48 protein-coding genes and 1 pseudogene are annotated in these 56,964 nt (G+C 72.3%); 18 read left to right on the forward strand and 31 right to left on the reverse strand.

The window, feature by feature from the left end; genetic code table 11:
- Positions 1–166: 166 nt before the first annotated feature.
- Entirely contained in the window at positions 167–829 is a 663-nt protein-coding gene (locus tag ACIRYZ_RS07410; protein ID WP_402940804.1) for an NADPH-dependent F420 reductase, read from the reverse strand.
- Positions 830–1,293: 464 nt separating this feature from the next.
- On the opposite strand from ACIRYZ_RS07410, the gene ACIRYZ_RS07415 reads away from it, so the two are divergent.
- On the forward strand, positions 1,294–1,428 hold the full coding sequence (locus ACIRYZ_RS07415) for a hypothetical protein (protein WP_402940807.1): 135 nt from the start codon (positions 1,294–1,296) through the stop codon (positions 1,426–1,428).
- Between the two features lie 89 nt (positions 1,429–1,517).
- Here the strand turns inward: ACIRYZ_RS07415 and ACIRYZ_RS07420 are convergent, their stop codons facing one another.
- From ACIRYZ_RS07420 to ACIRYZ_RS07440, 5 genes are all read right to left on the reverse strand, one after another.
- Entirely contained in the window at positions 1,518–2,975 is a 1,458-nt protein-coding gene (locus ACIRYZ_RS07420) for an NAD(P)/FAD-dependent oxidoreductase (RefSeq protein WP_402940810.1), read from the reverse strand.
- Between the two features lie 150 nt (positions 2,976–3,125).
- The gene (locus ACIRYZ_RS07425; RefSeq protein WP_402940812.1) at positions 3,126–4,514 is read right to left on the reverse strand and encodes a radical SAM protein; all 1,389 of its coding nucleotides are present in this window, start codon (positions 4,512–4,514) and stop codon (positions 3,126–3,128) included.
- A 41-nt stretch (positions 4,515–4,555) separates the two neighbouring features.
- Positions 4,556–4,903, reverse strand: coding sequence for a LodA/GoxA family CTQ-dependent oxidase (locus ACIRYZ_RS07430; RefSeq protein WP_402940815.1), 348 nt, complete (start codon positions 4,901–4,903; stop codon positions 4,556–4,558).
- A 501-nt stretch (positions 4,904–5,404) separates the two neighbouring features.
- On the reverse strand, positions 5,405–6,814 hold the full coding sequence (locus tag ACIRYZ_RS07435; protein WP_402940816.1) for a hypothetical protein: 1,410 nt from the start codon (positions 6,812–6,814) through the stop codon (positions 5,405–5,407).
- Positions 6,815–6,855: 41 nt separating this feature from the next.
- Entirely contained in the window at positions 6,856–8,331 is a 1,476-nt protein-coding gene (locus tag ACIRYZ_RS07440; RefSeq protein ID WP_402940819.1) for a ferritin-like domain-containing protein, read from the reverse strand.
- 318 nt (positions 8,332–8,649) lie between these two features.
- On the opposite strand from ACIRYZ_RS07440, the gene ACIRYZ_RS07445 reads away from it, so the two are divergent.
- Entirely contained in the window at positions 8,650–9,681 is a 1,032-nt protein-coding gene (locus ACIRYZ_RS07445; protein ID WP_402940822.1) for an alcohol dehydrogenase, read from the forward strand.
- Positions 9,682–9,706: 25 nt separating this feature from the next.
- On the opposite strand, the gene ACIRYZ_RS07450 is transcribed toward ACIRYZ_RS07445, so the two are convergent.
- Entirely contained in the window at positions 9,707–10,867 is a 1,161-nt protein-coding gene (locus tag ACIRYZ_RS07450) for a PP2C family protein-serine/threonine phosphatase (protein ID WP_402940824.1), read from the reverse strand.
- Between the two features lie 299 nt (positions 10,868–11,166).
- On the opposite strand from ACIRYZ_RS07450, the gene ACIRYZ_RS07455 reads away from it, so the two are divergent.
- On the forward strand, positions 11,167–11,781 hold the full coding sequence (locus ACIRYZ_RS07455) for a hypothetical protein (RefSeq protein ID WP_402940827.1): 615 nt from the start codon (positions 11,167–11,169) through the stop codon (positions 11,779–11,781).
- 55 nt (positions 11,782–11,836) lie between these two features.
- Here the strand turns inward: ACIRYZ_RS07455 and ACIRYZ_RS07460 are convergent, their stop codons facing one another.
- The gene (locus ACIRYZ_RS07460; protein ID WP_402940830.1) at positions 11,837–12,745 is read right to left on the reverse strand and encodes a cyclase family protein; all 909 of its coding nucleotides are present in this window, start codon (positions 12,743–12,745) and stop codon (positions 11,837–11,839) included.
- A 171-nt stretch (positions 12,746–12,916) separates the two neighbouring features.
- Here ACIRYZ_RS07460 and ACIRYZ_RS07465 point away from each other — a divergent pair, with 171 nt between their 5' ends.
- The 4 genes from ACIRYZ_RS07465 (at position 12,917) to ACIRYZ_RS07480 (ending at position 19,623) form a co-directional block, all read left to right on the forward strand.
- Positions 12,917–15,772, forward strand: a complete 2,856-nt coding sequence (locus ACIRYZ_RS07465; protein ID WP_402940832.1) for a SpoIIE family protein phosphatase — start codon at positions 12,917–12,919, stop codon at positions 15,770–15,772.
- Between the two features lie 79 nt (positions 15,773–15,851).
- On the forward strand, positions 15,852–17,414 hold the full coding sequence (locus ACIRYZ_RS07470) for a sugar ABC transporter ATP-binding protein (protein WP_402940835.1): 1,563 nt from the start codon (positions 15,852–15,854) through the stop codon (positions 17,412–17,414).
- Positions 17,411–18,475: an ABC transporter permease gene (locus tag ACIRYZ_RS07475; protein ID WP_402940837.1), complete on the forward strand. Its 1,065-nt coding sequence runs from the start codon at positions 17,411–17,413 to the stop codon at positions 18,473–18,475. Before ACIRYZ_RS07470 ends, ACIRYZ_RS07475 begins: the two co-directional genes overlap by 4 nt.
- Positions 18,472–19,623, forward strand: coding sequence for a substrate-binding domain-containing protein (locus ACIRYZ_RS07480; protein WP_402940840.1), 1,152 nt, complete (start codon positions 18,472–18,474; stop codon positions 19,621–19,623). The genes ACIRYZ_RS07475 and ACIRYZ_RS07480 overlap by 4 nt, the downstream gene beginning before the upstream one ends.
- A gap of 59 nt (positions 19,624–19,682) precedes the next feature.
- Here the strand turns inward: ACIRYZ_RS07480 and ACIRYZ_RS07485 are convergent, their stop codons facing one another.
- From ACIRYZ_RS07485 to dnaK, 12 genes and pseudogenes are all read right to left on the reverse strand, one after another.
- Positions 19,683–20,807, reverse strand: a complete 1,125-nt coding sequence (locus ACIRYZ_RS07485) for a PP2C family protein-serine/threonine phosphatase (protein ID WP_402940843.1) — start codon at positions 20,805–20,807, stop codon at positions 19,683–19,685.
- A gap of 378 nt (positions 20,808–21,185) precedes the next feature.
- Entirely contained in the window at positions 21,186–21,806 is a 621-nt protein-coding gene (locus tag ACIRYZ_RS07490) for an L-threonylcarbamoyladenylate synthase (RefSeq protein ID WP_402940845.1), read from the reverse strand.
- 142 nt (positions 21,807–21,948) lie between these two features.
- Positions 21,949–22,125 (reverse strand): annotated as a pseudogene (locus tag ACIRYZ_RS07495) (Imm21 family immunity protein); the annotation flags it as partial.
- 113 nt (positions 22,126–22,238) lie between these two features.
- Positions 22,239–22,679, reverse strand: coding sequence for a DUF1931 family protein (locus ACIRYZ_RS07500; protein WP_402940847.1), 441 nt, complete (start codon positions 22,677–22,679; stop codon positions 22,239–22,241).
- A 46-nt stretch (positions 22,680–22,725) separates the two neighbouring features.
- Positions 22,726–24,402 carry an FAD-dependent oxidoreductase gene (locus ACIRYZ_RS07505; RefSeq protein WP_402940850.1) on the reverse strand — a complete coding sequence of 559 codons (1,677 nt, stop codon included), beginning with the start codon at positions 24,400–24,402 and terminating at the stop codon, positions 22,726–22,728.
- A gap of 93 nt (positions 24,403–24,495) precedes the next feature.
- On the reverse strand, positions 24,496–24,759 hold the full coding sequence (locus tag ACIRYZ_RS07510) for a UBP-type zinc finger domain-containing protein (protein ID WP_402940853.1): 264 nt from the start codon (positions 24,757–24,759) through the stop codon (positions 24,496–24,498).
- Positions 24,756–25,289, reverse strand: coding sequence for a thioredoxin (gene trxA, locus ACIRYZ_RS07515; RefSeq protein WP_402940855.1), 534 nt, complete (start codon positions 25,287–25,289; stop codon positions 24,756–24,758). Before trxA ends, ACIRYZ_RS07510 begins: the two co-directional genes overlap by 4 nt.
- Entirely contained in the window at positions 25,289–27,913 is a 2,625-nt protein-coding gene (gene clpB / locus ACIRYZ_RS07520) for an ATP-dependent chaperone ClpB (RefSeq protein WP_402940858.1), read from the reverse strand. Before clpB ends, trxA begins: the two co-directional genes overlap by 1 nt.
- A complete protein-coding gene (locus ACIRYZ_RS07525) occupies positions 27,904–28,293 on the reverse strand; it encodes a chaperone modulator CbpM (RefSeq protein ID WP_402940861.1) in 390 nt (129 codons plus the stop codon). Before ACIRYZ_RS07525 ends, clpB begins: the two co-directional genes overlap by 10 nt.
- Positions 28,290–29,267, reverse strand: a complete 978-nt coding sequence (locus ACIRYZ_RS07530; protein WP_402940864.1) for a DnaJ C-terminal domain-containing protein — start codon at positions 29,265–29,267, stop codon at positions 28,290–28,292. The genes ACIRYZ_RS07525 and ACIRYZ_RS07530 overlap by 4 nt, the downstream gene beginning before the upstream one ends.
- 7 nt (positions 29,268–29,274) lie before the next feature.
- Complete coding sequence (gene grpE, locus ACIRYZ_RS07535; protein WP_402940866.1) at positions 29,275–29,847, reverse strand: nucleotide exchange factor GrpE; 573 nt, start codon at positions 29,845–29,847, stop codon at positions 29,275–29,277.
- A 9-nt stretch (positions 29,848–29,856) separates the two neighbouring features.
- Entirely contained in the window at positions 29,857–31,767 is a 1,911-nt protein-coding gene (gene dnaK / locus ACIRYZ_RS07540) for a molecular chaperone DnaK (protein WP_402940869.1), read from the reverse strand.
- A 337-nt stretch (positions 31,768–32,104) separates the two neighbouring features.
- Between dnaK and ACIRYZ_RS07545 the strand changes: the two genes are divergently transcribed.
- Positions 32,105–33,865 (forward strand): PucR family transcriptional regulator, encoded by a 1,761-nt coding sequence (locus tag ACIRYZ_RS07545; protein ID WP_402940872.1) that lies wholly within the window; start codon positions 32,105–32,107, stop codon positions 33,863–33,865.
- Here ACIRYZ_RS07545 and ACIRYZ_RS07550 read toward each other — a convergent pair.
- On the reverse strand, positions 33,751–34,548 hold the full coding sequence (locus tag ACIRYZ_RS07550) for a hypothetical protein (protein WP_402940875.1): 798 nt from the start codon (positions 34,546–34,548) through the stop codon (positions 33,751–33,753). The two genes, ACIRYZ_RS07545 and ACIRYZ_RS07550, sit on opposite strands and share 115 nt — an antisense overlap.
- Before the next feature lie 45 nt (positions 34,549–34,593).
- Positions 34,594–35,007: a Fur family transcriptional regulator gene (locus ACIRYZ_RS07555; protein ID WP_402940878.1), complete on the reverse strand. Its 414-nt coding sequence runs from the start codon at positions 35,005–35,007 to the stop codon at positions 34,594–34,596.
- Between the two features lie 268 nt (positions 35,008–35,275).
- Here ACIRYZ_RS07555 and katG point away from each other — a divergent pair, with 268 nt between their 5' ends.
- Positions 35,276–37,492, forward strand: a complete 2,217-nt coding sequence (gene katG / locus ACIRYZ_RS07560) for a catalase/peroxidase HPI (RefSeq protein ID WP_402940881.1) — start codon at positions 35,276–35,278, stop codon at positions 37,490–37,492.
- A gap of 76 nt (positions 37,493–37,568) precedes the next feature.
- Here katG and ACIRYZ_RS07565 read toward each other — a convergent pair whose 3' ends face one another.
- A complete protein-coding gene (locus ACIRYZ_RS07565) occupies positions 37,569–38,261 on the reverse strand; it encodes a response regulator (protein WP_393035140.1) in 693 nt (230 codons plus the stop codon).
- Positions 38,261–39,511 carry a sensor histidine kinase gene (locus ACIRYZ_RS07570; protein WP_402940885.1) on the reverse strand — a complete coding sequence of 417 codons (1,251 nt, stop codon included), beginning with the start codon at positions 39,509–39,511 and terminating at the stop codon, positions 38,261–38,263. The genes ACIRYZ_RS07565 and ACIRYZ_RS07570 overlap by 1 nt, the downstream gene beginning before the upstream one ends.
- Before the next feature lie 207 nt (positions 39,512–39,718).
- On the opposite strand from ACIRYZ_RS07570, the gene ACIRYZ_RS07575 reads away from it, so the two are divergent.
- Both ACIRYZ_RS07575 and ACIRYZ_RS07580 read left to right on the forward strand, forming a co-directional pair.
- On the forward strand, positions 39,719–40,414 hold the full coding sequence (locus tag ACIRYZ_RS07575; RefSeq protein ID WP_402940888.1) for an ABC transporter ATP-binding protein: 696 nt from the start codon (positions 39,719–39,721) through the stop codon (positions 40,412–40,414).
- A 73-nt stretch (positions 40,415–40,487) separates the two neighbouring features.
- Positions 40,488–42,875 (forward strand): FtsX-like permease family protein, encoded by a 2,388-nt coding sequence (locus ACIRYZ_RS07580; RefSeq protein WP_402940891.1) that lies wholly within the window; start codon positions 40,488–40,490, stop codon positions 42,873–42,875.
- A 117-nt stretch (positions 42,876–42,992) separates the two neighbouring features.
- Here ACIRYZ_RS07580 and ACIRYZ_RS07585 read toward each other — a convergent pair whose 3' ends face one another.
- Complete coding sequence (locus tag ACIRYZ_RS07585; protein ID WP_402940894.1) at positions 42,993–43,559, reverse strand: hypothetical protein; 567 nt, start codon at positions 43,557–43,559, stop codon at positions 42,993–42,995.
- A 346-nt stretch (positions 43,560–43,905) separates the two neighbouring features.
- Here ACIRYZ_RS07585 and ACIRYZ_RS07590 point away from each other — a divergent pair, with 346 nt between their 5' ends.
- Together ACIRYZ_RS07590 and ACIRYZ_RS07595 are read left to right on the forward strand one after the other, a co-directional pair.
- A complete protein-coding gene (locus ACIRYZ_RS07590) occupies positions 43,906–44,085 on the forward strand; it encodes a hypothetical protein (RefSeq protein ID WP_387629607.1) in 180 nt (59 codons plus the stop codon).
- A gap of 132 nt (positions 44,086–44,217) precedes the next feature.
- A complete protein-coding gene (locus ACIRYZ_RS07595; protein ID WP_402940898.1) occupies positions 44,218–47,409 on the forward strand; it encodes a type 2 lanthipeptide synthetase LanM family protein in 3,192 nt (1,063 codons plus the stop codon).
- Between the two features lie 220 nt (positions 47,410–47,629).
- Here ACIRYZ_RS07595 and ACIRYZ_RS07600 read toward each other — a convergent pair whose 3' ends face one another.
- Entirely contained in the window at positions 47,630–48,064 is a 435-nt protein-coding gene (locus ACIRYZ_RS07600) for a VOC family protein (RefSeq protein WP_402940901.1), read from the reverse strand.
- A 201-nt stretch (positions 48,065–48,265) separates the two neighbouring features.
- On the opposite strand from ACIRYZ_RS07600, the gene ACIRYZ_RS07605 reads away from it, so the two are divergent.
- Positions 48,266–48,721 (forward strand): DUF5990 family protein, encoded by a 456-nt coding sequence (locus ACIRYZ_RS07605; protein WP_402940903.1) that lies wholly within the window; start codon positions 48,266–48,268, stop codon positions 48,719–48,721.
- Here ACIRYZ_RS07605 and tsaD read toward each other — a convergent pair.
- Positions 48,699–49,748, reverse strand: coding sequence for a tRNA (adenosine(37)-N6)-threonylcarbamoyltransferase complex transferase subunit TsaD (gene tsaD, locus ACIRYZ_RS07610; RefSeq protein WP_402940905.1), 1,050 nt, complete (start codon positions 49,746–49,748; stop codon positions 48,699–48,701). The genes ACIRYZ_RS07605 and tsaD overlap by 23 nt on opposite strands.
- A 162-nt stretch (positions 49,749–49,910) precedes the next feature.
- Between tsaD and ACIRYZ_RS07615 the strand changes: the two genes are divergently transcribed.
- The 4 genes from ACIRYZ_RS07615 to ACIRYZ_RS07630 all read left to right on the forward strand — a co-directional run bounded on the left by ACIRYZ_RS07615 (position 49,911) and on the right by ACIRYZ_RS07630 (position 53,743).
- A complete protein-coding gene (locus ACIRYZ_RS07615; protein ID WP_402940907.1) occupies positions 49,911–50,513 on the forward strand; it encodes a superoxide dismutase in 603 nt (200 codons plus the stop codon).
- 251 nt (positions 50,514–50,764) lie between these two features.
- Positions 50,765–51,796: a glycosyltransferase family 2 protein gene (locus tag ACIRYZ_RS07620; RefSeq protein ID WP_402940909.1), complete on the forward strand. Its 1,032-nt coding sequence runs from the start codon at positions 50,765–50,767 to the stop codon at positions 51,794–51,796.
- A gap of 165 nt (positions 51,797–51,961) precedes the next feature.
- The gene (locus ACIRYZ_RS07625) at positions 51,962–53,101 is read left to right on the forward strand and encodes a DUF4157 domain-containing protein (RefSeq protein WP_402940912.1); all 1,140 of its coding nucleotides are present in this window, start codon (positions 51,962–51,964) and stop codon (positions 53,099–53,101) included.
- A 30-nt stretch (positions 53,102–53,131) separates the two neighbouring features.
- Positions 53,132–53,743, forward strand: coding sequence for a hypothetical protein (locus tag ACIRYZ_RS07630; RefSeq protein ID WP_402940914.1), 612 nt, complete (start codon positions 53,132–53,134; stop codon positions 53,741–53,743).
- 302 nt (positions 53,744–54,045) lie between these two features.
- Here the strand turns inward: ACIRYZ_RS07630 and ACIRYZ_RS07635 are convergent, their stop codons facing one another.
- The 4 genes from ACIRYZ_RS07635 to ACIRYZ_RS07650 form a co-directional block, all read right to left on the reverse strand.
- Entirely contained in the window at positions 54,046–55,056 is a 1,011-nt protein-coding gene (locus ACIRYZ_RS07635) for a tetratricopeptide repeat protein (protein ID WP_402940917.1), read from the reverse strand.
- Positions 55,057–55,274: 218 nt separating this feature from the next.
- Positions 55,275–56,465: a methyltransferase domain-containing protein gene (locus ACIRYZ_RS07640; protein WP_402940919.1), complete on the reverse strand. Its 1,191-nt coding sequence runs from the start codon at positions 56,463–56,465 to the stop codon at positions 55,275–55,277.
- Positions 56,462–56,635: a hypothetical protein gene (locus tag ACIRYZ_RS07645; protein WP_402940922.1), complete on the reverse strand. Its 174-nt coding sequence runs from the start codon at positions 56,633–56,635 to the stop codon at positions 56,462–56,464. The genes ACIRYZ_RS07640 and ACIRYZ_RS07645 overlap by 4 nt, the downstream gene beginning before the upstream one ends.
- A gap of 9 nt (positions 56,636–56,644) precedes the next feature.
- Complete coding sequence (locus tag ACIRYZ_RS07650; RefSeq protein ID WP_402940925.1) at positions 56,645–56,767, reverse strand: hypothetical protein; 123 nt, start codon at positions 56,765–56,767, stop codon at positions 56,645–56,647.
- Positions 56,768–56,964 lie beyond the last annotated feature (197 nt).

Below are 56,964 nucleotides of genomic sequence, written 5' to 3' on the forward strand. Positions count from 1 at the left end.
GATATCTCCCTCCATATCACCCCCCGCTGTTGGGCGCCCCCCCCCCCGGGGTAACAAAAACCGCGCGCCCCCCCCGCGCCCCCCCCCCCCCCGGGGGGGGGGCCCCCCCCCCCCCCGGGCCCGCGACGCCCTGCCGGTCACGCCGTCCGGTCGTGCCCCGCCGGCGCTACGCCCGATGGGCCGCCGGGCGCTCCGGGGAGGCCTCGGCGAGCGCCCGGGTGACCGCCGCGACGCCCTCGCGCAGCCCGTACACCGGGGTGCCGGGCTGCTGGCGCCAGGAGTCGTCGATCCCGCCGGCGTCCACCGTGTCGAAGCCCAACTCGTCGATCAGCGCGCGCACCACACGCTTGGCCGCCTCGTCGTCGGAGGCGACCGGCACGGCGAGGCGTTCCGGGTCGCCCGCCGGGCGGGGGCGCTCCAGCAGGTCCTGGGCGTAGGTGCCGTTGAAGGCCTTCACCACCCGGTGGCCGAGGTGCTGCTCCGTCCAGCGGCTCTCGGTCAGCCCGCCGTCCTCGATCGCGTCGATCCGGCCGTCGCGCTGCTGCGGGTAGTAGTTGCCGGTGTCGATCACCGCCACGCCCTCGGCCGCGCCGTCCAGCAGCCCGGAGGGCAGGGCCGGGACGTTCTTCAACGGGACGGTGACCACCACGACCTGCGCGCCCTTTGCCGCCTCGGCTGCCGTCACCGCCGTCGCGCCGGTCTCCTCGACCAGTGCCTTGAGCGACTCCGGGCCGCGGGAGTTGGCCACCGAGACCTCGTGCCCGAGCGCGGTCAGCCGCCGGGTCAGGTTGCCGCCGATGTTGCCCGCGCCGATGATGCCGATCTTCATGGGAAAGCCCTCGTTCCGGGAGTGCCACAAGCTCGTCGACCTGCCCCAACCAGGCGGTGACCGGTTCTGTTCCCCTCGACCCGAGTCCCCGCCGGACGGCGTACCGGATCCACCCGGCCGGCCGAGTTGTCTCATGATGTGCATGACGGACGGCGCGACACCGCACGAACTCATCGACGGGCTCCCCGAGGCCTTCGTGACGGCCCGGCGCCCCGCGCGGATCGACGCCTGCCCGTGCCGCACCACCCCCTGCGAACCGACGACCCGGTGCGACTCGACCAACTGTCCACCGCCCATGACATCCTGACGACTTTCGCGTAGCGTCCGTTCGTATGACCCACGACTTGGCGCCGCCGCTCCTCGCGGTCGCAGCGGTTCTGCTAGCTGTCAAGGTGAATCGGCGCCGACGGAACGGGAATCCGGTACCGCTACTGCCCCGATCCACCGCGGCCCGGGCGGTCGCCGTGGCTGTCTTCGCGCTGGTGGTGGTCTCGGGCGTGCTGGCGGGCGGGCCCTGGACGGCGTCGATCATCCCCGCCGTGGCGCTCGGCGGATTCGTGGGCGCCGGCGTGGACCTCCTTCACCGTTCTCGCCGTTGACGCCGTCCCCGGGGCGCCGGCCACGGCATCCTGGCGGCCCGGCCGACCTCGCGTGGCGTCGCCACGATGGGAGGCGCCCCTTGTGCCGGTCACGGCTGGAGCACCAGCAGGTCCCGTTCGTACAGCCAGGCGGCGACGGCCAGGGCCTGCTCGGCCGGCAGGGTGCGGCCCCAGGCCCGTAGGGCCTCGGCGAGTGTGTGTTCGCCACGTAGGGCTTCCGCCAGTGGGGCGAGTGCGTGCCCACCGAGGTAGGCCACCGGCCGGGGCAGCGCGGGGTGGGTGAGCGCGGGGCGGAGTGCCACCTGGTCGCCCACCACGCAGGGGGTGCTCGTCAGCCGACCGGCCGGTGCCAGTCGGACCCGCCGGTGCATCAGCGCGGCCAGGCTCGTGCGGGGCGAGGGCGAGGGCGCGGGCGAGGCGGCCGGCCCGGGGGCGGGGAGCGGCCGGGCGCGTCGGCGCCAGAAGCTGTTGCCCCGGTGCGGGAGGTGTTCCGCGTAGTGGCCGCCGGTCCAGCGTGCGTGCTGTTCGACCGAGGAGAGCTGGCTGTCGCGGTAGTAGGCCAGCGCGGCCTTCCGGTCGCCGCCCGGGTCGAGCAGGGTGTGCACGGTGACCGCCCCGGCCATGGCGGTCTGCAGGGCCTTGTCCACCCCGGAGGAGGAGAGCGGGTCGAGGGCGAAGGCCGCCTCGCCCAGGCTGATGCGGTCCTCGGCAACGGGGTCGAGGTCGTGGTAGCCGGTCGCGTCGCAGACCGCCACCGCGCTCGCGGGCCGCTCTCCCGCGAGTCCGCGCAGCAGTTCGGAGCCGCCCAGCAGGCTCCGCAGGAAGCCGGCGAGGGAGGAGCGGCGGACGCCGGATCGGTGCAGCTGTTCCGGGTCGGTGAAGGCCATGGCCCGGTAGGTTCCGTTCGGCAGGGGCGTGCCCCACAGCCAGCCGTGCGGCCCGGCCTCCAGGCAGGTCGGCGGGCTGGGCCGGGTCTCGACCTGCCAGGCCGCGTACAGCGCGACGGTCCGCGGGCCGGTGCGCGTCACGCGCCCGCCGAGGATCCGCGACCGCCCGGTGGCGTCGACCAGGAACCGGGCGCGCAGGAGCCGGGCCCCGTCGGGCGTCGTGACGGGCACCTCCCATCCCTCGGCGCGGCGGTCGGGCCGGTGGGCGCGGGCGGGCTGGAGCACCGTGACGCCGGCGGCTCGGGCGGTGTCCAGGAGGAGTTGGTCGAATCGTCCGCGGCAGACCGTGAGTCCGCACGTACCGGCCGGCAGGCGAACCCGACGCACCTGCTCGTCCGCCCAGCGCACGCTCGACCAGGTGGGGGTGAGGAAGCCAGCGCCGCGTACGGCGGGCAGCAGCCCGAGGCTGTCCAGCAGCGGCCAGACGGCCGGCGTCAGTGCCTCGCCGATGTGCGGGCGCGGGAACGGATGCCGCTCCACGAGCAGGACCCGGTGGCCGAGTTCGCCCAGCCGCCGGGCGCACAGGGCCCCCGCCGGTCCGGCGCCGAGGACGCAGATCTCGGTGTCGATCGGGGAGGCGGGCGCCGCCCCGACACTCATGCGCCCGCCTCGCTTCGCTCGGCAGAGGCATTCGCCCACGCGCACCCTTCAACGGTGAGCTCGCTCCGCTCGCTCACGCGCCCGCCTCGCTTCGCTCGGCAGAGGCATTCGCCCACGCGCACCCTTCAATGGCGAGCTCGCTCCGCTCGCTCACACCGGCGTCCCGGTTGCCGGCCCGGGGAGGAACCAGTCGGGCCTCCGGGCGAGCAGGCGGTGGTACGCGCCCAGGGTGTAGTGCAGCCAGCCGCGGATGTACTGACAGGCGGGGCGGCCGCGGTCGATCACCTCGTGGTGGCAGCCGCCGCCGCACAGGTAGCGCGCCCAGCACGAGCGGCACGGTTCCTGGCGGTGCACGTGCCGCTCGCTCAGCCAGGCCAGTTGGCGGTCGCGGTCCACGCCCCGGTCGAGGCTGCCCATCGCGCCCCGGGCATCGCCCACGAAGCGGTGGCAGGCGGCGAGCTCGCCCTCCGCCGAGACGCCCAGGTACCCGGCGCCGGCGCCGCAGGGGTACGGGCGGTGGGTGCCCCGGTGGAGTTCGCGCAGCGCGTTGACCAGATTGGCGAACGGGTAGCGGCGGCCGGCGATTACCTGCCGTTCGAACTCCTCACCGCAGGTGACCATCTGATCCAGCATCACTTCCAGATCGGCGGTGGTCAGTTCGCCCCGGCCGGTCGGGGAGTTCAGCAGTGGCGAGAAGCCGACGCTGTGGAAGCCGAGTTGGACGAAGGAGTCCAGGGTGTCCCGCAGGGCGAGGTTGTGCGGAGTCACCGTCACCCGGGCGGAGACCTGCATCCGGCGCTGCGTCGCCAGCAGTGGGGTCACATTGGCGATCACCTTCCGGAAGCTGCCCTGCCCGCCCCGGTACGGGCGCAGCGAGTCGTGCACCTGCTGGGTGCCGTCCAGGCTCACCGTCACCGCGAAGCCGTGCTGCTCGAAGAAGTCGGCGTCCGCGGCCGTCACCGTGGTGCCGTTGGTGGTGATCGAGAAGGTGGCCGGCACGTCGCGCTCCGCCGCGAGCCGGGCCGCGTGCTCGGTGGCGGCGTGCACGACGGGCCGGTTGAGCAGCGGCTCGCCGCCGAGGAAGGAGAGGTTCACCCGCTCGCCCGGTGCGGCGGAGCGGAAGAGCAGCTCGACCGCGGTGAGCGCGGTCTCGACCGGCATGCTGGTGGGCGTCTTGCCGAAGCTGCCCTGCTGGGCGTAGCAGTAGGTGCAGCCGAGGTTGCACTTCTGCGCCACCGAGAGCGACAGGGCGCGTACCGGCGGCTCGACGGGCGGCCGGTCGTCGATCAACTGCGGTGCGTCCAGTCCTAGTTCGGACATCAGTCGGGAGAGCTCGGGGCCGTCCCCGGCGTGTCGGGCGCGGTCGAGGGCCCGGTAGCTGTCCGCGTCGAGGTCGAACAGGCGGCTGCCGTTGACCACCAGGGCGTGCCGGCCGACCTCGGTGCGCAGCAGATGGAGGTCGGGGCTGGCCGGGGCGGACAGCTCGAACAGCTCGCGGGCGGGTCCGCAGGTCGCGGATCCGGTGGGGGAGGGATTCATCTGATGGGCCTCGCCAGAGATGGTCCGGATGGTCCGGACGGTCAGCGGTGGTCCGGGTAGTCCCGGCCACCGACGATGAACCGCAGGTGCTGCTGCCACTCCCGGAAGAGGTCGTCGTACGTCAGAAGGCGGGTGTCCCGGCCGTTGTCGAGCACGTACTCCCTGGGCTCGCGGTGCACCGAGAGCCAGTGGTTGCCGACGCTGACGCCCTGCTCGTCCACGTCCACGTTGACGTAGTCGGGCCGACTGGCCGCCCAGTAGTAGCAGGCGCACTCGCGGTAGTCGTTCTGCCAGGGCGAGCAGAGGCTGCGGGTGAGGTCGCCGGGCTGCACCAGCTGCTCGTCGATCACCGCCAGCCGGTCCTGCGCCGCCTCGCTGACGGCGAACAACGGGCGGACGACCAGGTCGACCGAGCGTAGTGTTGGCCGGGTCGTCCGGGATGCCGACCGGGTTGTCGCTCGGCTGCATGGTGAACTCGCAGGTCACCGGTCGGCCGGCATGGGCGTCCAGGACCTTGGCGAGGGAGTTGGACCATTCCAGCATCGTCACGCCGTCGGGGTTGGCGGCCGCGGTGAGCGGGCCGGACGCCCCCCGGGGCAACTGCGGGCCGACCAGGCTGCCGACCAACGGTTCACCGGCCACCCGGAGCAGCCGGCAGCCTTCGAGGACCTGGTGGTCCGTGTCGGCCCGGACCACCAGGTTGTCCGCCTCGTGTAGTTCGATGCCCTCGAAGATCCGGCGCCAGATGTTGCGGAAGTCGAATTCGAGGCCGGGGAAGGCGTTGGAGATGGCCGCGGCCGCCAGGGTGCTGGGCGGATTGCCGGGCGCCCGGTAGTGCAGCTGCGCCGAGAGGTTCGTCGGCTGGATCGAGGTGATCGGTCGGGGCTCTGTCATCCCTGCTCCTCGGGGGCGGCGGTCGAAGTGGCGGCGCCGTCGGGCCCGTTGTCGGTGAAGATCGCCCGCTGGGCGACCTTGCGGATGAGGTCGACCTGGCGGCGGGTCAGCGCGAGGGAGCGACCGTCCGCGCCGCGCATCAGGGCCGGCATCTTGCGCCGTCCCTTGTCGGACAGGTCGCCGACCTCGTCGAAGTCGCGCAGCACATCGGCGAACCACGGCGCGGTGCCGCTGCGCAGGCCGGTGAGCACCTGCTGGTGCAGGTTCAGCAGCGCGGTGCGGTCGACCAGCGACGGAGCCATGATCGGCTCGTACAGGCGGCCGGTGTCGTTGGTGTCCTGGGCGACCATGGTGGAGGCGCCACGGACCTGGCCGTTCACCGTGTTGCCGTTCAGGACGGCCGTGTTCATCAGCCGGACGGTGTCGAAGGCGCGCCGGACCACCTCCTCGGCGGCCGCCAGGGAGACCTCGTCGGCGGTGACGGTGGGTCCGAACATGGCCTGCTCCAGCTCGTCCGCGACGGCGCGGACCGGGAAGCTGTCCGGGGCGTAGGCCGGCGGGCCGGCGCCGATCCGGCCGTAGGCGCTCAACAGGGTTCCGTCGACGGTGAGTTCCGACCTGACCAGGCCGTCGCACTCGTCGTCCAGATAGCCCTTGCTGACCCAGTTGCCGTCCTGGTCGGAGGACCCGGCGTAGATCTGGGAGGGGTTGGTCACCCGGGGGCTGGAGGTGTCGTCGTGGTAGCCGAGCCAGGTGCCCCGGTTGGCGTCGTACAGGAACGCCGTCACGTTCGGGTCGGGCGTCGGCTGCTCCTCCTTGCCGGAGCCGTAGACGCGGCCGGCGGCGGGGGTGAAGCGCAGCCGGATCCCGGGGAACTCGGGGGTGGGCCTGAGGTACCGGACGTGCCCGAGTGGGAGTTCCCGGCCTTCCCAGAAGTTCGGGCAGGTACCGTTCAGCGGGTGCATCTCGTGGTCGTGGAACGGGCCGGCCTGCGCGTCGATCCGGTCGTTCTCGTCGCCGGTCCGGCGGTGGATCTTGTGATTGCCCACGTGCACCGTCCAGTGCACGTCCTCGGGGCCGAGCCCGTGCCGGGCCAGCAGGTCGAGGGTCAGCGGCTCCAGCACGTCCTCCCGGCCGGGCTCCGAGGTCAGCGCCCAGACCTCCAGGAACGGAGCGACCGGCCGGACGTCGCCGTTCTCGGTGAACCGCAGCTCGGGCGGGGCCTCGTACGACGTGATGGCGCCGCTGTCCGGATCCACCTCGAAGGTCGGGGCCGGTCGCAGCTGTCGGGGCGCCAGCGGGCGGCGCGGGTCCGCCAGCGCTTCGTAGTTGTCCATCGGCCGGGCGGCCGCGCCGAGACGGCCGATCGCCAGGGGCGGGAGAATCCGGAGTTCCTTGATGGCCACGCTCTCTCCTCGTAGGTGGTTGGTCGCTCCCCCGGGGTCGTTCAGCGCTCGGCCAGGACGCGGTCGACGAAGTCCCGTGCCTGGACGTCGGTCTCGCGCAGCGCGCGCAGGTACGCCTCGCCCTCGGCCGTCAGCGTCGTCCGCAGCAGGGCGTCGACGGCGCGCAGCGAGGCCTCGGTGAGGTCGCGCTGGAGCAGCCAGCGGTTACGGTCGCCCGCCGGGAGGTCCAGCGTGTACGGCATCTCGAACGGCGGGCCGGCCAGCAGACCGGTGGACCCCTCGTGGTCGAGCGGGAGTTGGAGCAGCATCCCGGCGACGGCCCGGAGGTTGTACATCTCGCCGAAGGTCCGGTGGATCAGCGATCCGCGCGCGGTCAGGGCGGTGCCGTTGTCGAGCGGGCCGATCAGGCGGAAGGCGTGCGCGACGTCGGTCAGCAGCATGCGGTAGCGCAGATTGAACAGGTGGCCCCAGCGGGCGGCCTCGGGGTGGGTGATGGGGGCGACCTCGGGGCGCGGCTGGTCGGGTGCGAGGGCCAGCGCGTGCGTCAGGGCCAGGGTCTCCTCGTTGAGCCGGTGGTCGGTGCGCGGGTTCTCGGCGACCGGCCGTGCGACGGCGTCCTGGTCGGAAGGGTCGAGCCGCTCCAGTTCGCGGAAGACCGTCAGGAAGCGGAAGAAGTGGGAGAGTTCCCCCGGGCCCGTGCCGGCCGCGCTGTCGGGCGCCGGGACGGGGGCCTGGAGCGGGGGGAACGCCTCGCCCTGCTCGCCGATGAGCTTCAGCGCGTTCAAGGCGGAGTCGCGCGAGGAGACGCCGACGATCAGCAGGTCGGGGGACTGGGTCTCGGGCACGTTGCCGGCGTCCCGACCGCGTTCACCAAGGGTGTAGCCGCGGCCCCACTCGTTCCAGGAGGCCTGGTAGGGAAGGGTTTCGGCCTGGAAGGCGGCGTCCGGGATCCGGCCGCGGTCTCCCAGGATGTCGGTCAGCCGGTCGTAGAGGGCGCCCACGCGGTTCACCGGCACGCCCTGCTTGCCGGCGGCCAGCTGCCGGATCCGCTCGGCCTCCTCGCCGGTCCAGTTGGGCGGGCTCTCGGCGCAGATGTACCGGGCGAGGGTCTCCGGGGTGAGCCGCCGGAGCGTGAACGGGAACGGGTAGAAGTCCGTGCCCCACGGATAGTCCTCCCGGCTGAGGTGGACCGGGCCGCCGAGCGCGACCAGGAGGTTCTGCACGGTGAGCAGGTGGCCCATCTCCTCCTTGGCGATGCCGAGGACGACCTCCTGCCAGCGCCGCACGTCCGCGCGCAGGTGCTCGGGGACCTGCGGTCCGCCCAGCGAGTACGCGGCGAAGAGGTACTGCACCATCAGCGAGTGCTCGATCTCCGCGGCCACGTGCAGCAGTAGCACGGTGTAGTCGCGCCAGTTGAACTCCGGTGGCAGGACCGGCCGGCGTCCAGGCGCGGCCTTCACACCGACGGCCAGCTCGGGGAAGGCGGCCTCCAGGTGCCTGGTGATCCTCGTTCGCATGGGTTCCGTCCCTGGACTCGACGCATCGGGGCGGCGCGCCCACAGTCAGGGCGCAGCACCCGCAGTCACCCTCAGTGACATGCGACAGAAGCTTCCCCTGCCGGGTAGCGGTAGTCCAGGCCATGACACCCGGACGGACCAGGGCGCACACGCGCAGGGACGAGTCGTTCTCGTGCGCCGGGGCGCGCGGGTTCTCCCGCACTACCGGGGTCGCGGCCGATGTCGCGCTCCGGGTCCGGGCTCGGCGAGCGTGTTCGGGCCCGAGCTGGTCTGCTGGTTCCGAGGGGTGGTCGTGCCGGTGCAGCGGGAGGAATCCGGATGAGTACCTATCGAGTGGCACAGGTGGCCGACGTCGGCGGGTCGTTCGAGATCGTCGAGCGCGAGGTGCCGCGGCCGGGCCCCGGTCATGTACGGGTCGCCGTGGAGGCCTGCGGGATCTGCCACAGCGACGCCATGTTCGTGAACGCCGGGCTGCCGGGCGTCCGGTTCCCGCTGGTCCCCGGGCACGAGATCGCCGGGCGCATCGACGACCTCGGCGAGGGGACGCAGAGCACCGGTTGGCAGGTGGGCGACCGGGTGGCGGTGGGCTGGTTCGGCGGCAGCTGCGGGCACTGCGCCCCCTGTCGGGAGGGCGACTTCGTCCTGTGCCTGAACCTGAAGGTCCCCGGCTGGGCGTACGACGGTGGTTACGCCGAGGCGGCGGTGGTGCCGGTCGACGCCCTGGCCCGGATCCCCGACGCACTGGCGGCCGCCGACGCCGCGCCGATGGCCTGCGCCGGGGTGACTACGTACAACGGGCTGCGGACGAGCTCCGCACGGCCGGGCGACCTCGTTGCCGTCCTCGGCATCGGCGGCCTCGGCCACCTGGGTGTGCAGTACGCGGCCGCCATGGGCTTCGAGACCGTGGCCATCGCCCGCGGCGCCGACAAGGCCGACTTCGCCAAGCAGCTCGGCGCGCACCACTACATCGACAGTACGGCCGGCACGCCCGTCGCGGACGCGCTGCAGTCCCTCGGCGGCGCCAGGGTCGTCCTGGCCACCGCGGCGAACTCCGCCGCCATCTCGGCGACCGTGGACGGGCTGTCCCACCGGGGTGAACTGGTGGTCATCGGCGCGGACAGCGAGCCGCTGCGGATCACCCCGGTCCAGCTGCTCATGCGCGGCCGGACCGTTCGCGGCCACCCGTCCGGCAGTGCGCAGGACGTCCAGGACACCATGGCGTTCAGTGCCCTGCAGGGAATCCGCCCGATGATCGAGACCGCGCCGCTCGGCCAGGCCGACGAGGCGTACCGGAGGATGCTCTCCGGCACCGCCCGCTTCCGCATGGTGCTCACCACCGGGACGGGATGACAGGAGATCGACGCGCCGGAGCTTCTCACTCTCGCGGAGGGGGCGGGTTCCCACAGTGCTCGGCGTGCTCGGCGGCGGTGGGCTCGGCGCGCCGGATCGCGATGACGGCGGCGTCGTCGTTGAGGCGGTCGCCGACGTGGGCGAGGAGGTCGCGGCGGATGTGGTTGACGAGTGCCTCGGGGGAGCACCTGGTCCAGTGGGCGGCGCGATCGGCGAGCGGGTAGAACTCGCCGGTTTCGTCGCGCGCCTCGGTGACCCCGTCGGTGTACAGCAGCAGCGTGTCGCCCTTTTCGAAGGGGAAGTCGTCGCTCGGGTAGCTGCCGTCGCCGAGGTCGTGCACGCCGAGGGGTGGAGCGGCCGGCACGGAGTCGACGGGCAGCGCGCGGCCGTCGCGCAGCAGGAGGGGCGGCGGGTGTCCGCAGTTGGTCATGCGGGCGACGGGCTCGTCGTCGGGCAGGTCGAGGAGGATCGCGGTGATGAAGTGCTCGACGATGTCGCCGCTCTCCTGGGCGAAGTCGGTGAGGTAGCGCCCCACGTTGTGGTCGAGCGTGGACGCCAGGTCCGCCAGGGTGTCGTGCTGTGCGGCGATGAGGCGGAAGGCACTGACCAGCAGGGCCGACTCGCCGACGGCGGCCAGGCCCTTGCCCCGGACGTCTCCGATGACCATGCGGGTGCCGCTCGCGGTGCGGGTGGCGGTGTAGAGGTCGCCGCCGATCTGTGTCTCCTCTTCGGCGGCGAGGTACATCGTGGCGATCTGAAGCGGCCCGATCTGGTCGGGCAGCGGGCGCAGCAGGGCGCGCTGGGCGGCTTCGGCGACCGACTGGGCGCGGGCGAGCTGTCTGGCCCGGTGTTCGCGGATGGCGGTGAACATGACGATCAGGACGCACAGGACGGTCAGCGCGGTGATCTGCGCGATGTGGTTGTTGGTGGCGATGCCGCCGTGGAGGAAGGCGATGAGGACCTGGGCGGCGATGGCCAGGGCCCCGACGAGGGCGGTCGGGCGCAGGCCGGCGAACGAGGGGGTGAGGGCGGGGGCGATCACCAGGAGTGGGCCGAGGTGGACGCTGGTGGGGGAGTGGAGATCGACCACGGTGATCGCCGCGATGAGGGCGAGCGGGATCAGCAGCAGCACCCAGCTCCGTTGTCCGCGCTGCTGGTGGCGGGCCGCGCGTGCTCGGACTTCCATGTCCCCACTGTGCTCCTGGGGGTCGGTGAGCGCAGGTGTGTGTGGGCAATGCGTGGTAACTGACTTACCGACCGTAGCCGCTCCGGTGCCGCCGCCCGCGCAGAACGGATCTCAACGGGGAAGAGGCCCTGCGAGGCGTGGATATCTCACCGGTATGCGATATCTGCCGCATTTTCACTTGGCTGGACTCATGGTGTCACACCTTGGACATGTCCGACATGACAGTCCATAAGGGCTCTCGTTACGTTCATCGCGGGTCGGTCGCCCGGCCGACGTCCGTGAGACAGAGAGACACTGACATGCGCAGGCGCACATTGGCCGTGGCCGCTGCCGGAATAGGAGCGGCGGCCCTCGCAACCACCGGTATCACCTATGCCCTCGCCGGATTCACCTCGGCGCCCCCGTCCGTCCAGCAGGTGGTCCAGCCCGTCGAACAGGTCGACCCGGCGGAGCCCCTGTCCGTTCAGCGGGCGGCCCAGCCCGTCCAGCAAGCCGCCCCGGCCGCGGCTGTCGCGGGCGGCGGCGGCGAGAAGGGCGGCGGCGAGAAGGGCGGTGGCGAGAACGGGGAGAAGCACGAGGGCGGCGACCGCCATGAAGGCGGACGCGGACGCGGCCACGGCCATGAGGAAGCGGGAAGGATCTACTTCAACGAACGTACCTACTCCGCCGACTCCGAGGGATGCATCACCGCCGCCAGCGGACTGGGCTCCACCAGCTTCAGCGTCTTCAACGACAGCCGGAAGGTCGTCGAGGTCTACCGCGGATTCTCCTGTGACGGCGGCTCTCCGGTCACCACCGTGGGTCCCTACGGCGCCACCAACGGCGTGGTGACCCGTACCGCCCACGGGAGCATGTTCGGTGGCGACGGCGCCGTGGGCAGCTTCCGGGTGATCGGCGACTACGACGAGTGGTGACGGCGCCGCTCGGAGCACGGCCGGCTCCCGGCCCCGCCGAGAAGACCGCGAGCGCTCAGAGGACCGCGAGCGGATTGACCGGGGAGCCGGTGCCGCGGGGGATGTTCAGGGGCGCGGCGACGAGGAGGAACTCCCATCGCGAGGTGCGCGCGCACGCCTCGGCCAGCGGCTCCAGGTCCAGGTTGTCGATCAGCGACAGGCCCAGGGCGGTGATGGCCAGCACGTGGACCGGTGAGTGGACGCCGTCGACGGGGCTCGGGCGCACGTCGCTGTCGCCGTCGCTGCCCAGTGCCGAGGCCTGTGACTCACTCAGCACGCGCATCGCGCCGGGGTGCAGTCCCGCGCTGAGGTCGTCCGGGTCCCACGCGCCCAGCCGCCGCCGTCGGGCGAGGTGGCCCGTGCGGACCAGGAGGATGTCCTGGGGGCGGAGCGGGCTGCCCTGTTGCTCGGCGCAGACCAGCAGCTCCGAGCCGCCGATCGCCTCTCCCGGCTCCAGCCAGGCCGTGCCGCGCAGGCGTGGCACGTCCAGCAGGACTCCTCGCCCCACCAGTCCGGGCAGCAGGTCGGTCACCGCGCCGTAGGCGGCACCTTGCGAGGAAAACACCTCCCGCGCCCGCACTCCCGCGAAGAGCAGTCCGCCGTACGCGATGTGGCAGAGCGCGTCCAGGTGCGTCTGCGCCTTGCCGTGGTAGTCGGAGGCGATGAAGTCCCGGTGCACGGTCGGCTCGGGGGCCGTGACGTCCGCCAGTTCGGTCATCTGGTGCAGTGCCGGCCTGCGGTTGTCGGGCCCCGGCACGCTGTCCCACGGCCGCCCCATGGCGACGACCTCACCCGTGCGTACGAGTCCGGCGGCCGCCACCCGCCGCCCCGCCTCGACCGGCTCGGGGAGATGGTCTCGGCGCAACTGCCGGAAAAGCGCGTCGAACTCGTCGCGGGTCATCGCCGGCCCGTTGACACTGGTCATGGCACTCCTCAACCTGGCCCCCGCTCTGCCGATGATGCGGTGACGGTCGCGATACCGCCACCGTGCTCGGGGAGCATGCGCGATCCGGTGACAAACACCACAGAACGGGCAAAGTCCTAATATTGCATCGAAAGGGTGCAGCTCCACGGAAATGTGAGCGCTGTGGCGGCCATGACAGCTTTGGATGAGGTGGGGATCGGCCCCGTACGGGCCCGTGAGCGGTTCATGCTCGGTGAACCGGTCGAGGGTGGCGTGCGGAGTCTGATCCTGAACTCCTGGCAACGCTGCCAGTCGATGGGGATCTCCCCGGACGGGTCCGAGCTCCCGTACCGGCCGGACATCGATCTGGACGGCCGGCTGGTCCGCGCGGCCAGGCCCGTGCTGGACCGGCTGGCCTCCAGGTTCGCCGGCAGCCGGATGAACGTGGCCCTGACCGACGGGGACGGGACGGTGCTGCAGCGCCGTTTCGGCGATGCGTCCATGGTCAGGCAGTTGCCCGCGATCCAGAGCGTCCCGGGCTTCGTGTTCGCCGAGCAGTACGGCGGGACCAGCGGCATCGGGCTGGCGCTCACGGAACGGCGGCTCATCCACATCTCCGGAGCCGAGCACTTCGCCGAGCGCGGCCAGTCGAGCGCCTGTACGGCGGTTCCCGTCCGCGACCCCCTCAGCGGACGGATCGAGGGCGTCCTCTGCTTCGGCTATCCGCCCGCCTACGCGGACCCGCAGTTGGCGGACCTGATCCGCAAGGCCGCCACCGCCATCGAGCGGCGCCTGCTGGCGCAGAGCTCGGCGCGGGAGCGCACCTTGCTGCGCGCGTACCTCGGCTCCAGGCGCCGCGCCCGGACCGACCAGGCGGCCGGGGACGGGCGCCCGGTCGGGATGGACGAACTGCCCCGAAGCGGGCTGGACCGGCACGACCAGACACTGCTCGAACAGATGGCCACCGAGCTGATCTCCGCGGCCCGCCGCACCGCGGTCGAGGTGACCCTTTCCCAGGGGCGGCGGGTCACCCTGCTGAGCCGCCCGATGGCCAGCGAGTGCGGGGTGGAGGGCTTCGTCATCGAGGCGATCCTGCACGGCGACTCGTCGCCCCGGCCCGCCGCCCCCGACCAGGCCGGTCGGCCGGCCGGCGTCCCGGCGCCCGCCATGACCGCCGCCGCCCCACCGCCGCGGCACCCCGAGGGCGGCGCACCGGACCGCGGGGCCAAGGCGCCGTTCGGCCCCGCGCCCGACGCGGCCACCAGGCTGCTGCTGCTGGGCGAGCCGGGCGTGGGACAGTACGCCGTCGCGGCCCGCCGCCGCCTGGAGCTGCTGTCCGAGGCCAGCACCCGCATCGGCACCACCCTGAACGTGACCCGCACTGCCTGGGAACTCGCCGAGATGGCCGTCCCGCGGCTGGCCGACTACGTCACCATCGACCTGCCCGAGACCGTCCTGCGCGGCGAGGAGCCCACCGACCCCGTCAACGAGCTGCACCGCACGGTAGTCCACGGCATCCGCACCGACTGCCCCTTCTACCCGGTCGGCGCACGGGTCGACCTCAGCCCCACCACGCCCCACCGCCGCTGCCTGGCCAGTGGGCAGGCGGAGCTGGAACCCGATCTGCGCAGGGCCGCCGGCTGGATCTCGCAGGACCCCGAGGCGGCCGAGCGCCTCCTCGTGTACGGCGTCCACTCCCTCATCACCGTCCCGCTACTGGCCCGCGGGGTCGTGCTGGGCATCGCCGGCTTCTACCGCGCCCGGAACCCCGCCCCCTACGGGGACGACGACCGCTCACTGGCTCAGGAGCTGGCCACCCGCGCCGCCATCTGCATCGACAACGCCCGCCGTTACACCCGCGAACACGCCATGGTCCTGGCCCTGCAGCACAGCCTGCTCCCGCGCAGCCTGCCCGAGCAGAGCGCCATCGAGGTCGCCCACCGCTATCTGCCCGCCGAGTCCGGGGTGCGCGGGGACTGGTTCGACGTCATCCCCCTCTCCGGTGCCCGGGTCGCCCTGGTCGTCGGCGATGTCGTCGGCCGCGGACTGCACGCCGCCGCCACCATGGGCCGCCTGCGCACCGCCGTGCACAACTTCGCCGAACTGGACCTCGCCCCCGACGAACTGCTCACCCACCTGGACAACCTCGTGGGGCGCCTGGACCGGGACGAGGACGGCGTGGAGCCCGCCACCGGCAACGACGGCATCATCGGCGCGTCCTGCCTGTACGCCGTCTACGACCCGACCTCGCAGCGCTGCACGCTGGCCCGCGCCGGTCACCCGCCGCCCGCGGTGGTCCACCCGGACGGCACGGTCACCGTCCCCGACCTCCCCGCCGGGCCCCCGCTCGGCCTGGGCGGCCTGCCGTTCGAAACCGCCGAGCTGCACCTCCCCGAAGGCAGCCAGCTGGTCCTCTACTCCGACGGACTCCTCGAAGACCACCGCCGCGACCCCGACGCGGCCCTCGATCGCCTGCGCACCGCCCTGGCCCACCCGAACCGCTCACCCGAGGACATCTGCCGCACGGTGATGGAGGCCGTGGTGCCCGAGCACCCGGCCGACGACGTCACGCTGCTCGTCGCCCGCACCCACGCCCTCGACCCCGGCCGGATCGCCACCTGGGACCTGCCCGCCGACCCGGCCCGTGTCGGCGACATCCGCGCCGCCGCCGCCCGCCGGCTGAGCGACTGGGGACTGGACGAGACCGCCTTCGTCACCGAACTGCTGCTCAGCGAGCTGGTCACCAACGCCATCCGCTACGGCATCGAGCCCATCCAGGTCCGTCTGATCCACGACCGCGCCCTGATCTGCGAGGTCTCCGACGGCAGCAGCACCGCCCCCCACCTGCGCCACGCGGCCACCACCGACGAGGGCGGCCGCGGCCTGTTCCTCGTAGCCCAGCTCACCCAGGCCTGGGGCACCCGCTACACGGCCAGGGGCAAGGTCATCTGGGCCGAATGCGCCCTGGAGGCGTCCGACGGCGTCCCCGACCTCTTCGAGAGCCACTTCTTCGAGAGCCAGTTCGCCGACATTCCCGAGATCGGATGACCCGCCCTCCGGGCGCCAACGGCCACCGTGGCGTGTCAACACCACGGCGGCCGAGCCGAGCTGGTAGGAACGGTGGTCCATGTACCACAGCCCCGACCCCCTGGCGGGCCCACCCGCGAGCCACGGCCCACTCGTCCGCATCCGCGGCCTCGGCAAGCAGTTCGGCGGCACTCCCGCGCTGGCCGGGATCGACCTCGACATCCATCGCGGCAGCGTCCTGGCCCTGCTCGGTCCGAACGGCGCCGGCAAGTCCACCCTCATCCGGACACTCGCCGGGATCCACCACGCGGACCAGGGCGAGGTGACGGTGGCCGGGCACCCGCTCGGCACCGAGGCCGCCACCCGTCGTATGGCCTTCATCCACCAGGACCTCGGTCTCGTCGAGTGGATGACCGTCGCCGAGAACGTCGCCCTGGTCGCCGGCTACCCGCGCCGTCACGGGCTGATCTCCTGGCGGCGGACCCGGGAGCGCTGCGCCGACGCCCTCGCCCTGATCGCCGGACACCTCGACGCCGACGCGCGGATCGCCGACCTCGCCCCCGCCGAGCGCTCGCTGGTCGCCATCGCCCGCGCGCTGGCGACGCGGGCGGAGCTCATCGTCCTGGACGAGCCGACCGCCGGCCTCCCCGCCGCGGACTGCGCCCGGCTCTTCGCCGTGCTGCGCGCCCTGCGCGACCGAGGGCACGGCATCGTCTACGTCACCCACCGGCTCGACGAGGTCCACCAGGTCGCCGACACCGTCGCCGTCCTGCGCGACGGCCGTCTGATCGGCGTCGGCCCGCTCGCCGGTTACAGCCGTCGGCGCCTGGTCCACGACATCGTGGGCCGAGAACCGGTCGGCCACCGGGCCGCTCCGGTCAGCCCCGCCGAGGGCCCGGTGGTGCTGAGCCTCGACGCGGTGCGGACCACGAACACCGGGCCGGTCAGCCTGGAGCTGCGCGCCGGCGAGATCCTCGGCACGGTGGGCCTCACCGGCGCCGGCCACTTCGACCTGGGCCGCGCCCTCGCCGGATCCCGTCCGATCCTCGGCGGTCGGGCCCTGCTCGACGGCCGACCGTACGCCCCGCGCACGGTGGCCGGTGCCGTCGACTCCGGCGTCGGCCTGGTCACCGGCAACCGCCAGGAGGAGGGCTGCGCCGCCGAACTGACGGTCCGTGAGAACCTCCTGGCGAACCCCCGGCTGACCGGCCGGTCGGCGCTGCACCGGATCAGCCCCCGGCGCGAGCGGGCCCGGGCCGCCGCCCTGATCGAGCGGTTCTCGGTGCACCCCCGCGACAGCGAGGCGCCGATCGCCACGCTGTCCGGCGGGAACCAGCAGAAGATCATGGTCGGCCGGTGGCTCGGGGTGCGCCGGCGGCTGCTGATCCTCGAAGAGCCGACCGCCAGCGTCGACGTCGGGGCCAAGGCCGAGCTCTACCGGCTGCTCGACCAGGCGCTGGCCGACGGCCTCGCGGTCCTGCTCGTCTCCACCGACTTCGAGGAGGTCGCCACCGTGTGCCACCGTGCCCTGGTGTTCGTCCGCGGGAGCGTGACCGCCGAGCTGACCGGTGCGGCCCTCACCGTCACCGAACTCACCGCCGCCGCCTCGGCCATGCCTCCCGTCACCGGCGGTGACGGCGACCGGCGTGCGACAGGCCGATGACCGAGCCCCCCTCCCGCCGATCCCCGCAGGGCCGTCGGCGCGGACACCTGATCGGCAGCTACGGCCTGCCGGCCCTCGCCGTTCTGCTGTTCCTGATCTTCTCCGTCGCGCGGCCGAACACCTTCCCCACCCTCGACAACGTCTCCTCGATCCTGTCCAACCAGTCGATCCCCGCCATCCTCGCGCTCGGTGCGACGATCCCCATCGCCACCGGCAACTTCGACCTGTCCATCGGCTACGGCCTCGGTCTCGCGCACGTCGGGGTGCTGCGGCTCATCGTCGACGGCGACTGGCCCTGGCCGCTCGCCTGCCTGGCCGTGATCCTGGGCGGAGCGGCCTTCGGGGCCCTCAACGGTGTCATCGTCGAGTTCGGGCGGATCGACTCCTTCATCGCCACGCTCGGCACCGGCAGCATCCTGTACGCCTTCACCGGCTGGATCACCGGCGGCGCCCGGGTTCTCCCCGGCACCGGCGGTCTGCCGGTCGCCTTCACCGACCTCTACGACTCCACGTTCCTCGGGCTGCCGGTGTCCGCCTCCTACGTGCTCGCGCTCGCGGCCGTCCTGTGGCTGCTGCAGGAGCGGCTGCCGCTCGGCCGGTACCTGTACGTCATCGGCTCCAACCCGCGCGCCGCCGAACTCGTCGGAATCCCCACCCGCCGCTACAGCGTCTACGCCTTCGCCGGATCGGGCCTGGTCGTCGCTCTCGCGGGGATCCTGCTCGCCGCGCAGCAGCAGATCGGCAACCCGAGCGTCGGCCTGGACTACCTGTTGCCCGCGTTCGTCGGCGCGCTGCTCGGCTCCACCGCGATCAAGCCCGGACGCGCCAACGCCCTGGGCACCGTGGCCGCCGTCGCCGTCCTCGCCATCGGTCTGGCCGGCATCGGGCAGCTCGGCGCCGACTTCTGGGCCGTGCCGCTGTTCAACGGCGCGACGCTGCTCCTCGCCGTCGGCCTGGCCGGCTACTCCGCACGCCGCCGGCTGCGGGCCGGTGCCGTCGGGAACCGCGGTCCGCTCACACCGCCGTCGAAGGACGCGGCCTCCCCCCGGGACACGCCGTGAAGCGCGGTGCCGCGACCGTGCTGGCAGCAGTCGTGCTGGCGACGGCGGGCACCGCCCTGGACGGCTGCCAGCGCGGCCCGTCGACCGGGACCGGGGCCCCCGTCCCAGGGCCGTCGGTGGCCGGTTGCCCGGCGGGCACCCTCGCCAGGGCGAAGGCGGACGTCCAGCAGGCCGAGCAGGTCGACGTCCCCTGGAACGGCCCCACCAGCGGCCCCGGGGCGGTTCCCGACCGGACCATCGTCTACGTCGCCCAGACCATGACCAACCCCGGCGTCGCGGGTGTGGTCAGGGGCCTCATCGAAGCCGCGACGGTCATCGGCTGGAGCGTCCGGGTGATCGACGGGCAGGGCACGCCCGCCGGCATCCAGGCGGCGTTCGGCCAGGCGGTCAACCTCCGAGCCTCGGGCATCGTCATCGGCGGCTTCGACCCGGGTCTGACCTCGCAGCAGGTCGCGCAGGCCGCCGCGGCACACATCCCGCTCGTCGGCTGGCACGCGGTCGCGGCCCCCGGGCCGAGTACGAACCCCCCGCTGTTCAGCAACATCACCACCAGCGTCGAGGCCGTCGCACGGCTCAGCGCGGACTGGGTCATCGCGGACTCCAACGGCAACGCCGGAGTCGTCGTCTTCACCGACGACTCCGTCCCGTTCGCCAGGAACAAGTCCCAACTGATCAAGGACGGCCTCGCCACCTGCCCCGGCGTGCGGCTGCTGTCCTCCGAGAACATCCCCATCCCGGACGCGAGCAGCCGCACCCCCCAGGCGGTCTCCGCCCTCCTCGCCCGCTTCCAGGGCCGGTGGACGCACTCCGTCGCCATCAACGACCTGTACTTCGCCGACGCCGCGCCAGCCCTGCGCGCGGCCGGCAGGCCCGGCAACGGCGCCCCGTACAACATCGCCGCGGGCGACGGCGACCCCTCGGCCTTCCAGCGCATCGACAGCAGGCAGTTCCAGGCCGCCACCGTCCCCGAGCCCCTCACCGAGCAGGGCTGGCAGATCGTCGACGAGTTCAACCGCGCCTTCTCCCACCAGCCGGCCAGTGGCTACGTCGCCCCGGTCCACATCACCACGGCCGCCAACAGCGGCGGAGCGACCTCCTGGGACCCGGTGGGCTACCGCCAGGCGTACCGGACGATCTGGGGCAGGTAGCGAGGGCGGCGCCGACGCCCCGCGCTGTCGGGCGCCGCCGCTGCCGCCGAGCCCGCCCTTCACCTCGTCCCGGGCGGGTTCGGTGTGCGCGCCCGGCTCCTCCCCTCCGGGAGCCGGTGCGCGAGGAGCACGGCGATGTCGTCGTCGAGGGCGGCATCGCTGTACGCGATCAGGTCCCGGTGCAGGTGGTTCAGAAGCTCGCGTGGCGGAAGGGCGGTCCAGTCGCGGACACGCCGGGTGAGCGGGTAGAAGGCTCCGGTGCGGTCGCGGGTCTCGGTCACGCCGTCGGTGTACAGCAGCAGTTGGTCGCCCGGACGGAAGGGCTCGACGTCGACGTGGTAGTCGCCGCCGAGCAGCACACCGAGGTTGAGGGGCGGTGACGGATCACGCGGGGCCAGTTCGCTGACCCGGCCCTGGTCGATGAGCAGCGGCGGGGGGTGACCGCAGTTGACGATGCGGACCACGGGCTCGTCGCCGGGAATCTCGGCGAGCACAGCGGTGATGAAGCGTTCCTCGCTGCCGGGGAGCTGGGCGGCCCGGCGGCTCATGCTCCGTTCCAACCGCCGCGCTACCGCGGGCAGATCGGGCTCGTCGTAGGCGGCCTCGCGGAAGGCGGCCAGCATCGCCGCGGCCGTCTCCACCGCGAGCAGGCCCTTGCCCCGGACGTCGCCGATCAGCAGGCGCACACCGTGCGCGGTGCTCATCGCCTCGAAGAGGTCGCCGCCGATCCGGGCCTCCGCGGCTGCCGACAGGTACAGGGTCTCGATGCTGATGCGGCCCAGGAGGTGGGGGACCGGACGCAGCAGCACGCGCTGCGCCGTCTCGGCCACCGAGCGCACGGTGGCCAGGGTGCGTTCCCGGCGCGTTCGGTGGGCGGCCAGCAGGGCGCCCAGCATCCCGACCAGTGCCGTGGAGAAGTAGGTGGCCACGTAGTGGCGCTCCCACAGATAGCCCACGTCGCGGCCCGCGCAACAGGGAGTGCCCGCCAGGATGCCTTCGAAGACCACGGCGAAGACCGTGACGGCGGCGACGAAGGCGGGACCGTGGGCGTAGGCGGCGACGACGGGCAGGGCGATGAGCAGAAAGCTCACCGGCCACTGCACGGGGGTGATCGGTTCCAGCGCCAGGATGACCGCGACGTAGATGGCCGGCAGCCAGCGTATCCAGGCCGGCTGGGCGGGCACCCGCGGCTCCGTCCCACCCGGCTCAGTCCCACGCCGCCGGTCGGCCCCGCCGCGGCCCGGGAGCCTCACCGGGCGCTCCGGTGGCGGTGCGCCCGGTCTAACGGGAAGCCGCGGCGAACCGGCCGGGCCCGGGAGGGCGAAGCGGACCGCCGCGGCCCCACGAGCGGCGGGTCCGTCAGCACGCCGGAGAGCATCCGTCCGGACGGCGGCGGGAGCCCGACAGCCGCGGAGGGCGCCGCGACGTGCGGCGGTGCGACCCCGGACTCCCGGTGGCGGGTGTCGTCCGGTTCGTGATCCGCCTGTACACACATACATCAATCATCACGGCATACCAGTCACTGCCGCCTGCCGACGGGGTCGAGCAGGGGGCCTGGCCCGTCACTCGAAGCGCGTGGGGTCGCCGGCCCCGCGCCGGACGATTTCCGGCCCGCCGCCGGAGAAGTCGACGACCGTCGTCATCTCCGTGCCGCAGTCGCCCGAATCCACCACGGCGTCCAGCACGTGGTCGAGCCGCTCCTTGATCTCCCACCCCTGTGTCATCGGTTCGTCCTCACCGGGGAGAACCAGGGTGCTGGAGACCAGGGGCTCACCGAGTTCGGCGAGCAGGGCCCTGGTGACGGTGTGCTCGGGGATCCTGACTCCCACCGTCTTCTTCTTCGGGTGCAACAGGCGGCGGGGAACCTCCTTGGTGGCAGGGAGGATGAAGGTGTAGCTGCCCGGCGTCGCGGCCTTGACGGCGCGGAAGACGTTGTTGTCGAGCTGGACGAACTGGCCCAGCTGCGCGAAGTCCACGCACATCAGGGTGAAGTGGTGGCGCTCGTCGAGACGCCGGATCGACCGGATCCGTTCGAGGCCGTCGCGGTTGTCCAGCCGACAGCCCAGGGCGAAACAGGAGTCGGTCGGGTACGCGATGAGGGCCCCGGACCGGAGACTGTCGGCCACGGTGCTGATGGTGCGCGGCTGGGGGGACTCTGGGTGCACGTCGAAGTACTTCGCCATTGGCCGACCCTACGGGATCCCGGCCACCGATCGGCGCAGCCGCGACACCGCGCACTCTGCCGGGCCGCCGGGGCGCGGCGTAGAACCTCGGCGCCACCCAGATCCGTGACCCGGACGCGCCCGCCGATCTGGAGTCCTCGACGGAGCACGCACGGTCGTAGTCGGCCGGCTCGTCCGTGCCTCCGGGGATCACGCCGTCCACGGTGCAGCCACCCCACAAGTGCAACGCGGACACCGGGATGACGACCAGCGGACCGCCCACGGATCGCACCCGGGCCAGATCACGCCCATGACGAAGGACTTTGGGACTGTTGCTCATATCGGTGAGTCAGGCTATTGGTACTTGCGGAATGGGGACCTTGCTGATCGTCTGCGGTACCCGCGGGGGCCCGGCAGGGCCGGCGGAACCGCCGGCCGCCTGGTGGATGCCGCTCAGATCAGTAGGTCGAAGAGTTCGAAGGCCTCATCCCACTGGTCCGTGGAGGGGCGGCGGGTGTCGCGGGCGATGGTTTTGAGGGCGCGGGCGAGGGCGACGCTGAGGCCGCCGGCCAGGTCGGGCAGCCGCTGCTGGGTGTCCTCGGCGGCCTCCATACCGAGGGCTGGGCGGGCTGCGAGTTGGTCGAGCAGTGGGCGTAGTTCGATGCCCTCCTCCAGCTTCTTGAAGGCGTGGATACTCTCCTGCAGGCCTTTGGTGACGGGGAGGTCCTGCGGCTCGATGATGTCCCGGTCGTTGGCCTTGGCATTGGCCGTGCCGATGAGGAAGAGGTCGTAGAGCTTGGCGTCCACGAAGTCGTTGTAGCGCTTGAGGTCGTTCTTGTTGACATCGAGGCCGGCGGCTGCGCGGAAGAAGCGCTCGAACTTGGGAATACCCATGACGGGCATGGCATTTTCCTTTCTCGCGTCGATGGATGAGCTGAGGTCATCGGATGACGGGTGGTCTCACCTCCTCGAGGTGCTCGTGGGCCAGGCGGACGGCCATGGCGCCCTCGCCCACTGCGGAGGCCACCCGCTTGACCGAGCCGCTGCGGACGTCGCCGACGGCGAAGACCCCTGGCAGGTCGGTCTCCAGGGCGAGTGGGGCGCGGCCCAGGGGTTTCCAGAGGTCCGCTGCCACCTGGACCACGTCCTGCCCGGTCGGGATGAAGCCGTGCGGGTCCAGAGTGACGGCGCCGGCGAGCCAGGAGGTGGCAGGGCGCGCCCCGATGAAGACGAACAGGGCACGGGCCTCCAGCACCTGCTGCTCGCGGGTGCGGTTGTCCTGGACGACGACGGCTTCGACCCGGTCCTCGCCGGTGACCTCTTGGACCTCGGTGTGCAGCCGGACATTGATCCGTGGGTGCTGCTCGATCCGGTCGATGAGATAGCGGGACATGCTGTGGCCCAGGTCTGCGCCGCGGACCAGCAGATGCACGGCGGGCGACTCGCGCGCCATGAACAGGGCTGCTTGGCCGGCGGAGTTGCCGCCGCCGACGACGGCCACCGTGTCAAGACGGCAGGTCCGTGCCTCCCAGAGGGTGGCGGCGTAGTGGACCCCGAACCCCTCGAACCGCTCGACGCCGCGGGCGGTCAGCCGTCGGTAGCGAGCTCCGGTGGCCACCACCACGTTGTTGGCGGTGACCGTGCTGCCGTCGGCGAGCCGCACCACGTTGGCACCGTCGCGCTGTTCGAGGCCAGCGGCCTCGGCGGGGACGGTGATCCGGGCGCCGAACCGGGTGGCCTGCACGACGGCGCGTTCGGCGAGCTCCATGCCGGAGATCCCCGCGGGGAAACCGAGGTAGTTCTCGATCCGGGAGGACGTACCGGCCTGGCCACCGGTCGCCACCGCGTCCAGGACGACGGTGGAGAGCCCCTCGGAGGCGCCGTACACTGCTGCGGCCAGGCCCCCGGGCCCCGCGCCGACCACGAGGAGGTCGCAGACAGCCCTCGCGACGGTCTCGGTCCGCAGCCCGATCACCTGGGCGAGTTCGGCGTTGGAGGGATTGCGCAGAACCAGGGACTCGTGCCAGACGACGATCGGAGTGTCCTGCGGAGCGATGCCAAGACGCGTCAGCAGCGCCTCCGCCTCGGTGTCCTTCTCCAGATCGGCCCAGCGGTGCGGGAGGCGGTTGCGGGCGGCGAAGTCCAGCAGTCGCCGGGTGTCGGGGGAGAAGGCGGAACCGATGATGCGGAAGCCCGTGCCCGCGCCGGCCAGCATCGTGCGGCGCAGCAGGTAGGCCCGCAGGATCACGTCGCCGAGCGCGGGTTCGCGGCTGAGCAGGTCGCGCAGGGCGGCCAGACCCACCGCGAGAACCTCGCCAGGGGTGCGCACCACCGCGCTGAGGAGGGCGGTCTGGCCCTCCAGTACGCCGAGTTCGCCGAGGAAGCTGTGCGCATCGTGCAGGTGGACGACCTGCTGCTGCTCGCCGTGGCCTTCGACCACGGCCACCGTGCCGCTGAGGACAACGAAGAACTCCTCGCTGGGGTCGCCCGCCCGGAAGAGCTGTTCTCCCTCGCGGACCGGCCGTACCTGTCCGCAGGATCTCAGGATCGCGATCTGGTCGTCCGACAGCAGCGGATAAGCGCCGTAGACGTCGGCTGTCGGCGTGGGCGTCGGCACGATTCACTCCCTTCGGTGGAAACGGAGGCGAAGGCGGAAGGCGGATGCGGAGAGCAGCGGCGGAAGCAATGGCGCTGGAATGGACGTCGGGGCTCAGACCATCGCCTCGTGCACGAAACACCACCGCCAGTCCTCGCCGGGTTCGAACGACCGGACGATCGGGTGCCCGTCGGTCGCTGCGTGAGCGCGGGCGTGCCGCATCGGCGAGGAGTCGCAGCAGCCGACGTGGCCGCAGGTCAGGCACAGGCGCAGGTGCAACCACGGAGTCCCCGTGCGCAGGCAGTCCTCGCAGCCCTGCGGTGTTCTGGGCGCCACGGGCCGGACCATGGACAGGTGCGGGTCGGGAAGGCTGGTCATCGCGGCCTCCCGGAGGTGGAGTCGGCCGGTCCGTGGGGCGCCGAGAGTGACTCGTCCACCCACCGGCGCAGCGCGTTGGCGGGCGCGGCTCCGGTCTGGCGGGCGACGGGCCTGCCATGGTCGAGGATCAGCAGGGTGGGTACGGCTTGGACCTCGAACCGCCGCGCCAGGGCCGGCGACCTGTCGATGTCGACCTTCACGAGCTTGATCCGGCCGGCCAGGTCCTCGGCGACCTGTTCGAGGGCTGGGCTCACCATGCGGCAGGGGCCGCACCAGGTGGCCCAGAGGTCGACGAGCACGGGCAGGCTCGCCTGCTCGGCGACCTCCGCGAAGTCGGTGTCGCCCGCCTCGGCGATCCACGGCAGCGGGGCCCGGCAGTTTCCGCAGCGCGGGCTGCCCTCCGCCGCGGCGGGTACGCGGTTGGTCCGGCCGCAGTTGGTGCAGACGACCGTCGGCGGCGACGCCCCGGCGCCGTCGGTACTGCCGTCACGGCCCCTGCGGACGGCGCGGCCTTCTGGGGAAGTGGTCATTACCGCTCCTGCAGCTCGTCCTGGAGGGTGACGGTCAGTTCGGCGGCCCTGGCGTCGACCAGGATGGTCACGCCTTCGCGTGCCTCGCCGCTGAGCAACGCGCGGCCGATCCTGGTCTCGACCTCGTGCGCGATGAAGCGGCGCAGCGGCCGGGCGCCGTAGACCGGGTCGTAGCCCTCGGCCGCAATCAGCCGACGGGCGTCCTCGGTGAGTACTAGCTCGATCCGCTGCTCGGCGAGGCGGTGGCGCAGGTCCTCCAGCAGCAGGTCCACGATGCGCTCGATCTGCGCGATGCCGAGCGGGTGGAAGAGCACGATGTCGTCCACCCGGTTGAGGAACTCGGGCCGGAAATGGCCGTTGAGTTCGTCCATCACCAGGTCCCGCACCTCAGGCTTGATCTCGCCGGCCTGGGTGGCGTCCTGGAGCAGGTACTGGGAGCCCAGGTTCGAGGTCATGATGATGACGGTGTTGCGGAAGTCGACGGTACGGCCCTGCGCGTCGGTGATCCTGCCGTCGTCCAGCACCTGGAGCAGCGTGTTGAAGACGTCGGCGTGCGCCTTCTCGATCTCGTCGAACAGGACGACCGAGTACGGCTTGCGACGCACCGCCTCGGTCAGCTGACCGCCCTCCTCGTAGCCCACGTATCCGGGGGGCGCGCCGACCAGGCGGCTGACGGTGTGCCGTTCCTGGTACTCGCTCATGTCGAGGCGGATCATGTTGCTCTCGCTGTCGAACAACGCGGCGGCCAGGGTCTTGGCCAGCTCGGTCTTCCCGACGCCGGTTGGGCCGAGGAAGATGAACGAGCCGATCGGCCGGCGCGGGTCGCGTACCCCGGAGCGTGCCCGGATCACCGCGTCGGCGACGAGCTGGACGGCCTCGTCCTGGCCCACGACCCGCTCGCGCAGGATCTCGTCCAACTTGAGCAGCTTCTGCCGCTCGCCCTCCTGGAGCCGGGTGACCGGGATGCCGGTCCACGCGGAGACGATCTCAGCGATCTCCTCGGCGGTCACCACCTCACGCAGCATCCGGCTCTCGCCCTGCTTGTGGGCGAGCTGTTCCTCCTCGGCGGCCAGCCGGCGCTCCAGTTCGCTGACGGTTCCGTAGCGCAGCTGGGCGGCCCGGTTGAGGTCGTAGGCGCGTTCGGCCTGCTCGGCCTCCTGCCGGGCGCGTTCCAGTTCCTGGCGCAGTTCCTGGACCTTGCGGATGGCCTGGCGCTCGGCCTCCCACTGGGCGTGCTTGGCGTCCACCTCGCCCCGCAGGTCGGCCAGTTCACGCCGCAGGTCCTCCAGGCGGGCGCGGCTGGCCGGGTCGGTTTCCTGGTCCAGCGCGGCCTCCTCGATCTCCAGCCGGGTGGCCCGGCGGGTGAGTTCGTCGAGTTCGGCGGGCATGGAGTCGATCTCGGTCCGCAGCCGCGCGCAGGCCTCGTCGACCAGGTCGATGGCCTTGTCCGGGAGGAAGCGGTCGCTGATGTAGCGGTGGCTGAGGGTGGCGGCGGCGACCAGCGCGCCGTCCTGGATCTTGACGCCGTGGAAGATCTCCAGTCGCTCCCGGATGCCACGCAGGATGGAGATCGCGTCCTCGACGGTCGGCTCGTCCACCTGGACGGTCTGGAAGCGGCGTTCCAGGGCCGCGTCGGACTCGATGTGCTTGCGGTACTCGTCCAGCGTGGTGGCGCCGATCATGTGCAGCTCGCCGCGCGCCAGCATCGGCTTGAGCATGTTGCCCGCGTCCATCGCGCCCTCGGCGGCGCCGGCCCCGACGACGGTGTGCAGCTCGTCCACGAACAGCAGGATCCGGCCCTCGGCTCCCTTGACCTCGGACAGCACGGCCTTGAGGCGCTCCTCGAACTCGCCGCGGTACTTCGCCCCGGCCACCAGCGAGCCCATGTCGAGCGAGAACACCGTCTTGTCCCGCAGCCCTTCCGGCACGTCGCCGCGCACGATCCGCTGGGCCAGGCCCTCCACGATGGCGGTCTTGCCGACACCCGGCTCGCCGATCAGCACAGGGTTGTTCTTGCTCTTGCGGCTGAGGATCTGGATCACCCTCCGGATCTCCGCGTCACGCCCGATCACCGGGTCGAGGCGACCGCTGCGGGCCTCGACAACGAGGTCGCGCCCGTACTTCTCGAGGGCCTCGTACGCTTCCTCAGGATTGGCGGAGGTGACCCGTTGATTCCCGCGCACCGTGGTGAGGGCGGTGAGGAAGGAGTCCTTACTGACGCCCTGTTCACCGAGCCGCCGACCGGCTGCGGTGATCGAACCCTCGTCCACCAGGGCCAGCACCAGGTGCTCGGTGGAGACGTACTCGTCCTTGAGCCGCTTGGCCTCCTGCTCCGCGGTGTCGAGCAGCCGGGCCAGCCGCTGGGTCACCATCACCCGGCCGGGGGCGGCGCCCGGACCGGTCGTCCGCGGGCGCTTGGCGAGATCGGCCTCGACGGCGGCCCGCAGGGCTGCCGGGTCTGCGCCGGCCCCGGCCAGCAGACGGGTGGTCAGGCCATCCTGCTGATCGAGAAGGGCCAGCAGCAGATGCTCCCCGTCGACCTCGGTCTGGCCCATCCGTACCGCGACGCTCTGCGCTTCCTGCAGCGCTTCCTGGGACTTCTGGGTGAGGCGGTTCATGTCCATGGTGCGGGCTCCTTGGCGGCTCGTTCGCTGCGCCGCAGTGCGGTTTCCAAGCGTTCGATGCGGTCGAGCAGGTCCAGGACGACACCGATGGCCGCGTAGTTGAGGCCCAGTCCGATCCGCAGCCGCTGCACCCGGGCGATGGCCGACGGCGCGCTCGGCCGGAACCACAGCCGGCCCCGGGCATCGCGCTCGGCGTCCACCAGCCCGAGGGCGACGAAGCGGCTGACGAGTTCGGGCGGCAGTCCACTCCTGCTGGCCACTGCGGCCATGGTGAGCCGGTAGGGGCTGGGGCTGGTTCGGTAGATCCGCACCAGGGGATAGGCGGCCCTGGTGCCGGGCTGTCCGGTGCCTTCGGCGGGAGAACGCTGTTCGGCTCTCATGTCTGCTTCCTCGGGTCGAAGGAGGAGACGGCGGCCAGTTCCTCGAACAGCTCGCGCTCGCGCGGGCCGGGCGAGGGCGGCACCATCACCTGGATTTCGGCGTAGAGGTGACCGGGGGAACCTTTGGGGTCGGGCATCCCCTCGCCGCGCAGCCGCAGCCTGCGGCCGGTGGAGGTACCGGCCGGCACATGCACCTTGACCGTCCCGCCAGGACCGGAGACCGGTACCGTCGCCCCCAGCGCGGCCTCCCAGGCGGTAACCGGCAGTTCGACGTGGATGTCGCGCCCGACGAGCCGATAGCGGGGATGGGGGGCGATGCGGACCACCAGATAGAGATCCCCGGCGGAACCCGGGCCGCGGCCCCGGCCGCCCTCCCCCGCGAGCCGAATGCGCTGCCCGTCGACGACGCCGGCCGGGATGGTGACGTCGTAGCTGCGCTCCCCGCCGGGACCGCCGAGGGTGATCTTCCGCCGGCCACCGCGGTACGCCTCCTCCACACTGAGCGTGAGTTCGGCCTCCTGGTCCGCGCCGGGGATCGGGCTGCCCCGTCCGGCGCCCCCGGCCCGGCCGCCGAACATACCTCCGAAGAGATCCTCGAAGTCCACGCCGGAGGTGCCGAAGCCGGTCTCCGTCCAGGTCCGGGCGCCTGCCCGGTCGGCGCCTCGGGCGCCTCCGAAGGGACTGCCGCGGTACGCGCCGGCCCCGCCACCGAAGCCCTGGGCGGCCGCGACACGCTCGTCGTAGTCCTCCGGAATCTGCCGGAAGTCGGGGCCGAACCGGTCGTAGCGGGACCGGGTGTCGGGGTCGGACAGCACGCTGTACGCCTCGTTGATCTGCTTGAAGCGCTCCTCCGCGGCCGGATCGCGGTTGACGTCCGGGTGGTAGCGGCGGGCCAGGGTACGGAACGCCTGCTGGATCTCGGCGGCGTCGGCGGCGCGGGGGACGCCCAGCACCTCGTAGTAGTCGTCTGCCATGGCGGCCTCACTCCTGCTTGCGGCTGACCGCTACCGCGGCCGGCCGCAGCCGGCGGCCGGGTTCGCCGTACCCGGGCCGCAGCACCTGGACAACGGTGCCCGCAGTCGTGTCCGGTTCATCCACCACGGACACCACCTCGTGCTGCTCGGGATCGAAGGGGACGCCGGTCTCCTCGTAGCGGGGGTAGCCCAGGCTTCGCAACACCTCGACGGCCTGGTCGCGTACCGCCCGCACTCCGCTGACGATCGCACCGGGGTCGCCGGCGCCCGCGTGGGCGAGGGCCAGTTCGAGGTTGTCGACGACCGGGAGGAACGCCGCGGCCACCCTGGCCCGCTCAGCCTCCCGTTCCCGGGGAAGCTCACGGGCGTGGCGCTTGCGGAGGTTGTCGAGGTCGGCGAGGGCTCGCCGCCACCGGTCCTCCAGTTCCTCGGCCTCGGGGCGGCGGGGCGCCTGCTCCTGCTCCCCGGCTTCGGGGGCCCGCGGGATCCTCTGCGGTGTGGGCGTCCGCTCGGGCGACGGCTGCTCGCGCTCGGGAGGGGCGCGGTCCTCGGCCGGACGCGGCTGTTCCTGATCGGACATGTCGCCGCCTCAGCTCCTGTCGAAATCGGCGTCGATGACGTCGTCGTCGCCCCTCGCGGAGCCGCCCTCGGGACCCTGGCCAGGCGCCGCGCCAGGCTGGGCTCCACCCCCGGCTCCGCCCGGTCCGGCGGCGTGGGCGGCCAGCGCCGCGTAGACCTGCTGGAGTTCGGAGGCCAGGCTCCGGGACCGTTCCGCCGGCGCCTCCTCCTTGACGGCGGCACGCGCCTCGTCGACGAGCAGTTGGGCTCGGGCGCGCTCGTGCTCCGGAGCGGCGTCGCCGAGGTCATCCAACCGGCGCTCCACCTGGTACGCGGCGGCGTCGAGCTCGTTGCGGGCGTCGATGGCCTCGCGCAGGGCCAGGTCGCTGGTGCGGTTGCTCTCGGCCTCGTTGATCATCCGCTCGACCTCGGAGGGGTCGAGGTTGGAGCCCTCACTGATGGTGATCGACTGCTCGGCGCCAGTGTCCCGGTCCTTGGCGCTGACCTTGAGGATGCCGTTGGCGTCGATGTCGAAGGTGACCTCGATCTGGGTCTCCCCACGCCGGGCCGGCCGCAGGTTCTCCAGCCGGAAGCGGCCCAGCACCCGGTTGTCGGCGGCCAGTTCGCGTTCCCCCTGGAGCACGACGATGTCCACGGCCGGCTGGTTGTCCTCAGCCGTGGAGAAGGTCTCGGACCGGCGGGCGGGGATGGTGGTGTTCCGCTCGATGATCTTGGTCATCACGCCGCCGGCTGTCTCGACGCCCAGCGACAGCGGGGTGACGTCCAGCAGCAGGACGTCCTTGACCTCACCCTTGAGCACACCGGCCTGGATGGCGGCGCCCAGCGCCACGACCTCGTCGGGGTTGACGCTCATGTTCGGGTCCTTGCCGCCGGTCAGCCGGCGGACCAGGTTCTGCACGGCAGGGATGCGGGTCGAGCCGCCGACGAGGATGACCTCGTCGATGTCGTTGTCGGTGACCTTGGCGTCGCCCATCGCGGTCCTGACCGGTTCGAGGCAGCGCTCCACCAGGTCCGAGGTGATCTGCTCGAAGGTGGAGCGGCGGACCGTCTCGGTGAGGTGCTTCGGCCCGGAGGCGTCCGCCGTGATGAACGGCAGGCTCACCTGGGTCTGGGTGACCGAACTCAGCTCGGTCTTCGCCTTCTCGGCCGCCTCGAACAGTCGCTGCAGCGCCTGCGGGTCCTTGCGCAGGTCGATGCCCTCGGCCTTCTGGAAGCCGTCCGCCAGGTGGTCCACCAGACGGCGGTCGAAGTCGTCGCCGCCCAGGTGGGAGTCGCCCGCCGTGGCGCGGACCTCCACCACACCGTCGCCGACGTCCAGCAGGCTGACGTCGAAGGTGCCGCCGCCGAGGTCGAAGACCATCACCGTCTCGTGCCCCTTCTTGTCCAGCCCGTAGGCCAGCGCCGCGGCGGTCGGCTCGTTGATGATCCGCAGCACGTCGAGGCCGGCGATCCTCCCGGCGTCCTTGGTGGCCTGGCGCTGGGCGTCGTTGAAGTAGGCAGGTACGGTGATGACCGCCTCGGTCACCTTCTCGCCGAGCGACTTCCCTGCGTCGTCCGCGAGCTTGCGCAGCACCTGCGCGCTGATCTCCTCCGGCGCGTACTGCTTCCCCCTCACCTCGAAACGGGCCACCCCGCCGGGCCCCTCGACCACGTCGAAGGAGACCGCCTTGGCCTCGTCGGAGATCTCGTCGTAGCGACGTCCGATGAACCGCTTCGCGGAGGTGATGGTGCCCTTGGGGTTCAGGATCGACTGCCGCCGCGCGAGCTGTCCGACCAGCCGCTGGCCGTCATCGGAGAAGGCGACCACCGACGGGGTCGTCCTGGCCCCCTCCGCATTCGGGACGACCGAGGGCTCACCGCCCTCCCAGACCGCGATGACCGAGTTGGTGGTGCCGAGATCGATGCCAACTGCCTTCGCCATGGGAATCTCCTCCGTCGCGACGCGGGACCGGTCGGCGGGCAGCCAGGCGTACAGACGGCGTACCACACCCAGTAGCAGCCTCGCAGGGCACGCGGCGCACTTCCTCGCCTCGGCAGGACCAATCCGCGCCGCGGTTCCGGTCCCCGAGGACGGGGACGCGACACGGTTCGTCGTCGTGGAACGCGTGTCGGGCGGCGAAGCGGGTAGGCGGTAAGACCACTGCCGAGCCGCAAATGGACCTGCTATGGACGCTGCGCCTTCTCCGACCGCTGGTCCCCTCCGCCCCGTCCCGCAGCCGGCGGCCGCGCAACACGCACTGCTACGCCTGGTGACGGGCATGCTCGACGGCGAGGACGAGCGCGAGGTGCTGTGGGGGGGCATGGCGGCGATCGCCGCCACCGGTCCTTTTTCCGCCGAAGCGGCTTATGCCGTCCACAACGGTCTGGCCCGGCGCTGCTCACCACGCCGGGTGGCTTCCTCCACGGTCGCCCGGCCGGGGGATGCGACGCGGGAACCTGAGGGGGGCCCCGCCGACGAAGCAGCCGCTGCCGACGTGGTGGCCGCCGACCTGCTCGACCGGCGGATCGACTCTCTGGACGGCCGCAGCCACCACCTGCACAAGCCGGGCGGACCGTGGGTGTGGGCCATCGCACTGCGGTACCGGGAAACCTGCCTCGGCTATCTCGTCGTCCGGTCCCTGACCACGCCCTCGGCTGAGGAGACCGCTCTGACCGACCTGCTCGCGCGGCAGACCGGGATCGTCCTCGCGCGCCTCACCGGGCGCCGGGGCGAGCCAGCCGCCGGGTCGGGGGACATGCCGGGGAGCGGGGACCTGTTTGACACCGGGAACCTGCCGGAGCCCGAGGACGGCTCACCCACCGCGGACCTCGGCAAGAGAACTGCCTCCGCCCTCGCCTCGCGGCTCGCCACCTATGACGCGCTCTCCCGCGCCGCCGTCTCCGGCAGGGGCGAGGCGGGAATCCTCCAGACCCTGCACGAGCGCACAGGATTCGTGACCCTCACCGAGGACCCCTTCGGCAACCCGCGGGCCTGGGCGGGCCCCTTCGGCGGTGGCCCCCGGAGCGGAGTCGGCAGCGGAACCCGCCCCGAGTCGGAGAACCGGCGCCGGGACGCCCTGATGCACCGCGCGCGGCGCCAGCCCGGCGCCGTCCGGGACCGTGACCGGCTGGTCATGCCCATAGAGATGGCGGGAGACCTGCTCGGTGTCATCGTGCTGGATGATCCGGACCAGCGGGCGGCGGAAGCGGACACATCGGCGCTCGAACAGGCCGCTCGGGTGCTGGCTCCCCTTCTCTTCCACGAGCGCAGACTGGCCGAGCTGGAGCCCCAGCTGCGCCGCGACCTGGTCGACCGGTTGGTCTCAGGTGAGGGGACACAGGACGCCTTCACCCAGGCAGCAGCCCTGGGCCACGACCTGCACCGGCCGCACAAAGTCGCCGTACTGGAGTGGCCGGGGGCACCTGAGGGGGCGGCGCTCTGCGACGCGGTGACACGGGCGGCGGAGCGGTTGCGTCGGGACGTGCTCGTCGGCTCTCGTGGCGCGACCACGGTCGTCCTGGTGGCCTGTGAGGACCCGCGTGATCCGGGAGACGAGCTGTACAAGGCCGTCTCAGAGGGCCTGGGCACCGGCGCAGGCGCGATTGGGGTCGGCGGCCGGTGCGAGGTCCTCGCAGATCTGCCGCACTCCTACGACGAGGCCGTCCGTGCCCTCGCCGTCCGCCGCCGTTCCCAGGACCCGTACGGCAGCACCGCCTTCGACGAGCTGGGCCTGTGCCGCATGATGGGCACCGGCGAAGGCGAGCGGGAAGCCGACCTCTTCGTCCACGTATGGCTGGGCCGGCTGCTGGACTACGACGCCCAGCACCACACCGAGCTGGTGATGACACTCTCGCGCTACCTGGAGAGCGGCTGCAGCTACGACGCGACTTCTGAGATGCTCCTCATCCACCGCAGCACGGTCCGCTACCGCCTCCAGCGCATCGGCGAGATCACCGGCCACGACCTCGGCGTCGTCGAGACGCGCCTCAATCTGCACATTGCCACCCGCATCCGCAACGTGCTCGACCCACCGCGTTGAGTCGCGGGCGAGCCCGTGGTGGCCACTTCGGGTGACGATCCTGCGAGCAGCCGATCCGTCACCGTCAGACCGCCTCCGGGCAGCGCCGCGCGGTGGTGGGCCGGCCCTTCGTGCGAGGACCTGCCACAGATCGGCTGACGCGACTTCCCGGCCTCCCGCTGCTCGGCCAGGTCCAATACGCGAACGATCCAGGAGACCAGTTGGATCGCGGCCTTGATCTCGCGGCGGACGACAGTGGCCTGGTGGAAGGTGACGGGCTGCTTCTCCGCGATGCGGCGAAGCAGCCGCAGGTGATGCCAGGTCGCGAAGCTGCGGACCACCTGGCGCTCGGCAGGGTCCTCGACCCTGGCGACGGCGTGGGGGAGCCAGCGTTCCAGTTGGGCAAGGTGTTCGTCACGGACCGGCAGGACGCGGTCTGCGGCCAGGGCCGCCCGAAGGTGCCGGACCGCTCTGGCGGGGTGCTGGAGTCCGTCGAGGAGGTCGTGCGTGACGGGCCCCGTCGCGGCGGCGAGGGAGGCCAGCAGGCGCCGCGGAACGGGTTCACGAAGCCAGTAGACGGCCTTGGTCGCGAGCCAGCCTGCCGTCCCTTCCGGGCCGCCCCTCCTGCCCAGCGTCGCTCCGCCGAGCACCGTGCCGAGGCCGATCCCGACGTAGATGGCCGAGGAGTTGAGCGAGACCGCCAACGGCGCCTCCTGCGGACCGAACGTCGAAGGAGGCAGCCGAAACGATCAGCCCGCGCAGGTCGGGCAGAGCCCCCGGTAGGTGACCTCGGCGCCGGACACGGCGAAGCCGAAGCGCTGGTCGGCCGGGAGGTCGGAGAGCGGGTTGCCGAGCGGGTGGACGTCGCGGATGGCGCCGCAGCCGGTGCAGATCAGGTGCTGGTGCGGGTGGTGGGCGTTGGGGTCGTAGCGCTTGGCGCGCCCGTCTGTGGAGACCTCGATGACCTCGCCGAGGGTGACCAGTTCGCCGAGGGTGTTGTAGACGGTCGCGCGGGAGATCTCCGGGAGGCGCTCGGCCGCCCGGGCGTGCACCTCGTCCGCGGTCAGGTGCACGTGCTCGCCGTCCAGGACCTCGGCGACGACACGCCGCTGGGAGGTGAGGCGCCAGCCGCGCCCGCGCAGCCGCTCCAGCAGGTCACTCATATCGGTTCACCTATTCAGGTCATGGGGGAGACCGGAGTTTACCAATACACATCCGCTGTGGTCCGGTTCCCGAACGCATATGGATTTGGTGTCTTTCTTGACTTGGATTCTGTCCATCGTAGGATCGGCTCCGGCGCTAGCCTGGGTAGCAGCAGTTCGCAGCAGACACAGCGATACCCAGAAGTAGCAGCAGTACACAGCAGTAGCAGCAGTTGGTGCCGTAGGTAGCAGCAAGACACCGTGATCCGCCTTGTAGGGAAGGATTCCCATGTCTGAGAACCACGATGCAACCGGCGTAGAGGCGAGCGCGGAAGGCTGCCCGGTCAACCACGGGCGCGCGCTTCACCCCACCCAGGGCGGCGGGAACCGCCAGTGGTGGCCGGAACGGCTGAACCTGAAGATCCTCGCCAAGAACCCCGCCGTGGCCAACCCGCTGGGTGGGGACTTCGACTACGCCGAGGCCTTCAACTCCCTCGACCTCCCGGCCGTCAAGCGCGACATCCAGGAGGTGCTCACCACCTCGCAGGACTGGTGGCCCGCCGACTTCGGCAACTACGGTCCGTTCATGATCCGCATGGCCTGGCACAGCGCCGGCACCTACCGGATCAGCGACGGCCGCGGTGGCGCCGGTGGTGGCCAGCAGCGCTTCGCCCCGCTGAACAGCTGGCCGGACAACGCCAGCCTGGACAAGGCCCGCCGACTGCTCTGGCCGGTGAAGAAGAAGTACGGCCGCAGCCTGTCCTGGGCCGACCTGATGGTCCTGGCCGGCAACGTCGCCCTGGAGGGCATGGGCTTCGACACCTTCGGCTTCGGCGGCGGCCGCGTCGACGAGTGGGAGCCCGACGAGGACGTGTACTGGGGCCCCGAGACCGTCTGGCTCGACGACAAGCGCTACACCGGCGACCGTGAGCTGGAGAGCCCGCTGGCCGCCGTCCAGATGGGCCTGATCTACGTCAACCCCGAGGGCCCCAACGGCAACCCCGACCCGATCGCCGCCGCCCGCGACATCCGCGAGACCTTCTACCGGATGGCGATGAACGACGAGGAGACCGTCGCGCTGATCGCCGGCGGCCACACCTTCGGCAAGACCCACGGCGCCGGCCCGGCGGACAGCGTCGGCCCGGACCCGGAGGCCGCGCCGATCGAGCAGTTGGGCCTCGGCTGGAAGAGCAGCTACGGCACCGGCGTCGGCGGCGACGCGATCACCAGCGGCCTTGAGGGCACCTGGACGGCCACCCCGATCACCTGGGACAACAGCTTCTTCGAGACGCTGTTCGGCTACGAGTGGGAGCTCACCAAGAGCCCGGCCGGCGCCCACCAGTGGAAGCCGAAGGACGGCGCCGGCGAGGGCACCGTCCCGGACGCGCACGACCCGAGCAAGCGGCACGTCCCGATCATGCTCACCACCGACCTGTCGCTGCGCTTCGACCCGGTCTACGGGCCGATCTCCCAGCGCTTCCTGGAGAACCCGGACCAGTTCGCCGACGCCTTCGCCCGCGCCTGGTTCAAGCTCACCCACCGCGACATGGGCCCGATCGTGCGCTACCTCGGCCCGGAGGTCCCGAGCGAGCAGCTGCTCTGGCAGGACCCGCTGCCGGCCGTCTCGTACCAGCAGGTCGGCACCGCCGACGTCGCCGACCTCAAGCGTCGGATCGCCGCCACCGGCCTGTCGGTCTCCGAGCTGGTCTCCACCGCCTGGGCCGCGGCCTCCTCCTTCCGCAGCAGCGACAAGCGCGGCGGCGCCAACGGCGGCCGGATCCGGCTGCAGCCGCAGGCCGGCTGGGAGGTCAACGAGCCCGACCGGCTGGCCGCCGTGCTGCGCGCCCTGGAGGGCGTGCGGGAGGAGTTCAACGCGCAGGCCGGCGACAAGCAGGTCTCGCTGGCCGACCTGGTGGTGCTGGCCGGTGGCGTCGGCGTCGAGCAGGCCGCCAAGGCGGCCGGCCTCGCGGTCGAGGTGCCGTTCGCGCCCGGCCGGGTGGACGCCCCGCAGGAGCTGACCGACACCGAGTCCTTCGCCGCGCTGGAGCCGAAGGCCGACGGCTTCCGGAACTGGGTCGGCAAGGGCAACCGCCTGCCGGCCGAGTTCCTGCTGCTCGACAAGGCGAACCTGCTGGGCCTGAGCGCGCCCGAACTGACCGTCCTGGTCGGCGGTCTGCGCGTGCTGGGCGCCAACCACCAGCAGTCCGCGCACGGTGTCCTCACCAAGACCCCGGGCGTGCTGACGAACGACTTCTTCGTCAACCTGCTGGACCTGGGCACCAGCTGGAAGTCCACCTCGGAGGACGCGCACACCTTCGAGGGCCGGGACGCCTCCGGCGCGGTCAAGTGGACCGGCACCCGCGCCGACCTGGTCTTCGGCTCGAACTCCGAACTGCGCGCCGTCGCCGAGGTGTACGCGAGCGACGACGCCAAGGAGAAGTTCGTGTCGGACTTCGTCGCGGCCTGGGTCAAGGTCATGAACGCGGACCGCTTCGACCTGGTGTGACAGGGCTGACCTAGACGGGAGCCCGGGGGCACCAACCCCCGGGCTCCCGTTGTGTGTTGTCGCGTGTCGGCGCGGGTCAGCGCGGATCGGGCACGGAGCCCACGCTGACCAGCCCGGTCTCGTACGCCGCGACCACCACCTGGGCCCGGTCCCGCAGGCCCAACTTGCCCAGGATCCGGGCGACGTGGGTCTTCACCGTCGCTTCGGAGAGCTGCAGCCCGGCGGCCAGCTCGGCGTTGCTCAGACCCCGGGCGAGCAGCGTCATCACCTCCAGCTCGCGCGGGGTGAGGGTGGCCAGCTCGCGGTGCGGGGCGGCGGCATCCGGGGCAGCCGGTCGGGCGAAGCGCTCGACCAGGCGGCGGGTGATCGCGGGGGCGAGCAGCGCGTCGCCGGTGCGCACCAGCCGGACGGCGGCGGCCAGGTGCTCCGGGGTGACGTCCTTCAGCAGGAAGCCGCTGGCCCCGGCGGCCATCGCGGCGTAGACGTAGTGGTCCAGGTCGAAGGTGGTCAGCATGATGATCCGCGGTGCGTGCTCGGCCCCGCCAGGGCCGTCGGCGAGGATCCGGCGGGTGGCCTCCAGCCCGTCCAGGCCGGGCATCCGGATGTCCATCAGCACCACGTCCGGTCTGGTCCGGCGGACGGCGGCGACCGCCTGCTCGCCGTCCTCGGCCTCGGCGACCACCTCGATCCCCTCGGACTCCAGGATCAGCCGGAACCCGATCCGGACCAGGGCCTGGTCGTCGGCCACCACCACGCGCAGCGCGCTCATCAACTCTCCAGCGGGATCAGGGCCGTGACGCGGTAGCCACCGCGCGGCCGGGGACCGGTGTGCAGGGTGCCGCCGTAGACGGCGAGGCGTTCGCGCAGCCCGAGCAGGCCGCGCCCGTTGCCGGTGGCGGCGGCGCCGGTGGGGCGGCCGCCGGTGTCGGTGACCTCCACCCGCAGCCGGTCGGGGGTGTACTCGACGGTCACCGCGGCGTCGGCGCCGCCCGCGTGCTTGACGGTGTTGGTGAGCGCCTCCTGGACGACCCGGTAGGCGGCGAGTTCGACCCCGGGCGGGACGGCCCGGCGCTCGCCGCACACGCTCAGCTCCACCGGCAGCCCGGCCCGGCGCACGCCCTCGACCAGGGCGTCGAGCCGGTCGAGGCCGGGCTGCGGGCTGAGGTCGGCCTCCGCCGCCGGGTCCGCCCCGCTGCCCGCGTCGATGGTCAACAGGCCCATCACGTGCCGCAGTTCGGTCATCGCCGCGCGCCCGCCGGTCTCCACCGCGGCCATCGCCTCGCGGGCCTTGTCCGGGGCGGTGTCCAGGATCTTGCGGGCGGCCCCGGCCTGGATCGTCATCATGCTCACGTTGTGGGTCACCACATCGTGCAACTCCCGGGCGATCCGCGCCCGTTCGAGCTCCAAGGCGCGCTCCAGCGCGGCCAGCTGCTCGCGTTCCAGGGCGGACAGCCGCTCCCGCCCCTCCTCCACCCGGCGGCGCCACATCCGCAGTTCGTAGGCGACCGCCAGCACCGGCACCAGGACCAGGACGGCGATCACCCCGTTCGGGAAGTGCGGCAGCTTCGCGTCGTTGAACAGCACCACCAACGCGGCGGTGGCGACCGGTAGGTTCGGCAGCACGGCGCCCGGTCGGCGCCCGTACGCGGCCGCGCTGTAGGTGGCGACGATGACCGCCACACCCGCCGAGTACGCGATGTCCGCGGACTGTGACCGCACCAGCAGCGCGGCCGGCAGCACCGTCCACAGCACCGCCAGCGGATAGCGGCGGCGCAGCACCAGTGGCAGCGGGACGAGCGGGACGAGTAGCAGCACCCCGTGCCAGGTGCCGTCCCGCGGGGCGCCCGCGATGGTGGCGTAGCGGCCGGAGGTGAAGGCGAGGAACAGGGCCAGGGCCAGGTCGAAGACCTGGCCGCGCCGGGTCGGCCGGGGCGGGGGAGCCGCGCCGGGGTCGCCGCTCAGTCGGGCCGCCGCCGTGCGCAGCCGCTGCACCGTCGGATGGTCGATCACGTTGATCACCGGGACATTGTGGCGGTCGGCCGCCGTCCGTGACAGCCCCGCGGGCGACGGCAGCCGGTACACCGGGCGACTACATCGGAAGGATGACACCGCGCCGGGTCCACCGGACGCGGTACGGAACTTGCCGCGGGCGGCGGACGCGGGTGCGGGCCGCTCGTTCGTACGTTCTTCCTCGTCACCAGGCAGGACACGATGAGGAGCGGGGACATGAGCGGCGATCCGGTGATCGAGCTGAGCGGTGTGAGCCGCCACTACGAGGGCGCGCGGGCGGCCTTGGACGGGGTCACGCTGAGTGTGCGGGAGGGGGAGTCGGTGGCGGTGCTCGGCCCGTCCGGCAGCGGGAAGTCCACCCTGCTGAACCTGGTCGCCGGGCTGGACCGGCCGAGCGAGGGGACGGTCACGGTGGCCGGGGTCCGGGTGGACCGGCTGAACGAGTCCGCCTCGGCCCGCTACCGGCGCGGCACGATCGGCATGGTGTTCCAGTTCTTCAACCTGCTGGACGACCTCACCGTGGCCGACAACGTGGTGCTGGCCGGCGAGTTGGCCGGTGTCCCGCGAGCCGAGGCCCGGCGCCGGGCGGCCGAGCTGCTGGAGTCGCTCGACATCGACCGGCACGCCCGCGCCCACCCGGGCCGGCTCTCCGGCGGAGAGCGCCAACGCGTGGCGGTGGCAAGGGCGTTGATGAACGATCCGGCCCTGCTGCTGGCCGACGAGCCGACCGGCGCGCTGGACTCGGCCTCCGGCGAGGACGTCAAGGAGCTGTTCCGCGAGCTGCACCAGGACGGCCAGACCATCCTGATCGTCACCCACGACCTGAGCCTCGCCGAGGACTGCGCCACCCGCACGGTCCGGATGCGGGACGGCCGGGTCGAGTCGGACTCGGCGGCGGAGGTGGGCGCATGAGTGAGCGAAGCGAACTCATCATCAAGAGGTGCGTGTTGCGCGAAGCGCCTGCCGAGCGCAGCGAGGTGGGCGCATGAGCGCGCTCGGTCGTGTCGTTCGTGCCGGGGTGCGCAGGCGCCGGACCCAGTCGGTCGCGGTCGGGCTGGCCGCAATGGTGGCCACCACCTGCTCCGTCCTCGGCGGTTCGCTGCTGGTCGCCTCCCAGGCCCCCTTCGACCAGGCCTTCGACGGCCAGCACGGCGCCCACCTCACCGCGCGCTTCGACGGCACCCGGGTGAGCGCCGACCAGCTCGCCGCCACCGGGCACGCCGCCGGGGTGACGGCCGCCGCCGGCCCCTTCCGCACCGTCACGGTCGACCCGGAGCCGGGCCCCGGCTCGACCGTCCCGGCGGGCCTGACGATGCCGCCGATGACCGTCGTCGGCCGCGCCTCGGCCGCCGGCGGTGTCGACAACGTTGCGATGGTGCAGGGGAGTTGGCCGACCAAGCCGGGCGAGGTGGTGCTCGGCGCCATGTACGGCAACCCGGGTGTGCCGATCGGCGGCACCCTCCGCCTGCCCGGTCTGCCGGGCGCGCCCTCGCTGACGGTCGTCGGCCTCGCCCGGTCCGTCAGCCGGACCGCCGACGCCTGGGTGATGCCCGAGACCATCCCGTCCCTCACCGCGCCCGGCAGCACCCCCGGTTACGAGATGCTCTACCGCTTCGCCCAGGCCGGCACCGCCGACGCGATGACCGCTGACCGGGCCGCCGTCGCATCCGCCGCGCCCGACGGCGCGCTCACCGGCGCCCAGTCCTGGCTCACCGCCAAGCAGGGATCGGACCGCAACACCGCGCTGTTCCTGCCCTTCATGGTCGCCTTCGGCCTGCTCGGCATGGCGATGTCGGTGCTGGTGGCGGGCAATGTGGTGGCCGGTGCGGTCGGCACCGCCACCCGGCGGATCGGCGTGCTCAAGGCGATCGGCTGCACCCCCGCCCAGGTGGTGCGTGCCTACGTCGCGCAGGCGCTCGTCCCGGCCACCGCCGGCACCCTGCTCGGGGTGGTGGTGGGCAATCTGCTGACCGTTCCGGTGCTCGCCACCGCCGGGAACCTCTACGGCACCAACGCCTCGGGCATCGCGCCCTGGGTGGACGTCGCCGTGGCGGGGGGAACGCTGGCCGCCGTCGCCCTGGTCGCCTGGGCGGCCGCCGCCCGCGCCGGACGGCTGCGCACCGTGGACGCGCTGGCCGTCGGCCGTACGGCGGGCGGCACCCGGCGCGACGCCCTCGCCCGGTTCGTCGCCGCGCTGGCGGCACGGCTGCCGCTGCCCCGGCCGCTGAGCCTCGGTCTCGCCCAGCCCTTCGCCCGCCCGGCCCGTGCGGCCGGGATGCTCGCGGCGGTGCTGTTCGGCACGGCGGCGGCGGTCTTCGCGGTCGGCATGGGCGGGACGATGAGCTGGGTGCAGGAGGCGAAGCACCACGACAACTCGGACGTCCTCGTGCACCCCCAGCGGCCCGGCGTTCCCTCCGACGCCTGGTCGGCCCCCGCGGCCAGGCCGGTCGCGGCCGACCCGGCCGCCGTCACCGCCGCCCTGAACGCCCAGCCGGGCACCGCCGCGTACTACGGCCTCGGCGTCGAGGACGTCACCGTCCCCGGGGTCGCCGGGAACACCACGGTGACCGCCTTCACCGGCGATTCCTCCTGGGCCGGCTACCGGATGGTCTCCGGCCGCTGGTACCAGGGCCCGGGCGAGGCCGTCGCCCCCGCCACCTTCCTGACCGAGGCCTCGGCCAAGCTCGGCGACCAGGTGACCTTCACGACCCACGGCCGAACGGTCACCGTCCGGATCGTCGGCGAGGTCTTCGACCCGCACGTGCAGAGCAACGAGCTCTTCACCGACGCCGCCGGCTTCCCGTCCGGCACGGCCCCGGAGCCGGACACCTGGTTCGTCAAGCTGAAGTCCGGCACCGACCACGCCGCCTACGCCACCGCCCTCGGCGGCGCGCTCACTCCGCTGCACATGGCCGCCGAGGCCGGCGTGGAGCACAGCTCCAGCGACTCGATCGCCGCCCTGAACTCGCTCACCGCCACCCTGACCGTGCTGCTGGTCGTGGTCGCCGGGCTCGGGGTGTTCAATACCGTCGTGCTGGAGATCCGCGAGCGCACCCGGGACATGGGCGTCACCAAGGCGCTCGGCATGACCCCGGCGCAGACCGTGGGCGTCGTCCTCGCCTCGGTGCTCCTGGTCGGGGCGGTCGGCGGCGCGATCGGCCTGCCGGCGGGCCTGCTGATGCACGGCCTGACGGTGCCCGCGATGGGCCACAGCGCCGGGCTGAACTTCCCGGCCTCCGCGCTGGACGTCTTCGGCACCCCGGTGCTGGTCCTGCTCGGCCTCGGCGGGGTGCTGATCGCCCTGCTCGGCGCCCTGCTCCCGGCCGTCCGGGCGGCGCGGGCGCGGACGGTGGACGCGCTGCGGGCGGAGTGACCTCCACGGATGTGTGCGCAGGCAGGGCGGGTGGGCGGCCGAAGGGGGCCGCCCACGCGGACCTGTCCGTGGAGCCCGGACCGGCTCGATGCCGGTGCCGTACCGGATGGCGTGAGCTCAGGCGCCCTCTCCCGTCCGCTCCTCGCCCGTTCCCTCCCCGCCCTCCCGCTCCCCGCCCTCCCGCTCCGCGGCCCGGTCCGCCTCGGCCTTCTTCTCGGCCGCCCGGACCTGCTCGGTGAAGGTGTGCTCGTCGATCCGCTCGACCGCCGCCCCGTGCTTGGCGGCCAGCTCGTCCGCCGGGCCGGGCGAGGCCTCCCGGACGTCCAGGGCGAGCAGCGCCCCGCCGTCCGGCACCCGGGGTGAGAGCACGATCATCGCGGCACCGGCCTCCGTCGCGTAGTGCTCCTCGGCCGCGTTGCCGAGCGCCGCGCCCGCCGCGAAGCCCAGCAGCATCCCGACCGGCCCGCCCAGCAACCCCACCAGGCCGCCCACCAGGCCCGAGCCGACGGTGGCCACGCCCGCGCCCCGGGTGAAGGTGTCCCGCACCTCCAGCACGCCGTCGGCACTGCGCTCCAGCGCGGCCGCCATCCGCAGGCCCGGAAGGTGCTGCGCCTCGTCGAAGGCCGAGCGCCAGGCGGTGGCGTCGGGGAAGGTCAGCAGGACGAGGTTGTGCTGCTCGCTCATCGCACTCCGATCGGGGTGGGGCTGCCCGTGTCTCCATCGTGACCTTCGCTCCGGGGCGCTGCCACAGGAGCGACAGTTCAAACCAGGGTCGTGGTCCACCCGGGCACGACCGCCCCTGTTTCGGCCAGGTGTGGAGCCACCCGAACGATCGGACGGCGGGGGCGGGTGGAGGGAGCGAGCGGGCTCGGCCTGGGGGAACGAGGGCGCGGCCGCCGGGCTCCCGTTGGTTCGATCCTGGCCGAAACGAGGACCGGTGGTGTGCATGCCACTGGTGTGCCGAGTGGGGCGCTGCCAAGATCCGGATTCGGCACACCCGTGCCAGATCCGAACGCTTGGAGGAGGCAGCATGCAGCCCACGGCTGAGCAGGTTCGCGCACTCAAGGACGAGGACTTCCGGCTCACCCTCGGTCAGGGCCACCAGGTCCACCCGGCCGGCGAGCTCTCGGACGAGCTCTACGTGACCGCCGCGGTGCTGAACAGCACCTGCGACGGTTGGTCCAGCTGCGGGCGGCTCTGCAGCTACTGAGACCGGGATCCGGCGCGGGCCCCGGTTCGTACGGTCGGCCGGGGTCCGCACCGGACAGGCGCTCCGCGCGCCTTCGCGCACCGGCGCCGAACGGACAGAGCAACAGTGCAGACAGAGAGGCAGCACCACCCAGTGGTCGACGCGTCCGAACTCCTGCGGGCTGCCGCCCGAGCCGTCCCGCTGAACGCCCGCGGCCGGGCGCCGGAAGGGCCCGACGCGGAGGCGCTCGGTGACGCCGACCGCGCCGAACGCCGTGAGCGGGCCGCCCGGAAACTGGAGCGCTGGCGGGCCCAGGCGCCGTTCGACCGCGCCGACTGGTTCACGCGCCGGCTCACGGCCGACGGCATCGACCCCGACGCCCTGCACGCCCTGCTCGCCGAGCACCCGGACGCGCTCGCCGACCGCCTCGGAACGCACCCCTGGGCCGAGCGGCTCGTCACCGCGTTCCACCGGCCGGCCGCCCTGGACATTCCTGCGGAACACGAATTCGCCGGGCTCGTCGCCCCGCTGCTCGCCGCCGCCCACGACCGCCTGCGCACCGGGCTGGCCGCCCTGGACGCCCCTGCCCTGGGCACCCCCGAGGAACTGGCCGCACTCGCCCTCCCCGCACTCACCGCCGCCGCCCACGCGAGGGCGACCCGGACCGTCATCACCGAACTCCATGTCGCCCGACTCACCGGCGAGTTGACCGGCGACACCCCCGAGGGGCGCTACCGCGACTTCGTCGACAGGCTCACCCGGCCCGAGCGGGCGCTGCGACTCCTCGCCGAGTACCCGGTCCTGGCCTTCCGCCTCACCACCGCCGCGGAGCAGTGGACGACCACCACCCTCGCCCTGTTCCGACGACTCGCCGCCGACCTGCCCGCCCTCGCCCGCACCTTCGCCGACGGCCGCCCGCTCGGCCGGCTCACCGAACTCGCCACCGGCCTCGGCGACCCGCACCGCGGCGGTGCCACGGTCAGTTCGCTGCGCTTCGAGCACGGCGTGCGGATCGTCTACAAGCCGCGGCCCCTCGGCGCCGAGACCCACTTCCAGCAGATCCTGCACTGGCTCAACCCGCAGCTGCGGCTGCCCCTGCGCGACCTCGCCCACCTGGCTCGCGACGGCTACGGCTGGGTCGCCCACCTCACCGCCGAACCGGCCCGGGACGAAGTCGAGTTGAGTGCCTTCTACCATCGCGCCGGCACCCTGGCCGCGCTGATGTACGTGCTCGACGCGGTGGACTGCCACGCCCAGAACCTGCTCGCCGTCCGGGACCAACCCGTGCTCATCGACCTGGAGGCGATCCTCCACCCCGACCTGCACGAGCCCGCCAAGGACCTGTCCGAGTCCGAGCGGCTCGCCCGCCACCAGGCCCGGCACTCGGTGCTGCGCTCCGGCCTGCTCCCCGAACGGATGTGGGACGAGGGCAACGGCGGCACCGACCTCTCCGCCCTCGGCTGGGACCCGGCCAGCCTCCCGCCCCGCCCCGCGCCGGTCCTGGTCGACGAAGGGACGGACGAACTCCGCGTGGAGTACCGGAGGTTGCCGGTGGAAGCCCCCGGCAGCCGACCCGTGCCGGCCGGGCAGCCGCTGCGACCGGCCGACCACCTGGCGGAGTTGGAGGCCGGATTCACCGAGGCCTACCGGCTGCTCGCCGCCGACAAGGGTCAACTCCGCTCCCTGCTCCGCGCGTTCGCGGCCGACGAGACACGCCTGCTGCGCCGCGACACCTTCGAGTACCGCAGCCTGCTCGGCACCGCCTGCCACCCCGACCTGCTGCGCGACGGCCTCGACCAGGACCGCCACCTGGACCGGCTCTGGTCCCTGGCCGCCTGGGAGGAGCGCGCCCTCGCCTACGTCGACCACGAACGCGCCGACCTGTGGCGCGGCGACGTGCCCGTCTTCACCATCCGCCCCGACGGCGTCGACGCCCGCTCCTCCACCGGTGCCCTCATCCCCGACGTCACGGACCGGCCCCCGCTCGACCTCGCCCTCGCCAAGGCCGACGCCCTCGGCGAGGAGGACCTGGAGCGCCAACTCCAGCTGCTGCGGCTGTCGGTGACGACCTCCGGCGGCGCCCGGGAGCCGCACGGCCGGGCGGTCGTGCGGACACCGGTGGCCGGTGCGGCCCCCGGCCGGGGAACCGCCGACCGCGCCCTCGCCATGGCCGTCGAGGTCGGCGAAGGGCTGCTGCGCGAGGCCTGCCGAGGGAGCGCCGACCTCGCCTGGGTCGGCCCCAACTGGGCCCCACCCGGCCACTGGGTGCCCGCCGAACTCGGCCCCGACCTGTACAGCGGCACGGCCGGTGTGACGCTCTTCCTCCACCAACTAGCCTGCGCCACCGGCGACCGTGACCACCGGACGGCCGCCTCCGCCGCCGAACTGACGCTCCGCCGGCAGATCCGGCGGCGCGCCGACCGCCTCGGCGGCGGCCTGTCCGGCCTCGGTGGCCTGCTCTACGCGCTCACCCAGCTCACCGCCCACCATCCGGACGCCGAACTCGACGCGCTCGGCTCCCTCCTCCTCGGCCGTGTCACCGCCACCGCCGCCGGCGACACCCAGTACGACCTCCTCGCCGGGAACGCGGGCACCATCGGCGGCCTGCTCGCCTGGGAGGCCGTCCGCCCCGGGCCCGCCGTCACCGACGCGCTGGCGGCCTGCGCCGAACGCCTCGTCCAGGCCGCCGCCCCGCACCCCGAGGGCGGCGCCGGCTGGCTGCCCGCCTCCCTCGCCGGTGCCGTCACCCGCCCCCTCGCGGGCTTCGCCCACGGTGGCTCCGGCATCGCCTGGGCCCTGGCCCGGGCCGGGCACCGCCTCGGCGACCCCCGCCTGCCCCGACTCGCCCTCGCTGCCGTCGCGTACGAGCGCACCCTGTTCGACCCCGCCGCCGCCAACTGGCGCGACGTCCGCGAGGACGACGGGCCCGACGGCCCCAGCTACCCCGCCCTCTGGTGTCACGGTGCCTCGGGCATCGCGCTGGCCCGCACCGACCTCGCCCGACTCGTACCGGAAGAACGCGAGTCGCTCCTCGCCGAGCGTGACGCCGCCCTCGGTACGGTGCTCCGGGAGGGCTTCGGTCACAACTCCTCGCTCTGCCACGGCGATCTCGGCAACCTGGAGGCCCTCCACCTCGCCGGCGGATCGTGGCAGGCCGCCGCCGAGCGGCAGACCCGCGCCACCCTGGACGACCTGGCGGCCCGGGGCTGGACCTGCGGCCTTCCGCGCGGGGTCCGCAGCCCCTCGCTGATGGTCGGCCTGGCCGGCATCGGCCACGGCCTCCTGCGCCTCGCCGCCCCCGGCGTCACCCCCTCCGTCCTGACCCTCGAACCGCCGACTGCCTGATCCCGCCGGGCCGTTGCCGCTAGCCGTCGGCCGCCCGAGTCGTCCGGCGGCGGCCGGCAGCGCGCGGCCGTCGCCTGGGCGCTCTACCGTACGGTGCGCAGCCCCGGCCTGCTGGTCCCTGACGAGCCGACCCGTCCCGGCGCAGCGGACTCCGGGCTCCGCGGGTTCGTGAGGCGAAGCCCGGCGCACCGGCACCCCGCCGGTGCGCCGGGCAGGCCGCTCAGTCGAGGCAGAACTCGTTGCCCTCGATGTCCTGCATGGCCAGGCACGATTCATTGACGCCGTCGGCGCGCAGCAGTTGCACGCGCACCGCACCGAGCGCGACCAGCCGTGCGCACTCGGCCTCCAGCACGGCGACGCGCTCCTCACCCACGAGCCCGGTGCCGACCCGCACGTCGAGGTGCACCCGGTTCTTGACGACCTTGCCTTCGGGAACGCGCTGGAAGTACATGCGCGGGCCCACACCCGTGGGGTCCATGCAGACGAACGCCGCACCCTGGCGCTCGGCCGGCAGCGAGTGGTTGTAGTCGTCCCAGGTGGCGAACCCCTTCGGCGGCGGCGGTACGACGTACCCCAGCACCTCGCACCAGAAGCGGGCGACGCGCTCGGGTTCCGCGCAGTCGAAGGTGACCTGGAACTCCTTGATCGATGACATCGGTCCTCCATGACGCGTGCTGTTCAGGGCGGCCCCGGATGTCATCGCTGCGTGGTGAGCGGACGTGTCACCAGGGATGCGTCGATGTCCACCTCGTCGTCGAGCAACCTGGTGATCTCGGGCACGGCGGGTGAGCCTGCCACATGATCACCGTCGGCTCAACCGGTTTTCCGCCCGTGCAACGTGGTGGACCATGGCGGTATGGAGCTGAGGATCGAGGCCGCCGACCTGCCGGGCCGCGAGTGCGGCGCCGGGCCCGGGTTCCCGGGGTATCGGGACATCCACGTCGCCGTCCAACGCCGCGGCCGCCCGGCCGAGTTGCTCGACCCGCAGCCCGGGGACGCGGCGCGGGCGCGCTGGTTGCTGGAGTGCGCGGCGAAGCGGCTGCCGGACGGCGGGGTGGACATCACCGGCCGGTACGTCCAGGGCGGGCCGGGCGGCCGGTTCGTCTACCTCAGCTGGGTGACGCGCGCGGGCGACACGTGGTCGCTGTTCCGCCGGGCCAAGCTGTTGCTGGCGGGGGTCGACCCTGCCACCGTCGAGGCGGCCGTGGCGAGCGGATTGCTGGTCGCCCGCCTCGGCCTCACCGACGCCAAGGGCCACCCGCTGTGCGCCGCCGTCCGCCCGCCGCTGGTCATCTGGACGGCAGCGGGCTGAGCGCCGCGCACTCCAGCGGCGCCGACGGGTCCACCGAGAGGTCGGCGGGCGCCGGCCGGGTACCGGCACGGACCAGCAGATCGCCGATCGCCGCCACCATCGCGCCGTTGTCGGTGCACAGCCGCAGCGGCGGTACCCGCAGGGCGATGCCCGCCGCCGCGCAGCGTTGCTCCGCGAGCGCCCGTACCCGTGAGTTGGCCGCGACCCCGCCGACCACCACGAGGGTGCCGATCCCGTGGTCGGTGCAGGCGCGCACCGCCTTGCGGGTGAGCACGTCCGCGATCGCCTCCTGCAGCGCGGCCGCCGCGTCGGGCACGTGGGGTTCGGGCCGCGCCTCGACCCAGCGGGCGGCGGCGGTCTTCAGGCCGGAGAAGGAGAAGGCGTACGGGTCGTCCTTCGGCCCGGTGAGCGGGCGGGGGAGCCGTACGGCCGTCGGGTCGCCGGCGCGGGCGGCGCGGTCGATCGCGGGGCCGCCGGGGTAGGGCAGGCCGAGGACGCGCGCGACCTTGTCGAAGCACTCGCCGGCCGCGTCGTCCAGGGTGTCGCCGAGGTGGACGATCGGGTCCCGGGCGAGGTCCCGGACGAGGAGCAGCGAGGTGTGTCCGCCGGAGACGATCAGCACCACGCAGGGGTTCGGCAGCGGCCCGCCGTCGAGGGTTGCGGCGGCGACGTGCCCGGCGAGGTGGTGCACCCCGTACAGCGGGACGCCGAGCGAGAACGCGTACCCCTTGGCGGCGGCCACCCCCACCTGCAGCGCCCCGGCCAGCCCCGGACCGGTGGTGACGGCGACCGCGCCGACGTCACCGAGCGTCAGCCCGGCCCGGTCCAGCGCCTCCTGGACCACCGGCGCCATCGCGTGGACGTGCGCCCGGGCGGCGATCTCCGGAACCACCCCGCCGTAGCGGGCGTGCTCGTCCATCGACGAGGCGACGGCCTGCCCGAGCAGGACGCCGTCCCGGACCAGGCCCGCGCCGGTCTCGTCGCAGGAGGACTCGATGCCCAGTACGACCACCGGCGACCCTGTCACAGCCACTCACCCTCATCAGCCATTACACGTTCGGGTGACCATTGTGCCCGACAAGATGTGAGGAATAAGCAGGAGCCCATACTTCGCTCCTGCAAGTCATACGCAATAGTGTTGTCCCGGCACGATCGATACGACCAACCCGCCGAAAGGGGCCGTGTCCTGATGGGCACCTACACGCTTCCCGACCTGCCGTACGACTACTCCGCGCTGGAGCGGGCGATGTCGGCCGAGATCCTGGAGCTGCACCACTCCAAGCACCACGCCGCTTACGTGAAGGGCGCGAACGACACCCTGGAGCAGCTCGCCGAGGCGCGCGACAAGGAGCAGTTCGGCGGGCTGGTCGGTCTGCAGAAGACCTTCGCCTTCCACCTGTCCGGCCACGTGCTGCACTCGCTGTTCTGGCAGAACCTCTCCCCGGAGGGCGGCGAGCGCCCCGAGGGCGAGTTGGCCGACGCCATCACCGAGCACTTCGGCAGCTTCGAGGCCTTCAAGAAGCAGCTCACCAACGCCACCACCGGGGTCCAGGGCTCGGGCTGGGGCATCCTCTCCTGGGAGCCGCTCGGTCAGCGCCTGATCGTCGAGCAGGTCTACGACCACCACGGCAACGTGGGCCAGAACACCACCCCGCTGCTCGCCTTCGACGCCTGGGAGCACGCGTACTACCTGCAGTACCGCAACGTCCGCCCGGACTACGTCACCCGCCTGTGGGACGTCGTCAACTGGCAGGACGTCCAGGCCCGCTTCGCGGCCGTCAAGAGCGCCTGACCCGGATCAGGTGACGAAAGGCCCCGGTCCGGTCGGGCGGACCGGGGCCTTCCCCCCTGTTCCGGGCGTCGACGCGGCGCGGGCGCGACGCGGAGCGTTGACGCCGGACACATCCGGCTCACCGAGACGAAGGCCCGACTCCACCCGTTGTTCGCCCGGAAACGGCCACCGGTCGCTACGCTCGGACCACCGCCGGTAACCGGCGGTCGGCGGCCGAACGGCCCGTCCGCTCCCCAGCGAAAGGCCGTCCGATGGCGCCGCGCCTCTCCGTCGTCGTCCCGATCTACAACGTCGAGCGCTACCTCGCGGAGTGCCTGGACTCGATCGCGGCGCAGACCTTCGAGGACTTCGAGTGCGTCATGGTCGACGACGGATCGACCGACGACGGACCCGTGATCGCCAAGGCGTACGCCGCCAAGGACCGGCGCTTCCGGCTGGTCCAGCAGGAGAACAAGGGCCTCGGCGCCGCCCGCAACACCGGCTGGCGCCACCTCACCCCGGGGACCGACTACCTCGCCTTCGTGGACAGCGACGACACCCTGCCGCCGCACGCGTACGAGCTGATGATCCGCACACTGGACGAGACCGGATCCGACTTCGCCGCCGGCAACGCGCTGCGGCTGCGCACCACCGGCCTCTCCCCCTCGCACGCCCACCGCCGCCCGTTCCGCGAGACCCGGCTGCGCACCCACGTCACCGAAACCCCCGCCCTGGTCACCGACCGCACCGCCTGGAACAAGGTCTACCGGCGCACCTTCTTCGACGTCGCCGGCATCCTCTACCCCGAGGGCATCCTGTACGAGGACGCCCCGGTCAGCGTGCCCCACCACTTCCTCGCCGAGCGGGTCGACGTGCTCGCCGAGCCGATCTACCACTGGCGGGTGCGCGAGGACGGCGCGCTGTCCATCACCCAGAAGAAGACCGACCCGCGCGGCCTGATCGACCGGGTCCGCTCGATGGAACTCGTCCGGGAGTGGCTGCTGGCCCGCCCCGAGCCGGTGTTCGCCGAGTACCTGCGCGCCTACGACCGGAACTGCCTGGTCGAGGAGATCCCGATGTTCTTCTGGTCCGTCCCGGACGGCGACCGCCCCTACTGGGAGGTCTACCAGCGGCACGTCAGCCGGCTGATCCGGGCCATCGGCACCGAGCGGCTGGCCGGGCTGAGCGCCCAGCTGCGGGTCAAGTACCGGCTGACGCTCGCCGACGCGATGAACCGCTTCGTGGCCGTCCAGCGGGCGCACAGCCTCGTCCGCCGTACCCGCCAGGCGGTCAGGCGTCGGTGAGTTCGCGGGGTGATCCGGCGGACCCCGGACGGCTGCCGGTCGGCCAGGCCATCGAGGTTTGCCCCGACACTGCCCCTCCGGTCCTTGCCCTCACCCCGGAGATCGCCGTAGACCGGCTCTGAGACGTGGCGACCACGGCCCGAACCGCCTGTCCAGGAGGTAGATGTGCACGCGCACGACCAGCGATCGCAGGGCAAGTCCGAGCACCGGGAACACAGCCGGCCGGCCGCACGGCAGCAGCCCGCGCCGCTGCACCTCCAGTCGATCCATGCGCTGCAGCGCACCATCGGCAACGCGGCCGTCGTCCAACTGCTCGGGCAACAGCGGCAGTCGCAGTCCCCCGTGCAGCGCTCGACCGTCCACCAGGTGCTGCGGTCGCCGGGCCGCCCACTGGCGGACGACATGCGGGCGGAGATGGAGGCCCGCCTGGGCGCCGACTTCAGCAGCGTGCGGATCCACGACGACTCCGCCGCGGCCCGCTCCGCAGCCGAGATCAGCGCCCGCGCCTACACCTCCGGCGAGCACGTCGTGCTCGGCCACGGCGGCACCGACAAGCACACGCTGGCCCATGAGCTCACCCACGTCATCCAGCAGCGCTCGGGCCCCGTGGCGGGTACCGACCAGGGCGACGGACTGTCCGTGAGCGACCCCGGCGACCGCTTCGAGCGCGCCGCCGAGGCGAACGCCGTCCGGGCGCTGAGCCGGACGGTACCTCCGGCCGGCCAGCGGGTCGCCGCTCAAGCCCCTTCCGCCGGACCGGAGTTGCCGGTGCAGCGCGCCTTCACCGGCAAGCCGTACGTCACCTACGGCGCGCTGAACGGAAACGGCGTCGGCACCTCGATGCATGCCGAACTCTGGCCCGGCCAGCTCGGCAAGGGCTCCAAGCCCAGCGTCCAGCCGTCCTGGTGGCCGACCGGGAGTGGCGCGACCGCCGACTGGTTCAGCAAGTTCATGGTGCAGGGGCACCTGCTCAACGAGCAGGTCGGCGGCCCCGGCAACACCATGACCAACCTGACGCCACTGTGCAAGTCCGCGAACTCGGCGCACCACGCGAAGGTCGAGAAGGACGTCAAGGCCGAGGTGCTGACCAACGGCAACGTGGTCGAGTACGCCGTGACGGCCGACTACAGCACCCACCCGGCCGGGAAGGACTTCGCGCCGATCGCGAGCGCGGTGGAGGCCGACATCGACGCCAACTACGCCGCCAAACTCGCCGGCAAGATCGAGGCCGAGTACACCGTCTACGACACCGCCGGCAACGAACTGCACGGCGACGCGTGGGAGATCGAGAACAACCGGCTGTAACACCTGCTGGCGCCCGTGAAGGAGACGTACGTGATCGCCCCCCGCGCCCGGCTGGCCGCGATGATCGAGGACCTGGAGCGCAACCCCCGCGTGCAGCTCCTGGAGGCCACCGTCGCACCGCCGACCCCACCATCCGACATCGAACTCGCCGTCCGCCTGGCCCACGGCCGCCTCCCGGACGGCGTCGAGGCCTTCTACCGCGAAGTCGGCGCGGTCCGCCTGAGGTGGCGCCACACCGTCCCCGAGTTCCTCCACGGCGACCTCTCGGACCAGGGCCTCGTCAACCTGCTCCCGCTGCCCGAAGTCTTCGCCGACTGGCACGGCGTCACCTGGCACTCGTCACAGGACCAGGAGTACCGCCCCGTCAAGCCCTTCGACATGTTCGTCCCCGAGGCCTGCGCGGCGTTCGTTCCTCCCCTCGACTCCGTCCACTACCACTACTTCGGCGAGGAGCTGTACGACACCGGGTACTCGTTCGACGCCTACCTGGAACGGCTGCTCGCCTCCCGCGGCTTCTGGTACTGGCCGCAGACGCTCTGCCAGGAGTTGGTGGAGAGCACCGAGGTCGCCGCGTTCCGTCGCGCGATGCCGGTGATCTTTCCGGACCACGACGACGCACTGTTCCGGCCGCTGCGACGCTGAACCGGTGGTGCTCGTGCCGCTCCCGCGCCGGAGCGGGTGGCACGAGCGCGTCCGAGGGGGCGGTGCGATGGGTGGGCCGGCGGGGTGTGACCGCCTAGCGGACGTCGCCGGCCATGCGGGTGTCGAGGGCGTTCCCCGGGATGAGGCGCTTGTGCACCGCGCCCACATCCCGGACGGCGTCCGCGTCGGCCGCGATCACGACGTCCTGCACGATGGTGGCGATGGTCCTCTGCTCCTGTCCGGGGGTGCCGAAGAAGCCGTTGAGACCGCAACTCCAACGGCTCGTTCGCGTATGCCACAGCTCACTCCAATGCTGAGGCTCGATCGTCCAGTTCCTCGACGCCGGGTACGTCGCGGAGGCGGTAGAGGCGGGCGCGCATGTCGTTGACGGCGTCCTGAACCTTGATGAAGCGGATGCCGTCCGCGCAGTCGAGGAAGTCGTTCCACGAAGCGAGGGCGCCGTCGATGTCGTCCTGGCGGAGGCGGACGGTGCCGAGGTCGGCGAGGACGATCGCGCGGGTGCGGCGGCGGTCGAGGCCGTGGATGTCGAGCGCATGGTGAAGGTGGTCCTGCGCGCTGGTGCAGTCACCGAGTTGGGCGAGAATCATGCCGGACTCATGGGCCCACCGGCCGATGCTGTAGTGCGAGGCCCAGGACTCGCCTGGGGCGTCGCTGGCACGTTCGATCGCGGTCTGTGAAGCCGAGAGCGCGGCGGTTGCGGTACGGCGATCGCCGTCGAGGGCAGCGGCGTTGGCGAGGGTGGCCTGGTAGTAGGCCAGGGCCCGGGGGGAGTCGAGGGTCTTGGCCTGGTCGACGCACTCCTCCGCTATCCGGACGGCGGTGGGTCTGAAACCGAGGTCGATGGCCTGGACGGCAAGGCCACGGAGGGCGGTGGCGGCCAGTTCGGCGTCGCGGGCCTCGGAGGCCAGGCGGAACGAGTGGGCGTAGTACTGCTGGGCGGCGTCCTGGTTGCCCTCGTCCTGGGCCATCCATCCGGCCAGGTGGACTAGTTGGGACGTGGCCGCGAAAAGCTCGCGGCCGACGGCTTCGCTCCAGGTGCCGTCCAACCAGGGGGCTACGTCGTCGTGGAGGTAGCGGACGGCGAGATGGCGGGCGTGTCCGCCGCCGAGTTCCGCCGCAGCGTCGCCGAGCGACTTGGTCATTTGACGGATCGCGGCGACCTCGCCCCGGCCGACTTGGACCTTTCCACCGGACTTGAGCCGCACGCGGCGGAGTACGGCGTCGGGGTCAGGCAGGCCCAGCGCCGCGAGCGCGTAGGCGCTGGAGGCGGCTACGAATCCCCGGCGATCCACCACGTCCCTCCGGCTCAGCTCGATGACGGAATCCACGGTATCGCCAGTTCCGGTCTCATCCTGACCAGTTGGCGGGCTGCTAACCGTTTCTGCTAGGTCGATGCCCAGAAGCGAGATCTGATTTGGAATCCGGCACTTCGGCACGTGACCAGTCCTTTGCCTTTGGGGGCTCGCAGGCCGGCCCCGGGCCGGTCCGACGGTCCGGTGCCGACTGTCGCTCATCGCAAGGGCCATGCATTCGCCGGGTGGTCGAGCCAGGCCGTATGCCCCTTGGACGTAACGGTGAGGCCGAACCGATCCGGCCCGGGACGGTCGTGGTCGAGCCACCACTGGTGAGCGGCTTCGACCTCGTTCCACAACCGGCGGGGGCCGTGCTGCCAGACGGTGTAGCGCTCGGTGCTTTCGGCACCGTCCCAGTCGACCGCCGCCCAGGAGCTGCCGTCGGTCGTGGCAACCCAGAGGCGGGTTTCCACGCCGTCGACGTCGGGCGCGTGGTGCCAGGCGTACCAGAGGTCGCCGAGGCGGTGGCCGAGCGCGAACTGGGTCTCGAACTCGGAGTCGGCGACGGCCCAGGGATCGAGGGTGGACGTGGACTCGGTCGGGATGTGGTCGTCCATGACGACGTCCCGGAAGAGCCTGAGGTCGAGGCGCTGGGTGCGCATCAGCATGAAGGCGCTGTCCGGTGTGTAGCGGCCGGTGGCCGTTCCGTCCTCGCCGACGGTGAGGCGGAGCAGGCCGCCGCAGATCCAAGGGTTTTCCCAGGGAGCGAGCACCGCTCCACCGAGCCTCGTCTGGCTGATCCAGGCGTAGGGAATGCGTTTGATCGAGCATGTCGCCACAACTCGGTCGTACGGCGCCTCGGCGCCCCAGCCGAGGCTTCCGTCCCCATGGACGACGCTGGGGACATAGCCGTTGGCGTTCAGGTTTGACCGGGCGAGTTCGGCCACGGCGGGGTCGATCTCGATCGTGGTCACGTTGGTGTCGCCCAGTCGGTGGGAGAGGAGGGCGGCGTTGAACCCCGTCCCGGAGCCGATCTCCAGAACTCTCATCCCTGGGGCGAGATCCAGGAGTTCGAGCATTTTGAAGACGATCGACGGGGCGGAGGCAGAGGAGGACGGCAACGCATCGGACGGGTTCTCCGGCTCCTGCCCGTCGTTGATCTGCGTTACCACGGGCTTGTCCGTGTGCGCGGCGGCGAACCAGCGATCCGGCTCGTGGTCACGATCGCACGGCGTGAGTTGGTCGTCGTCGCCGCTCAGCCAGATTCGGTCGGGGAGGAAGCGGTGTCGCGGGGTCGCTTCGGCGGCCTTGCGCCACTCCAGGGCCATCTCGTGCCCGAGGAAGCGGGATACGGTCTGGAGCAGGCCGCGCATGGCGGCCTGCTCATCGGTGCTCAGTTGAGTTGTCACTTGCCCTTGTCGCTGTCCTTGCCGTGCTTGCCGGTCTTCGACCCGGACGAGGTGTCCTGGGTCGACTTGCCCGTGTTGAAGTCCTTCTTTCCAGCGTGCTTGCCCTTCCCGCCGTCGTTGGCGCCGCTACCGCCGCCGGAGCTTCCGCCCTTGCCGGTGCCCCATCCCATGGCTACCTCCTACCGGGCCGTGATGGTCGTCGTGGTGTTGATGGTCATGCTGCTCACCGGAATCACCGGAATCACCGGCCCGGGGCCGGGCGGGGCCGGCGGGGGAGGGGGCTTGGGCTGCGGAGTGGTCATGATCGCGCTCCTCTGGTTGGTGAGGCAGGTGTGCAAGGACCGTTGTCGGATGGGGCCTTCGGCCTCGTAGTGCCGACCTGGCCCATGCCGTAGTCGCGCATCCAGATTCGTCTCACCGACCGTGAATGCCGATATCCAGGCGGTAATCTCACCGTGGGATAGATCGACCGACAAGGGGCGCGCCTCATGGGTACCGC

This window comes from Kitasatospora sp. NPDC101155, assembly GCF_044768305.1.
In the GTDB taxonomy this organism is placed as follows: Bacteria; Actinomycetota; Actinomycetes; order Streptomycetales; family Streptomycetaceae; genus Kitasatospora.

Bases quoted from the DNA above. Each gene is read 5' to 3' on its own strand.
- ACIRYZ_RS07410 (WP_402940804.1), bottom strand. From the start codon at position 829: ATGAAGATCGGCATCATCGGCGCGGGCAACATCGGCGGCAACCTGACC.
- ACIRYZ_RS07420 (WP_402940810.1), bottom strand. From the start codon at position 2,975: ATGAGTGTCGGGGCGGCGCCCGCCTCCCCGATCGACACCGAGATCTGC.
- ACIRYZ_RS07425 (WP_402940812.1), bottom strand. From the start codon at position 4,514: ATGAATCCCTCCCCCACCGGATCCGCGACCTGCGGACCCGCCCGCGAG.
- ACIRYZ_RS07440 (WP_402940819.1), bottom strand. From the start codon at position 8,331: ATGCGAACGAGGATCACCAGGCACCTGGAGGCCGCCTTCCCCGAGCTG.
- ACIRYZ_RS07445 (WP_402940822.1), top strand. From the start codon at position 8,650: ATGAGTACCTATCGAGTGGCACAGGTGGCCGACGTCGGCGGGTCGTTC.
- ACIRYZ_RS07450 (WP_402940824.1), bottom strand. From the start codon at position 10,867: ATGGAAGTCCGAGCACGCGCGGCCCGCCACCAGCAGCGCGGACAACGG.
- ACIRYZ_RS07455 (WP_402940827.1), top strand. From the start codon at position 11,167: ATGCGCAGGCGCACATTGGCCGTGGCCGCTGCCGGAATAGGAGCGGCG.
- ACIRYZ_RS07460 (WP_402940830.1), bottom strand. From the start codon at position 12,745: ATGACCAGTGTCAACGGGCCGGCGATGACCCGCGACGAGTTCGACGCG.
- ACIRYZ_RS07465 (WP_402940832.1), top strand. From the start codon at position 12,917: ATGACAGCTTTGGATGAGGTGGGGATCGGCCCCGTACGGGCCCGTGAG.
- ACIRYZ_RS07470 (WP_402940835.1), top strand. From the start codon at position 15,852: ATGTACCACAGCCCCGACCCCCTGGCGGGCCCACCCGCGAGCCACGGC.
- ACIRYZ_RS07475 (WP_402940837.1), top strand. From the start codon at position 17,411: ATGACCGAGCCCCCCTCCCGCCGATCCCCGCAGGGCCGTCGGCGCGGA.
- ACIRYZ_RS07490 (WP_402940845.1), bottom strand. From the start codon at position 21,806: ATGGCGAAGTACTTCGACGTGCACCCAGAGTCCCCCCAGCCGCGCACC.
- ACIRYZ_RS07500 (WP_402940847.1), bottom strand. From the start codon at position 22,679: ATGGGTATTCCCAAGTTCGAGCGCTTCTTCCGCGCAGCCGCCGGCCTC.
- ACIRYZ_RS07510 (WP_402940853.1), bottom strand. From the start codon at position 24,759: ATGACCAGCCTTCCCGACCCGCACCTGTCCATGGTCCGGCCCGTGGCG.
- trxA (WP_402940855.1), bottom strand. From the start codon at position 25,289: ATGACCACTTCCCCAGAAGGCCGCGCCGTCCGCAGGGGCCGTGACGGC.
- clpB (WP_402940858.1), bottom strand. From the start codon at position 27,913: ATGGACATGAACCGCCTCACCCAGAAGTCCCAGGAAGCGCTGCAGGAA.
- ACIRYZ_RS07525 (WP_402940861.1), bottom strand. From the start codon at position 28,293: ATGAGAGCCGAACAGCGTTCTCCCGCCGAAGGCACCGGACAGCCCGGC.
- ACIRYZ_RS07530 (WP_402940864.1), bottom strand. From the start codon at position 29,267: ATGGCAGACGACTACTACGAGGTGCTGGGCGTCCCCCGCGCCGCCGAC.
- grpE (WP_402940866.1), bottom strand. From the start codon at position 29,847: ATGTCCGATCAGGAACAGCCGCGTCCGGCCGAGGACCGCGCCCCTCCC.
- dnaK (WP_402940869.1), bottom strand. From the start codon at position 31,767: ATGGCGAAGGCAGTTGGCATCGATCTCGGCACCACCAACTCGGTCATC.
- ACIRYZ_RS07545 (WP_402940872.1), top strand. From the start codon at position 32,105: ATGCTCGACGGCGAGGACGAGCGCGAGGTGCTGTGGGGGGGCATGGCG.
- ACIRYZ_RS07555 (WP_402940878.1), bottom strand. From the start codon at position 35,007: ATGAGTGACCTGCTGGAGCGGCTGCGCGGGCGCGGCTGGCGCCTCACC.
- katG (WP_402940881.1), top strand. From the start codon at position 35,276: ATGTCTGAGAACCACGATGCAACCGGCGTAGAGGCGAGCGCGGAAGGC.
- ACIRYZ_RS07565 (WP_393035140.1), bottom strand. From the start codon at position 38,261: ATGAGCGCGCTGCGCGTGGTGGTGGCCGACGACCAGGCCCTGGTCCGG.
- ACIRYZ_RS07575 (WP_402940888.1), top strand. From the start codon at position 39,719: ATGAGCGGCGATCCGGTGATCGAGCTGAGCGGTGTGAGCCGCCACTAC.
- ACIRYZ_RS07580 (WP_402940891.1), top strand. From the start codon at position 40,488: ATGAGCGCGCTCGGTCGTGTCGTTCGTGCCGGGGTGCGCAGGCGCCGG.
- ACIRYZ_RS07585 (WP_402940894.1), bottom strand. From the start codon at position 43,559: ATGAGCGAGCAGCACAACCTCGTCCTGCTGACCTTCCCCGACGCCACC.
- ACIRYZ_RS07590 (WP_387629607.1), top strand. From the start codon at position 43,906: ATGCAGCCCACGGCTGAGCAGGTTCGCGCACTCAAGGACGAGGACTTC.
- ACIRYZ_RS07600 (WP_402940901.1), bottom strand. From the start codon at position 48,064: ATGTCATCGATCAAGGAGTTCCAGGTCACCTTCGACTGCGCGGAACCC.
- ACIRYZ_RS07605 (WP_402940903.1), top strand. From the start codon at position 48,266: ATGGAGCTGAGGATCGAGGCCGCCGACCTGCCGGGCCGCGAGTGCGGC.
- ACIRYZ_RS07615 (WP_402940907.1), top strand. From the start codon at position 49,911: ATGGGCACCTACACGCTTCCCGACCTGCCGTACGACTACTCCGCGCTG.
- ACIRYZ_RS07620 (WP_402940909.1), top strand. From the start codon at position 50,765: ATGGCGCCGCGCCTCTCCGTCGTCGTCCCGATCTACAACGTCGAGCGC.
- ACIRYZ_RS07645 (WP_402940922.1), bottom strand. From the start codon at position 56,635: ATGGGATGGGGCACCGGCAAGGGCGGAAGCTCCGGCGGCGGTAGCGGC.
- ACIRYZ_RS07650 (WP_402940925.1), bottom strand. From the start codon at position 56,767: ATGACCACTCCGCAGCCCAAGCCCCCTCCCCCGCCGGCCCCGCCCGGC.